Source organism: Actinomadura decatromicini, from assembly GCF_008121305.1.
Taxonomy (GTDB): domain Bacteria; phylum Actinomycetota; class Actinomycetes; order Streptosporangiales; family Streptosporangiaceae; genus Spirillospora; species Spirillospora syzygii.
Window position 1 is genome coordinate 113,036 of record NZ_VSRQ01000013.1, and the last position, 55,625, is coordinate 168,660.

The 55,625-nt window shown below is 70.0% G+C and carries 57 protein-coding genes and 1 pseudogene (2 of these 58 running past the window's edge); 25 read left to right on the forward strand and 33 right to left on the reverse strand.

All coding sequences use genetic code 11. The annotated features are described in order from the left end of the window. The 3 genes from FXF68_RS40115 to FXF68_RS40125 form a co-directional block, all read left to right on the forward strand. A protein-coding gene (locus FXF68_RS40115) for an aldehyde dehydrogenase (RefSeq protein WP_148768060.1) crosses the window boundary here: on the forward strand, positions 1-609 show its end. Its footprint begins 876 nt before the window's first position; only the last 609 of its 1,485 coding nucleotides appear in the window; the start codon falls outside the window, past its left edge; the stop codon is at positions 607-609. A gap of 67 nt (positions 610-676) precedes the next feature. Continuing rightward, positions 677-1,420 (forward strand): SDR family oxidoreductase, encoded by a 744-nt coding sequence (locus tag FXF68_RS40120; RefSeq protein ID WP_148768061.1) that lies wholly within the window; start codon positions 677-679, stop codon positions 1,418-1,420. A gap of 18 nt (positions 1,421-1,438) precedes the next feature. Continuing rightward, a complete protein-coding gene (locus FXF68_RS40125; RefSeq protein ID WP_281292269.1) occupies positions 1,439-1,873 on the forward strand; it encodes a RidA family protein in 435 nt (144 codons plus the stop codon). A gap of 272 nt (positions 1,874-2,145) precedes the next feature. Here the strand turns inward: FXF68_RS40125 and FXF68_RS40130 are convergent, their stop codons facing one another. The 3 genes from FXF68_RS40130 to FXF68_RS40140 all read right to left on the reverse strand — a co-directional run bounded on the left by FXF68_RS40130 (position 2,146) and on the right by FXF68_RS40140 (position 4,215). Further along, positions 2,146-2,862 carry a hypothetical protein gene (locus tag FXF68_RS40130; protein ID WP_148768063.1) on the reverse strand — a complete coding sequence of 239 codons (717 nt, stop codon included), beginning with the start codon at positions 2,860-2,862 and terminating at the stop codon, positions 2,146-2,148. A 291-nt stretch (positions 2,863-3,153) separates the two neighbouring features. Beyond that, complete coding sequence (locus FXF68_RS40135; protein ID WP_148768064.1) at positions 3,154-3,549, reverse strand: MGH1-like glycoside hydrolase domain-containing protein; 396 nt, start codon at positions 3,547-3,549, stop codon at positions 3,154-3,156. Between the two features lie 234 nt (positions 3,550-3,783). Further along, positions 3,784-4,215 carry a hypothetical protein gene (locus tag FXF68_RS40140; protein WP_148768065.1) on the reverse strand — a complete coding sequence of 144 codons (432 nt, stop codon included), beginning with the start codon at positions 4,213-4,215 and terminating at the stop codon, positions 3,784-3,786. Positions 4,216-4,790: 575 nt separating this feature from the next. Here FXF68_RS40140 and FXF68_RS40145 point away from each other — a divergent pair. Next, a complete protein-coding gene (locus tag FXF68_RS40145) occupies positions 4,791-5,663 on the forward strand; it encodes a COG4280 domain-containing protein (protein WP_222870326.1) in 873 nt (290 codons plus the stop codon). Continuing rightward, complete coding sequence (locus FXF68_RS40150) at positions 5,660-5,887, forward strand: hypothetical protein (protein ID WP_148768066.1); 228 nt, start codon at positions 5,660-5,662, stop codon at positions 5,885-5,887. The genes FXF68_RS40145 and FXF68_RS40150 overlap by 4 nt, the downstream gene beginning before the upstream one ends. 21 nt (positions 5,888-5,908) lie before the next feature. On the opposite strand, the gene FXF68_RS40155 is transcribed toward FXF68_RS40150, so the two are convergent. Next, positions 5,909-6,493, reverse strand: a complete 585-nt coding sequence (locus FXF68_RS40155) for a Chromate resistance protein ChrB (RefSeq protein ID WP_148768067.1) — start codon at positions 6,491-6,493, stop codon at positions 5,909-5,911. A 71-nt stretch (positions 6,494-6,564) separates the two neighbouring features. Next, the gene (locus FXF68_RS40160) at positions 6,565-8,031 is read right to left on the reverse strand and encodes an aminobutyraldehyde dehydrogenase (protein ID WP_148768068.1); all 1,467 of its coding nucleotides are present in this window, start codon (positions 8,029-8,031) and stop codon (positions 6,565-6,567) included. 158 nt (positions 8,032-8,189) lie between these two features. On the opposite strand from FXF68_RS40160, the gene FXF68_RS40165 reads away from it, so the two are divergent. Then, entirely contained in the window at positions 8,190-8,912 is a 723-nt protein-coding gene (locus FXF68_RS40165) for a VIT1/CCC1 transporter family protein (RefSeq protein WP_148768069.1), read from the forward strand. A gap of 70 nt (positions 8,913-8,982) precedes the next feature. Here FXF68_RS40165 and FXF68_RS40170 read toward each other — a convergent pair whose 3' ends face one another. Genes FXF68_RS40170 through FXF68_RS40205 form a run of 7 tightly spaced genes read right to left on the reverse strand, consistent with a single transcriptional unit; the run spans position 8,983 to position 16,393 of the window. Further along, positions 8,983-9,669 (reverse strand): IucA/IucC family C-terminal-domain containing protein, encoded by a 687-nt coding sequence (locus tag FXF68_RS40170; RefSeq protein WP_148768070.1) that lies wholly within the window; start codon positions 9,667-9,669, stop codon positions 8,983-8,985. Next, on the reverse strand, positions 9,666-11,687 hold the full coding sequence (locus tag FXF68_RS40175; RefSeq protein ID WP_187438361.1) for an iron ABC transporter permease: 2,022 nt from the start codon (positions 11,685-11,687) through the stop codon (positions 9,666-9,668). Before FXF68_RS40175 ends, FXF68_RS40170 begins: the two co-directional genes overlap by 4 nt. Then, on the reverse strand, positions 11,684-12,679 hold the full coding sequence (locus FXF68_RS40180) for an ABC transporter substrate-binding protein (RefSeq protein ID WP_148768072.1): 996 nt from the start codon (positions 12,677-12,679) through the stop codon (positions 11,684-11,686). The genes FXF68_RS40175 and FXF68_RS40180 overlap by 4 nt, the downstream gene beginning before the upstream one ends. Next, a complete protein-coding gene (locus tag FXF68_RS40185; protein ID WP_148768073.1) occupies positions 12,676-13,509 on the reverse strand; it encodes an ABC transporter ATP-binding protein in 834 nt (277 codons plus the stop codon). Before FXF68_RS40185 ends, FXF68_RS40180 begins: the two co-directional genes overlap by 4 nt. Next, the gene (locus tag FXF68_RS40190) at positions 13,506-14,390 is read right to left on the reverse strand and encodes an alpha/beta hydrolase family protein (protein WP_222870327.1); all 885 of its coding nucleotides are present in this window, start codon (positions 14,388-14,390) and stop codon (positions 13,506-13,508) included. The genes FXF68_RS40185 and FXF68_RS40190 overlap by 4 nt, the downstream gene beginning before the upstream one ends. A 25-nt stretch (positions 14,391-14,415) precedes the next feature. Further along, positions 14,416-15,507 carry a C45 family autoproteolytic acyltransferase/hydrolase gene (locus FXF68_RS40195; RefSeq protein ID WP_148768074.1) on the reverse strand — a complete coding sequence of 364 codons (1,092 nt, stop codon included), beginning with the start codon at positions 15,505-15,507 and terminating at the stop codon, positions 14,416-14,418. After that, complete coding sequence (locus FXF68_RS40205; protein ID WP_281292270.1) at positions 15,482-16,393, reverse strand: carbon-nitrogen hydrolase family protein; 912 nt, start codon at positions 16,391-16,393, stop codon at positions 15,482-15,484. Before FXF68_RS40205 ends, FXF68_RS40195 begins: the two co-directional genes overlap by 26 nt. 178 nt (positions 16,394-16,571) lie before the next feature. On the opposite strand from FXF68_RS40205, the gene FXF68_RS40210 reads away from it, so the two are divergent. Both FXF68_RS40210 and FXF68_RS40215 read left to right on the forward strand, forming a co-directional pair. Further along, positions 16,572-17,183 (forward strand): TetR/AcrR family transcriptional regulator, encoded by a 612-nt coding sequence (locus FXF68_RS40210; RefSeq protein ID WP_148768076.1) that lies wholly within the window; start codon positions 16,572-16,574, stop codon positions 17,181-17,183. A 4-nt stretch (positions 17,184-17,187) separates the two neighbouring features. Beyond that, a complete protein-coding gene (locus tag FXF68_RS40215) occupies positions 17,188-17,565 on the forward strand; it encodes a hypothetical protein (RefSeq protein WP_148768077.1) in 378 nt (125 codons plus the stop codon). A gap of 30 nt (positions 17,566-17,595) precedes the next feature. Here FXF68_RS40215 and FXF68_RS40220 read toward each other — a convergent pair whose 3' ends face one another. From FXF68_RS40220 to FXF68_RS40235, 4 genes are all read right to left on the reverse strand, one after another. Next, positions 17,596-18,744, reverse strand: coding sequence for an acyl-CoA dehydrogenase family protein (locus tag FXF68_RS40220; RefSeq protein ID WP_148768122.1), 1,149 nt, complete (start codon positions 18,742-18,744; stop codon positions 17,596-17,598). Then, positions 18,744-19,673 carry a hydroxymethylglutaryl-CoA lyase gene (locus tag FXF68_RS40225; RefSeq protein ID WP_425458665.1) on the reverse strand — a complete coding sequence of 310 codons (930 nt, stop codon included), beginning with the start codon at positions 19,671-19,673 and terminating at the stop codon, positions 18,744-18,746. Before FXF68_RS40225 ends, FXF68_RS40220 begins: the two co-directional genes overlap by 1 nt. Positions 19,674-19,743: 70 nt before the next feature. Further along, positions 19,744-21,687 carry an acetyl/propionyl/methylcrotonyl-CoA carboxylase subunit alpha gene (locus tag FXF68_RS40230; RefSeq protein ID WP_148768078.1) on the reverse strand — a complete coding sequence of 648 codons (1,944 nt, stop codon included), beginning with the start codon at positions 21,685-21,687 and terminating at the stop codon, positions 19,744-19,746. An 8-nt stretch (positions 21,688-21,695) separates the two neighbouring features. After that, entirely contained in the window at positions 21,696-23,309 is a 1,614-nt protein-coding gene (locus FXF68_RS40235) for a carboxyl transferase domain-containing protein (protein ID WP_148768079.1), read from the reverse strand. Positions 23,310-23,388: 79 nt separating this feature from the next. On the opposite strand from FXF68_RS40235, the gene FXF68_RS40240 reads away from it, so the two are divergent. The 3 genes from FXF68_RS40240 to FXF68_RS40250 all read left to right on the forward strand — a co-directional run bounded on the left by FXF68_RS40240 (position 23,389) and on the right by FXF68_RS40250 (position 27,078). Beyond that, on the forward strand, positions 23,389-24,015 hold the full coding sequence (locus tag FXF68_RS40240) for an SACE_7040 family transcriptional regulator (protein ID WP_148768080.1): 627 nt from the start codon (positions 23,389-23,391) through the stop codon (positions 24,013-24,015). A 162-nt stretch (positions 24,016-24,177) separates the two neighbouring features. Then, positions 24,178-25,728 (forward strand): AMP-binding protein, encoded by a 1,551-nt coding sequence (locus FXF68_RS40245; RefSeq protein WP_148768081.1) that lies wholly within the window; start codon positions 24,178-24,180, stop codon positions 25,726-25,728. A gap of 75 nt (positions 25,729-25,803) precedes the next feature. Further along, entirely contained in the window at positions 25,804-27,078 is a 1,275-nt protein-coding gene (locus FXF68_RS40250; RefSeq protein WP_148768082.1) for a coiled-coil domain-containing protein, read from the forward strand. A gap of 171 nt (positions 27,079-27,249) precedes the next feature. On the opposite strand, the gene FXF68_RS40255 is transcribed toward FXF68_RS40250, so the two are convergent. From FXF68_RS40255 to FXF68_RS40270, 4 genes are all read right to left on the reverse strand, one after another. Continuing rightward, entirely contained in the window at positions 27,250-27,930 is a 681-nt protein-coding gene (locus FXF68_RS40255; RefSeq protein ID WP_246179208.1) for an adenosylcobinamide amidohydrolase, read from the reverse strand. Between the two features lie 2 nt (positions 27,931-27,932). After that, the gene (locus FXF68_RS40260; RefSeq protein ID WP_148768083.1) at positions 27,933-28,703 is read right to left on the reverse strand and encodes an ABC transporter ATP-binding protein; all 771 of its coding nucleotides are present in this window, start codon (positions 28,701-28,703) and stop codon (positions 27,933-27,935) included. Between the two features lie 37 nt (positions 28,704-28,740). Beyond that, a complete protein-coding gene (locus tag FXF68_RS40265; protein ID WP_246179209.1) occupies positions 28,741-29,760 on the reverse strand; it encodes a FecCD family ABC transporter permease in 1,020 nt (339 codons plus the stop codon). Positions 29,761-29,973: 213 nt separating this feature from the next. Then, positions 29,974-30,894, reverse strand: a complete 921-nt coding sequence (locus FXF68_RS40270; protein ID WP_222870329.1) for an ABC transporter substrate-binding protein — start codon at positions 30,892-30,894, stop codon at positions 29,974-29,976. Positions 30,895-31,192: 298 nt separating this feature from the next. On the opposite strand from FXF68_RS40270, the gene FXF68_RS40275 reads away from it, so the two are divergent. From FXF68_RS40275 to FXF68_RS40310, 8 genes are all read left to right on the forward strand, one after another. After that, positions 31,193-31,894, forward strand: a complete 702-nt coding sequence (locus FXF68_RS40275) for a TetR/AcrR family transcriptional regulator (RefSeq protein ID WP_246179204.1) — start codon at positions 31,193-31,195, stop codon at positions 31,892-31,894. Continuing rightward, on the forward strand, positions 31,891-32,268 hold the full coding sequence (locus tag FXF68_RS40280) for a VOC family protein (RefSeq protein ID WP_148768084.1): 378 nt from the start codon (positions 31,891-31,893) through the stop codon (positions 32,266-32,268). The genes FXF68_RS40275 and FXF68_RS40280 overlap by 4 nt, the downstream gene beginning before the upstream one ends. An 800-nt stretch (positions 32,269-33,068) precedes the next feature. Further along, positions 33,069-33,605, forward strand: a complete 537-nt coding sequence (locus FXF68_RS40285) for an RBBP9/YdeN family alpha/beta hydrolase (protein ID WP_148768085.1) — start codon at positions 33,069-33,071, stop codon at positions 33,603-33,605. Between the two features lie 114 nt (positions 33,606-33,719). After that, entirely contained in the window at positions 33,720-33,977 is a 258-nt protein-coding gene (locus FXF68_RS40290; RefSeq protein ID WP_222870330.1) for a hypothetical protein, read from the forward strand. A 109-nt stretch (positions 33,978-34,086) separates the two neighbouring features. Beyond that, a complete protein-coding gene (locus FXF68_RS40295; protein ID WP_148768087.1) occupies positions 34,087-34,662 on the forward strand; it encodes an HAD domain-containing protein in 576 nt (191 codons plus the stop codon). Next, positions 34,662-35,483, forward strand: coding sequence for a S1 RNA-binding domain-containing protein (locus FXF68_RS40300; RefSeq protein WP_148768128.1), 822 nt, complete (start codon positions 34,662-34,664; stop codon positions 35,481-35,483). The genes FXF68_RS40295 and FXF68_RS40300 overlap by 1 nt, the downstream gene beginning before the upstream one ends. A gap of 1,046 nt (positions 35,484-36,529) precedes the next feature. Beyond that, positions 36,530-39,169, forward strand: a complete 2,640-nt coding sequence (locus tag FXF68_RS40305) for a M14 family zinc carboxypeptidase (RefSeq protein ID WP_148768088.1) — start codon at positions 36,530-36,532, stop codon at positions 39,167-39,169. Between the two features lie 390 nt (positions 39,170-39,559). After that, on the forward strand, positions 39,560-40,468 hold the full coding sequence (locus FXF68_RS40310) for a hypothetical protein (RefSeq protein WP_148768089.1): 909 nt from the start codon (positions 39,560-39,562) through the stop codon (positions 40,466-40,468). Positions 40,469-40,671: 203 nt separating this feature from the next. Here FXF68_RS40310 and FXF68_RS40315 read toward each other — a convergent pair whose 3' ends face one another. Next, a complete protein-coding gene (locus tag FXF68_RS40315; RefSeq protein WP_148768090.1) occupies positions 40,672-41,028 on the reverse strand; it encodes an MmcQ/YjbR family DNA-binding protein in 357 nt (118 codons plus the stop codon). 79 nt (positions 41,029-41,107) lie between these two features. Here FXF68_RS40315 and FXF68_RS42885 point away from each other — a divergent pair, with 79 nt between their 5' ends. Beyond that, on the forward strand, positions 41,108-41,251 hold the full coding sequence (locus FXF68_RS42885) for a hypothetical protein (RefSeq protein ID WP_187438362.1): 144 nt from the start codon (positions 41,108-41,110) through the stop codon (positions 41,249-41,251). A 472-nt stretch (positions 41,252-41,723) separates the two neighbouring features. Here FXF68_RS42885 and FXF68_RS44890 read toward each other — a convergent pair whose 3' ends face one another. Genes FXF68_RS44890 through FXF68_RS40335 form a run of 4 tightly spaced genes read right to left on the reverse strand, consistent with a single transcriptional unit; the run spans position 41,724 to position 44,164 of the window. After that, the gene (locus FXF68_RS44890; protein WP_425458666.1) at positions 41,724-42,110 is read right to left on the reverse strand and encodes a DUF6597 domain-containing transcriptional factor; all 387 of its coding nucleotides are present in this window, start codon (positions 42,108-42,110) and stop codon (positions 41,724-41,726) included. A 12-nt stretch (positions 42,111-42,122) separates the two neighbouring features. Beyond that, positions 42,123-42,545, reverse strand: a complete 423-nt coding sequence (locus tag FXF68_RS40325) for a nitroreductase family deazaflavin-dependent oxidoreductase (RefSeq protein ID WP_222870331.1) — start codon at positions 42,543-42,545, stop codon at positions 42,123-42,125. Positions 42,546-42,586: 41 nt separating this feature from the next. Beyond that, positions 42,587-43,351, reverse strand: coding sequence for an SDR family oxidoreductase (locus tag FXF68_RS40330; RefSeq protein WP_148768091.1), 765 nt, complete (start codon positions 43,349-43,351; stop codon positions 42,587-42,589). Positions 43,352-43,408: 57 nt separating this feature from the next. Next, positions 43,409-44,164, reverse strand: a complete 756-nt coding sequence (locus tag FXF68_RS40335; protein ID WP_214617018.1) for an SDR family oxidoreductase — start codon at positions 44,162-44,164, stop codon at positions 43,409-43,411. 138 nt (positions 44,165-44,302) lie between these two features. Between FXF68_RS40335 and FXF68_RS40340 the strand changes: the two genes are divergently transcribed. Beyond that, on the forward strand, positions 44,303-44,932 hold the full coding sequence (locus FXF68_RS40340; protein ID WP_148768093.1) for a TetR/AcrR family transcriptional regulator: 630 nt from the start codon (positions 44,303-44,305) through the stop codon (positions 44,930-44,932). A gap of 110 nt (positions 44,933-45,042) precedes the next feature. Here FXF68_RS40340 and FXF68_RS40345 read toward each other — a convergent pair whose 3' ends face one another. After that, positions 45,043-45,147: a DUF397 domain-containing protein gene (locus FXF68_RS40345; RefSeq protein WP_148768094.1), complete on the reverse strand. Its 105-nt coding sequence runs from the start codon at positions 45,145-45,147 to the stop codon at positions 45,043-45,045. 30 nt (positions 45,148-45,177) lie between these two features. Further along, positions 45,178-46,393: pseudogene (locus tag FXF68_RS40350) on the reverse strand (IS3 family transposase). Positions 46,394-46,847: 454 nt separating this feature from the next. Here FXF68_RS40350 and FXF68_RS40355 point away from each other — a divergent pair. Together FXF68_RS40355 and FXF68_RS40360 are read left to right on the forward strand one after the other, a co-directional pair. Then, the gene (locus FXF68_RS40355; protein ID WP_148768095.1) at positions 46,848-47,651 is read left to right on the forward strand and encodes an SAM-dependent methyltransferase; all 804 of its coding nucleotides are present in this window, start codon (positions 46,848-46,850) and stop codon (positions 47,649-47,651) included. 81 nt (positions 47,652-47,732) lie between these two features. Beyond that, entirely contained in the window at positions 47,733-48,293 is a 561-nt protein-coding gene (locus FXF68_RS40360; protein ID WP_148768096.1) for an HU family DNA-binding protein, read from the forward strand. Between the two features lie 15 nt (positions 48,294-48,308). Here FXF68_RS40360 and FXF68_RS40365 read toward each other — a convergent pair whose 3' ends face one another. Then, a complete protein-coding gene (locus tag FXF68_RS40365; RefSeq protein WP_148768097.1) occupies positions 48,309-48,905 on the reverse strand; it encodes a CBS domain-containing protein in 597 nt (198 codons plus the stop codon). 331 nt (positions 48,906-49,236) lie between these two features. After that, the gene (locus FXF68_RS40370) at positions 49,237-50,088 is read right to left on the reverse strand and encodes a DUF72 domain-containing protein (protein ID WP_148768098.1); all 852 of its coding nucleotides are present in this window, start codon (positions 50,086-50,088) and stop codon (positions 49,237-49,239) included. Positions 50,089-50,192: 104 nt separating this feature from the next. Between FXF68_RS40370 and FXF68_RS40375 the strand changes: the two genes are divergently transcribed. Beyond that, positions 50,193-51,365 (forward strand): S1 family peptidase, encoded by a 1,173-nt coding sequence (locus tag FXF68_RS40375; RefSeq protein WP_148768099.1) that lies wholly within the window; start codon positions 50,193-50,195, stop codon positions 51,363-51,365. Between the two features lie 58 nt (positions 51,366-51,423). On the opposite strand, the gene FXF68_RS40380 is transcribed toward FXF68_RS40375, so the two are convergent. The 3 genes from FXF68_RS40380 to FXF68_RS40390 all read right to left on the reverse strand — a co-directional run bounded on the left by FXF68_RS40380 (position 51,424) and on the right by FXF68_RS40390 (position 54,016). Then, the gene (locus tag FXF68_RS40380) at positions 51,424-52,218 is read right to left on the reverse strand and encodes an MBL fold metallo-hydrolase (RefSeq protein ID WP_148768100.1); all 795 of its coding nucleotides are present in this window, start codon (positions 52,216-52,218) and stop codon (positions 51,424-51,426) included. 162 nt (positions 52,219-52,380) lie between these two features. Then, positions 52,381-53,280: an HTD2 family dehydratase gene (locus FXF68_RS40385; RefSeq protein WP_222870332.1), complete on the reverse strand. Its 900-nt coding sequence runs from the start codon at positions 53,278-53,280 to the stop codon at positions 52,381-52,383. Between the two features lie 166 nt (positions 53,281-53,446). Next, complete coding sequence (locus FXF68_RS40390; protein WP_148768101.1) at positions 53,447-54,016, reverse strand: snapalysin family zinc-dependent metalloprotease; 570 nt, start codon at positions 54,014-54,016, stop codon at positions 53,447-53,449. 188 nt (positions 54,017-54,204) lie between these two features. Here FXF68_RS40390 and FXF68_RS40395 point away from each other — a divergent pair, with 188 nt between their 5' ends. Further along, the gene (locus FXF68_RS40395; RefSeq protein ID WP_148768102.1) at positions 54,205-55,155 is read left to right on the forward strand and encodes a LysR family transcriptional regulator; all 951 of its coding nucleotides are present in this window, start codon (positions 54,205-54,207) and stop codon (positions 55,153-55,155) included. Positions 55,156-55,197: 42 nt separating this feature from the next. Here FXF68_RS40395 and FXF68_RS40400 read toward each other — a convergent pair whose 3' ends face one another. Continuing rightward, on the reverse strand, positions 55,198-55,625 hold the 3' end of the coding sequence (locus FXF68_RS40400) for a LysR family transcriptional regulator (RefSeq protein WP_148768103.1). Its footprint extends 505 nt past the window's final position; only the last 428 of its 933 coding nucleotides appear in the window; the start codon falls outside the window, past its right edge; the stop codon is at positions 55,198-55,200.

Sequence of the window (55,625 nt, forward strand, 5' to 3'; positions counted from 1 at the left end):
GTCGAGCGGCCCGTCTACGAGACGGTCCTTCAGCAGCTCGGGGAGCGCACCGCCGCCATCCGCCTCGGCGACCCCCTCGACCCGGAAACCGAAATGGGACCGGTCGCCAACCAGCTCCAATACGACACCATCCTCGACTACATCGCGGCCGCCAAGGCCGGCGGCGCACGCCTGCTCACCGGCGGCGGACCTGCCGACGACCCGAACCTGCCGACCGGATACTTCGTGCAGCCGACGGTGTTCGCCGACGTCACCGGCGACATGAAGGTCGCGTCCGAGGAGGTCTTCGGCCCCGTCCTGGCGGTGATGCCCTTCGACGGCGAGGACGAGGCCATCCGCATCGCCAACTCGACCCAGTACGGCCTCGCCTCAGGTCTGTGGACCCGCAGCCTGTCGCGGGCGATGCGCGTGGCAAGGGAGATCCGGGCGGGCACGGTCTGGATCAACACCTACCGCACCAACGCGGCGCAGGCCCCGTTCGGCGGCTACAAGAAGAGCGGATTCGGCCGCGAGCGCGGCCTCGATTCGCTCCACGACTACCTGCGCGTCAAGAACGTGATGGCCGACCTCTCCGAGGACGTCGGCGACCCCTTCGCCATGCGGGTCTGACCGGCTTCGCCATGCGGGTCTGACCGGCGAACCTCCCTCCACAACACTCCAAGAAGGCAGGAAATCGATGAGCCTTACCGGCAAGGTCGCCGTCATCACCGGCGCCTCCAGCGGCATCGGCCACGCCACCGCGAAGGCGCTCGCCGCCCAAGGCGCCACCGTCGTGGTGACCGGACGGCGCGAGGACCGGCTCGCCGCGGTCGCCAAGGAAGTCGTCCAGGACGGCGGCACAGCCGACACCTACACCTGCGACGTCACCGACGAAGGCCAGGCCACCACGATGATCGAAGACATCGTAAAGCGCCACGGGCGTGTCGACGTTCTCGTCAACAACGCCGGCGTGATGCTGCTCAGCCGAATCGAACGCGGACTCACCGACGAATGGCGTCAGATGACCGACGTCAATGTGCACGGCGTGCTCTTCCCCACCTACGCCGTCATTCCGGTAATGAAGGCCCAAGGGTCGGGCGCGATCGTGAACATCTCCAGCACGGCGGCCCGCCGCAGCCGCCCGCTCGGCGGCGTCTACGCCGCCACCAAGGCGGCCGTCACCGCCCTTTCGGAATCGGTCCGCCTGGAACTCCTCAAGGACGGCATCGGCGTCACCGTGATCATCCCAGGCGCCGTGGACACCGAACTGGCCACCCACATCACCGACAAGGAAGCCCAGGGCGGCATCGCGGCACTGAAGCAGAACATGGAATTCCTGCAGCCGGAGGACGTGGCCGCCGCAGTGGTGTACGCCGTCGGCCAGCCGAGCAGGGTCAACGTGTCAGAACTGGTCATCCGGCCGCGGATGCAGGAATTCTAGGTCTCCTGGAGACATCCCGTGAGCTCACCGGAACATTCCGATCCACGTTCGAGCCGGCGGCTGCTGCGACCTTACGGACCGAACGGTCACGACGCGCCGCGATTCGCCTACTCTCTCGGCGTCCAGCATGGAGGCATGGTCTTCATCGCCGGCCAGGTCGCGCGTGATGCGGCCGGCCGACTGATCGGACCGGCCGATCCCGAGGCACAGGCCGGGCAAGTCTATGAGAACCTGCGCACCGTGCTCGCCGAGGCGGGCGGGGGACCCGGCCACATCGTCGCCACCACCACCTACATCACCGACCGCGCCTACCGCGAACCGGTCACCGCGGTGCGCCGCCGCTTCTTCGAAGGAGAGGATTACCCGACCAACACCTTGGTCATCGTCGCCGGTCTGGGCCTCCCCGAGTATCTGGTCGAGGTCTCCGCGATCGCCGTGGTCCCGCAAGGCTGACAGGCCCTGGCGCGGAGGGGCGCAAGGGAAACCAGCCGTAAGGCGGAAAACGGGAGTGCTCGACATCTTGATGTCGGCACCTAGGCAGCACTGCTTGTTCCGCGGGAGGTGATCAGGGGCTCCGCGGGACATGCCGCTGCCGGCGGCAGCATGAACCGCCCCAGCCGATTAATGTCAATGCTCCAGATAAGAATCGGGGCTGGGCGCACTTGTGATGATGGTGTGGGGACGGGGCTGCGCAGGCTGTCGTCGTTTTGGCGCTCTGGGCAGTACTAGGCCGATCCCGATGCATCCGGCGACGTGAACCACGGGTCCTCCCCGAAGGCCCGGGTGAGTCGCTCGCGGACGGTGTCCCGGACCTCGGCTCGGGCAAGACGGACGATCGGCTCCCAGCAATGTTCTCTGACCGCCGCATGACGCGCGGCGTCCGGACACATCAGCACCGCGATGACCCGGATGGGCCAAAGGAGCCGTTGCACGTCCCCGCCGGCCAGCAATGTCGCAAGGCTCCCGGCGCCCGATGCCGCGACGACGCTTGCGAGCACATACCGCCAGGACCACTGGACCGCGGATCCGATCGCTCCCGCGTGGCGCAACGCATCGGGCACGGGCTGCTCGTCCTGCTGCAGAAGAGTATTCTCCACCATGCGAAATATCCGGCCCCGGACCTTTTCGTACTGCGCGAGCGCATACGCCATCTGTGCAAGCAACTCACACCAGAAATGTGTTCTCCGAGCCCATTGCTGAAACTCGGCCATGAGTTGCGGGCCGAGGTGATCGGCGACCCGCCGCAAGACCATTCCTTGCGTTGGTTCGTCCGGGGTGTCCTCGAATGACAGCTCCTGCGCCGTCCTCGCGCAGTCAAGTAGCCTGCGGTCACGATGCAACCAGTGGACGACATCCGCTTTGGCGCAGCCGATCGCGGCCTGGCGGCGGGTGAGCCTTGCCGACCTCGCATTCAGGTCCCACTCGCTCTCTCGCTGCTTCACATGCCTCTGTACATCCTCAAGGGACCCATCTGCAATTCTGAACGCCCCTTGGCACCCATGTCTCGCGCCGCCACAAGTGCATACACAACCAGGGAGCCTGGCATCCGCGCAACTCCAGTTGTGGGCCATGCGTTCCTCCGGAAGTTCGCTAGGAGAACGCATCATCCAAGCCAGTGAGTGCGTGTGTACATCCTTGATTGGTAACAGATGTCTGCCACCCTGACCGGTCTGAGGCGGGCGGTTAGTTGAGTTCCAGCAGGAAAGGCGCGGGCTAGCTGAAGTTGGTCGAGTTCAGAGGCGAGCCTGTCGGCGGGTGTAGTTCTCCATGATCGGCCCGTTGTCGAGGAGGCCGGTCGCCGAGTTGCGTAGACGGTCGGCGAGTGCAGTGGCGTCGCCGTTGTAGCCGTACCCTTGCAGGCCCTTGAGGGAGAAGTACGCCCGGTCAAGCCAGACGGGGCCGCACCAGTATTCCTCCGGCGCGAAGAACGGCGAGTTCTTCGAAACGGCAGGAAATGGATAGTGGGTGGCGAATTCGTTCCGGACGATCAGCTTGGCGTAAATGGCGGCGGCCTGCGGCCGGGTCGCGACGCCGGCCCGCAGCGGGATCGCGCCTTCGATGCCTCGGGCCCCGGTCGACGAGGCGGCGACCAGAGGTGAGGTCGACGGTCGCGCCGGAACTCGGGCCAAATCGGACCAGCACCAGCACCGGGCCGCGGGCGGGCGGGGTCGGCCAGCAGCGCCCTACCCACCACGCGCGCGCGGGCTCGGAAGAAAAGGCGGGGGTCGAAGGCGTCGCCTCCTCCGAAGGGGCGGCCATCTCGCCTCTAACCGAGGGGTCGGTAGTGCAGGCGCAGCGGCTGGGTGGGCAGGGCGCGGGCTTGGCGGAGCTGATCCGGGGTCAGTGGCTCGTCCCTGGTCGGGTCATTGGGACTGCTGGCGCGTCACCCAGGTGTCAGCGCGTACTCCGAACTCCGTCTTCACCTGGAACTTGGTGACCTTTCCCCCGGAACAGGACGGCCAGAAGCCGACGTCCAGCCTGCTGCCACCGAACAGGATCCACCAGGCATCGACACCGGCTTTCTCCAGCCGAGCGCTGATCGTGCCCTTCTGCACGCCCGTCAGTTCATAGCTGGCTTGTTCGCCCGGCTGCATGACGATGGTGAACTTCTTCTCGTGCAGGGTGCCGACGTAGGTTCCGATCCATTGGGGGTACTGCGACGCGCACTCCGCGGCCTGGACGGGAGCGGTCTTCGCTGGGGCCGCCCCAGCGGGGTGAGCCGTCAAGGTCGCCGCGATGGTGGCGGCGGCGACACCGGTGGTCAGGGCGAACACGACGCGCTGGACTCGAGGCATGGCGGGATCCTTCGCAGGTGGGGGCGGTACTGGACTGCCCGCCGGGTCGGGAGCAGTATCCACATGCCATCACTAAAGGTGATTTGACGACAACTCTCTGTAGGTATGCCTGTCGCATCCCACTGGTTTGAGAAGTCAGCCTCCGGCGTGAGGTTGTGACGGTTTGGGGGAGGGTCAGCTGGCGCGCGGTTCGGGCGTGTGCTGTGTGCCGGGAGCTTGGGCTGGTGGGGCGGACGTGTCGGAATCTGCCGGATCTCCCTTGAGGGGCACAGCGGTACGCCCCGGCTCGCGCTCGGATTGCCCGCACCGGGCCCAGTCGGCATCGGACCGCCGCGCCGCAACCCTGGCCCGGTCGGCTCGTCGGGTGGACCGGAGTGGTCGCAACTCCTCATTCCTGGCGCGCCGCGTCTTCGCCGGAGCAGGCGTCGTGAGCATGACCTCGTCATCCCCCGGTGACGGTGTCCGAGCTGACGGTGGACGAGGACCGGTCGGCGATGTAACGTGCATCTCGATGAAACATTCGTTTCATCGAAACATCAGCACTTAGGCGGTGGCATGGCGGTGTTCTGCAGGACGTGCGGCTGGTCGGACGGCCGCCCGCTGACCGGAGGGCGCTCCGCCGCGGCGGGCGGGCGAAGGGCGGCGGCCCGATGAGCGCCGCGGTCTGGGGCGTCGTCGCGGCCTCGTTCGCCGCCTGCTTCGTGGAGGCGGTGGAGGCGGCCACCATCGTGATGGCGATGGGATTCACCCGAAGTTGGCGTTCGGCCCTGCTCGGAACGGCCGCCGCGCTGGGCGTGCTGACCGTCGTGACGGCGGTCCTGGGGCTCGGCTTCGGGGACTGGGTTCCTGAGTCCGGACTCCAACTGGTGGTCGGAACCCTCATGCTGATTTTCGGGTTGCAGTGGCTGCGCAAGGCCGTCCTGCGTTCCTCCGGCCGCAAGAAGATCCATGACGAGGAGGAGATCTACCGGGAAGAGGTCGAGGCGGCGCTCGCGGCCGGTCACGGCGTCGGACGCATCGACATGTTCTCGTTCATGGTGTCCTTCAAGGGCGTCTTCCTCGAAGGCGTCGAGGTGGTGTTCATCGTCATCACGTTCGGCGTCAACGCGCACAACGTGCCGGGCGCGGCCGCCGGGGCCGGCGCGGCCCTGCTCGTCGTGCTCGCCGTCGCGGCGGCGATCGGACGCCCGCTGTCGATGATCAACGAGAACCTGCTGAAATACGGGGTCGGTCTGCTGCTTGCCTCGTTTGGAACGTACTGGGTGGGAGAGGGCAGCGGGACCTTCCGGGCCGGCGGGGAGAGCCTCGAATGGCCGGGCGGTGACCTGGCGATCCTCGGGCTGCTGGGTGTGTGGTTCCTGACCTGCTACACGCTCGCCCGCCTGCTGCGCGTCCCCGCGGCGGGCGGCTCGGTCCTCGCGCCCGGCTCGACGGAGGGCGCCCGATGAGCTTCGTTCGGGCCTTCGGGCGGTTCTGGTACGACCTCGTGATCGGCGACGACTGGAAGATCGCCGCCGCGGTGGTCGGCGCGCTCGCCGCGCTGGCGGCGGCGGTGTCCTTCGAGGTGCTCGGCGAGACGGCACTGGCGCTGCTGAGCGGCCTGGCCTTCGTGACCGCCTTCGTGGTCAGCGTGGCGATCGACGTCCGTGCCCCTGCGAACGATGACCGGTGAGCGCGGTCCGGTGAGCGGACGTCAGGACGGGTCGGTGACCGTCCGCTCGTAGACGTCCGCCTCGAACTCTTCGAGGAGTTGCTCACAGTCGGAGACCCTGGCGCGGGCGGCCTCACGGCCGTCCGCCGACATCCAGTCGCGCTCCTCGACCCGGGCGAGCCACCGGCGGAGCTTCTCCAGGTCCTGGCGGATCTCCTCGGCCTCCTCGAAGGTGTAGTTCTCCCGGTAGCGCTCGAACTCGATCTCCTTGAAGAACTTCGTCTCGCACTCCTCGATGATCTCCGCGTACTCCTTCGACGACTGGCCGCGGAAGCCCTCGATGAACTGTTCGCGCACGTCGGGCTCCACCTCCCGCAGCACGAGGAAGATGCTCGATCCGCCGAGTTCGTCGATGCGCTTGCGGGTCTGGCGGAGCCGGTCGCGCAGGCCGTCCCGGTCGGGCAGGACGCAGACCGCCTGCTGGACGTACAGCCCGCCCAGCCGCTTCAGCTCACGCCAGACCGCCACCCTGGCACGCGACGAGTCGCTCGGCACGCGGTAGATCAGCATCAGCCACGACTCGCCGCTCGGATCGTCGGCGGCGGGCACGCCGGGTTCGTCGGACACGCCCTCAGGGTAACGGCAATGATCCAGCGCCGGTCCGGCGCGGCGCTGCTCCCGGCGGCGCCGCGCGCGGTTCAGCCGAGGTGGCTCATCACGTGTTTGACCCGCGTGTACTCCTCGAAGCTGTACATCGAGAGGTCCTTGCCGTACCCGGAGTGCTTGAAGCCCCCGTGCGGCATCTCGGCGATGAGGGGGATGTGGGTGTTGATCCACACGCAGCCGAAGTCGAGCCTGCGGGACACCCGCAGCGCCCGCGCGTGGTCGCGCGTCCACACGCTCGACGCGAGCCCGTAGTCGACGGCGTTGGCCCACGCGACGGCGGTGTCCTCGTCGTCGAACCGCTGGACAGTGATGACCGGCCCGAAGATCTCCTCGGACACCATCTCGTCGCCCTGCCGCAGCCCCGCGACGACGGTGGGCGCGAAGAAATAGCCGGCGCCGCCGACCCGTCCGCCGCCCGCCAGCAGCCGCGCGTGACCCGGCATCCGGTCGACGAAGCCACCGACCCTGGCGAGCTGCGCGGCGTTGTTGAGCGGCCCGTAGTCCGCCGACGGGTCGTCCGGGGGCGCGGTGACCGTCTTCGCGGCCCGGTCGGCGAGCGCGGCGGCCAGATCGTCGTGCACGGACGCGGAGGCCAGCACGCGGGTCGCTGCGGTGCAGTCCTGCCCGGCGTTGAAGTAGCCCGCCGCCGCGATGACCTCGGCCGCCCGCTCCACGTCGGCGTCGTCGAAGACGATGACCGGCGCCTTGCCGCCGAGTTCGAGATGGAGCCGTTTGAGGTCTTCTGCGCCGGCCCGAGCGACCTCGACGCCGGCCCGGGTGGAGCCGGTCAGCGAGATGAGCCGCGGGGCCGGGTGCCGGACCAGGGCGCGGCCGGTGTCGCGGTCCCCGGTGACGACGTTGAACACGCCCGGGGGGAGGAACTCCGCGGCGATCTCGGCGAGCAGCAGCGTGGACACGGGCGTGGTGTCCGACGGCTTGAGGACGATCGTGTCGCCCGCGGCCAGCGCGGGGCCGATCTTCCAGGCCGCCATCGCCATCGGGTAGTTCCACGGAGTGATCTGACCGACGACGCCGACCGGCTCCCGGCGGACCCAGGAGGTGTGCCCGGCCAGGTACTCCCCGGCGGCCCGGCCCTCCAGGTTGCGGGCGGCGCCGGCGAAGAAGCGCAGCGCGTCCAGGACCTGGAAGATCTCCTCGTCCATGGTCGGCCGGACGGGTTTCCCGCAGTTCTCGACCTCGGCCGCGACGAGGTCGTCCGCGCGGTCCTCGACGGCGTCGGCGATCCGGTGCAGGGCGAGCTGCCGCTCCGCGGGCGTCGTGTCCCGCCAGCCGTCCTCGAACGCGGCGGCCGCGGCGGCGAAGGCGGCGTCCACGTCGGCGGGGCCCGACAGCGGGGCCGCGGCGAACGGCTCCCCGGTGACCGGGCTGAGGACGTCCGACGTCCGGCCGTCGGCCGCGTCGACATGACGGCCGCCGATGAAATTGCGCAAGCGTCGAATCGGATCGGACAATGTTCTCTCCTTACCCCGTGGGGCCATTGTTGCGCATCAGGAAAATGATCTTAAGGGGCATCTGGTATCGCCAGGTCAAGTTAGCCTTGCCTTCGTTGTGCGTCAGCTCAGGATAGGCATTCCTTCGTTGCGGACCGGGTGGAATTTCTATATTTTCGACTCGGCTTCTATAAACGGAGGAATTCATGACGATCGACGTTGCCGTGCCCTATACACCTGAGCACCATCACAGCCACCGCGACGTCACCGGCGGCTGGCTGCGGCCCGCCGTGTTCGGCGCGATGGACGGTCTCGTCTCCAACTTCGCCCTGATCGCCGGCGTCGTGGGCGCGTCGGGGACCGGCCGCGCGGCCGTGCTCGCCGGGGTCGCCGGGCTGGTCGCCGGCGCCTGCTCGATGGCGGCCGGCGAGTACACGTCGGTGAGGTCGCAGACGGAGCTGATGCGCGCGGAGATCGCCGTGGAGCGGCGCGAGCTCGGCCGCAACCCGGACGGCGAGCGAAACGAACTGACCGCCCTGTACCGCACCCGCGGCCTGGACGAGGACCTGGCGCGCCAGGTGGCCGAGAGCCTGTCGGCCGACCCCGAGCAGGCACTGCGCGTACACGTCCGCGAGGAGTTGGGGGTCGACCCCGACGACCTGCCGTCCCCGTTCGTCGCCGCCGGGTCGTCGTTCTGCGCGTTCGCCCTCGGCGCGCTGGTGCCGCTCGCGCCGTTCCTGTTCGGAGCGTCGGGCCTGGTGGTGGCGCTGGTGGTGAGCTTGCTCTCGCTGTTCGGGTTCGGCGCGGCGGTCGCGCGGATGACGGCGCGGCCCTGGTGGCTGGGCGGTGTGCGGCAGCTCGTCCTCGGAGTCGCCGCCGCCGCCGTCACCTTCGGCATCGGCAGTCTGCTGGACGTCACGATCTCCTAGCCCGAAGTTCTCCAGGTGCCTGGTGGGCGGCGACGCCCACCAGGCACCTTTGTTCGGCGGCGCCATTTCCTCAGGAACGGCCGGAACCCCGGCCCGGCAGATTGCAGTCGTCGCAGCGCTCCCCGTCCGGCACCCGGATGTAAAGGCAGCACGCGTGCCGCTGAAAGGCGAGCCGGCCGTTCTTGACGGCCAGCGTCCCCCGGCCTTCGAGCGGTGAGCCCGGCAGGCTGTGGAAAGCGCGTGCGAGCGCCCGCACCCGTTCCGGGTCGGCGATCCGCTCGGTCTCGACCCAGCCGCTCGCCACGGCCGCGGCGGCGTTGCTCCACAGCCAACCCGGCCCGGCGCCGAGACGCCGCCGAAGCGTGGCCACCAGCGGGCGGCAGTGCTGCTCGACGAGTTGCTCGTGCAGGCGCGCGACCAGTCGCCGGTCACTGCCGCCGACGGGCGTGGCCACCCGCAGCAGGACCGCCTGGGGACGCCCGCCGTCGAACGTCATCAGCAGGTTCCCCGGGGTCAGCGCGGGTGCCCGCCGGTCCCGCGCGAGTGCCGCCGTCCCCGCGCAGGCCAGCCGCGACAGGTAGCCCTTGAGCAGGAACGAGGCGCCAAGCAGCGGGTCGTCGGTGCCGTGTCTGCGACCCGCCGCCGTGGCCAGCAGGTCCAACGCCGGGCCCCCTTCGAGGATCTCGCGGACGGGCACGGCGCCGGCAGTGTTGCCCGCCATGGCCGGTTCCGTGGCGAACCAGGGGTCCAGGGTCATCGCCGGGTCCTCCAGAGCAGCCAGATGAAGAACGGCGTGCCGACCAGGGCCGTGATGACGCCGGAGGGAATCTCCTTCGGCGACAGCGCCGTGCGCCCCACGAGGTCCGCGGCCACGACGACCATCGCGCCGATCAGCGCCGCGAGCGGGAGCAGCCGCCGCGTCCGGCCGCCGCCCAGCAGCCGGGCGATGTGCGGCGCCACGAGGCCGACGAAGGCCATCGCGCCGACCACCGCCACAGCCGTGGCCGCCAGCGCGACCGCGAGGGCGAGCAGCCCGAGCCGGACGCGCTCCAGTCGCATGCCGAGGCCCCGCATCGCGGCGTCTCCCAGCGGGAAAAGGTCGAGCTGGCGGCCGCCGACCCAGGCGAGCGGCACCAGGACCGCGATCCAGGGCAGCAGGTGCAGCAGGTCGGTCCACGACCGCGCGTAGGTGCTGCCCGTGAGCCAGACGAGCGCCTGGCTGAGCTGGAGCTGCGAGTCGATCACGATCATGCTGACGATGCCCGTCCCGGCCGCGGAGAACCCGACGCCGACGAGCGCCAGCCGCGCCGGCGCGACCCCGCCGGACTGCCACGCGCAGGCGTAGGCCACGGCGAACAGCAGCACCCCGCCGCTGAAGGCCGCCACCGGCAGCAGCGCGATCGGCAGTGCCGGGAACACCAGCAGCACGCTCAGCGCGCCGATCGTCGCGCCTGGCATCACGCCGACGAGCGCGGGCTCACCCAGCGGGTTGCGCAGCACCCCTTGGAGGATCACGCCGCTCGCGGCCAGCGCCGCGCCCGCCGCCAGCGCCACCAGCGTGCGCGGCGCCCGCATGTGCCACAGGACGAAGTCGCTCAGCTCCGACAGCGGCGTGTCTCCGATCAGCAGGGACGCGGCCACCACGGCGGCGAGCGAGGCGGCCGCCAACGTGATGGTGACCCCGTACCGGCGGGTGGGCCGCCGCGAGCGGGTGCGGTCCGCCGTCGCCGACTCGTCGATCTGGCCGCCGACCGAGCGGCGCGCCAGCCAGACGAGGAACGGCAGCCCGAGGACGGCCGTCACGACGCCCGCGGGGACCTCCTGCACGTTGTTGCCGAACAGCCGCGCGATGTCGTCGGACGCGAGCACGATCACCGCGCCCCACAGCGCCGAGGCCGGCAGCAGCAGGACGTGCCGGCGCAGGCCGCTCAGCCGCACGATGTGCGGCGCCATCAGCCCGACGAACCCGATCGGGCCGGCGAGGCTCACCGCGATCGAGCCGAGCGCGACGGCCGCGATCCACGACACCAGACGGATCAGGCCGACGCGCTGGCCGAGCGAGCGCGCGGTCGTGTCGCCGAGCGAGAGGACGTCCAGCGGCCTGGACAGCCCGAGCGCGAGGACCACCCCGGCCACGGTCAGCGGGCCGGTGAGCTGGACGTCGTCCCAGCCGTCCTGGACGATCGTGCCCTGGCCCCAGAAGAACAGCCCGGCGGTCTCGACGTCGTTCAACAGTTGCAGGCCGCCCGACGCCGCCGCCAGCATCAGTGTCACGGCCACGCCCGACAGCGCGAGCCGCAGCGGCGTCGGGCGCACGCTGGCGGCGACGGTGTAGACGAGCGCCGAGGTCGCGAGGCCGCCCGCCAGCGCGACCGCGATCGTCGGGACCCCGGGCAGGCTCGGCAGGTACAGCGCCGCAAGGACCGCGGCGAGGAAGGCCCCGGCGTTCACGCCCAGGATGTCGGGCGACCCGAGCGGGTTGCGGGTGACGGACTGAAACAGCGCGCCGGACACGCCGAGCCCGGCCCCGACGATGAGGGCCGCGGCCACGCGCGGCAGTCGGATCTGCCGGACGAGGACGTCCTCCCTGCCGCCGTCCGGCGCGAACACGGCGCCGAGCACGGCGTGGACGGACAGCCCGGAGGCGCCCTCGACGAGGTTCCAGACGGCCGCGGCGGCCAGCAGCGCCAGCCCGAGGCCGAACAGGAGGGCGGGCTTCGGGACGGCGAGACGCCTGGCGCCGACGACACGGCCCGGGGCGGGTGCCACGCTCACCGCGCGAGCCCGTCCGCCACCTGGGTGGCGAGGCGCTCGGCGCTGAGCGGCCCCCCGTAGAACCAGGTGTCGGGGCGCAGCTTGTGGACGGCACCGTCCTTGACGAACGGCAGCGACGCCCACGCGGCGTTCGTGGAGATCTTCCCGGCGATCACGTCGTCGTCCGGCTGCACCTGGTAGAAGAACGAGGTGCCGGCGGGCACCTTCGTCAGGCCCTCGACGCCGACCTGGTTGAACCCGTAGCGGTCGAACTCGCCGGTGTAGCCCGGCTTGAGGCCGACCTTGGCGGCGACGCCCCCGGGCCACGAGTCGCCGAGGAATATCCACAGCAGCGGCGCGCCCTGGTCGGTGAAGCCCTGCGCCAGCAGGTACGGCGTCCCGGCCTTGCCGGCCGTCTGGATCCGCTTCGCCGCATCGGCGAACGTCTGGTCCATGTGCTTGAGGACCGTCTCGCTCTGCGCGTCGTGCCCGGTCGCCTTGCCGAGGTCGCGGACCGCCCGGCTCATCCTCGCGAGCGGTTCCTCCGGGTCGGACGCCTTGTCCTTGTACTGCGAGTGGAGGGTCGTCGGGGCGATCTGGGAGAGCTTCGAGTAGATGCTCTTGTGGCGTTCGAGGTCGCCCACGATCAGATCGGGGTGCAGCGAGGCGATGGCCTCCAGATTCGGCTCCTGGCGCGTTCCAAGATCACGTGTTTTGGCGAGTGCCTCGTTCCGCACGCCGACGTAGGTCTTGTACTGCTTGATGTCGGTCGCGCCGACCGGCGCGACGCCGATCGCGAGGAGCTCCTCGGTGAACTCCCATTCCAGCGACGCGACGCGGACCGCGGGCCTGTCCAGCTTCGTCGTGCCGGCCGCGTGCCGGATCGTCACCGGACCGCCGGTCGCGGCCGCCCCCGGCCGCACGCCCGATTCGTCGTCGCCGCAGCCCGCGAGGGCGAGCGACAGGGTCAAAGCCGTACAGGCGCCGATCGTGCGCCATGGTGTCGGGTTCATTTCGACGGAGCCTCCTCCAGGACGGCGGCCGTGGGGATGATGGGGATGCACAGCGGCGCCGTGGACACCGGGTGCTTGAGGATGTGGGCGTCCAACTCGAAGGCGGCCTTGACGTTCTCCGGGGTCATGACGAGCCGGGGTGCGCCCTGCGCCACGACGGAGCCGCGCCGCAGCATGATCAGGTGGTCGCTGAACTCGGCGGCCTGGTTGAGGTCGTGCAGCACCATGCAGACCGTCAGGCCGTGCCGCCGGTTCAGCTCGCGGACGAGCGACAGCGTCTCGAACTGGTAGCGGATGTCGAGGAACGTCGTCGGCTCGTCGAGCAGCAGCACCGACGTCCGCTGGGCGAGCGCCATCGCGATCCACGCGCGCTGCCGCTCCCCGCCGGAGAGGGAGTCGACGGCGCGCTCGGCCAGCCGGGTCAGTCCCGTCGCGCCGAGGGCCCACTCGACGGCCTGGCGGTCCTCCCGCGACGCCGAGCCGAGCAGGCCCTGATGCGGGTAGCGCCCGTACCCGACGATCTCCCGGACGGTCACCGACGCGGGGATCGCGACCGTCTGCGGCAGCAGGGCCATCTGCAGCGCGATCTCCCGGGTGGGCTGGTGGGCGATGTCGCGCCCGTTGAGGTGGACGGACCCGTCGGCGGGCTTGAGAATCCTCGCCAGGGTGTTGAGGGCCGTGCTCTTTCCCGAGCCGTTCGGCCCGACCAGGGTCGTCACGGCGCCCGCGCGGATCGCGATGTCGAGTCCGTCGATGGCGCGCGAACCGTCGTACTCGACGGCGAGGCCGCGGCCTTCTAGCGCGTGCTCGGTCTTCCCGCCTCGGTTCATGCCGCCTCCTCCGGGTTCTTGCGGTGGGCCGCGAGCACTTCGCCGAAGAACTCCTTCACCGGCTCAAGCACCTGGAACCCGTCGTGGACCGCGCCCTCGACGAGGTCGAAGCGCGGGGCGGCGCCGTGCCCCGCGAAGCTGTCGCGCAGGGATCGCAGGCGTTCCGGGCGGGTGCGGCCGGTGTCGTTGATGCCCTCCTGCCACATGGAGTCGCCGGGGTCGAGCGTGATCTCCCATTCGTCGAGGTCCTGGTCGCCGACCACCATCTGGACGGGCACCTGGCGGACGGCCTCGATGTCGACTCCCTGACCGAACTCGTGTTCCACGCCCCCGATGCCGACCCACCAGGGGCGGTCCGGGTCCAGGAGGGTGACGACGCCCGGGGCGCCGATCGACGCGCCGAGCAGGCGCCGGGGGTGCAGGTAGAGGAACCGGTGCGTGAAGTGGCCGCCGCCTGAGAAGCCGTGCAGGAGGAAGCGGTCGCCGTCGACGCGGTAGAGGTCGCGCGCCTCGTCGACGATCCCGAGCAGGATGTGGTCGAACCGGATGCCCTTGTAGCGCACCCAGTGGTAGTTGTGCAGGTCGCGCTGTCCCGGAATGCCCGCGGGCAGCAGCGGTGAGAGCACGATGCAGTCGTTCTCCTCGCCCCAGGCGGCGAACTGGTCGCGGTAGCCGAGGACGTCGCGCTCGGTGCCGTGCAGCACGACGGCGAGCGGATAGGCGCGGTCGCCGTCACGCTCGTACGAGGACGGGATGTAGGCGCACCACGAGCACCGCTGGTCGACGCGCGCGGAGAAGATCGCCGTGTGCCCGAAGTGGTAGTGCGTGAGGTGTACCCGATCCTGCCGGGGGTTCGTCACGGTGCGCTCGGGATCGGTCATGCGTCCCTACCTTCCTGCTCACTTCTCATTTGGCGAAGGCGTAGGTGCGATACGTGGAGTGCGACGGAGGACCCGGCGCGATGTGCATCCGTCCGGCCGACGGTTCGGCGATGACGGATGCGACGGTGCTGAGGTGGGGGTCGGGCGGTTCGCCCGGGAGGCGCGAGAGCGCGTGCGGCAGCGAACGGTCGCGGGCGACCGCGATGAGCCGGTCGAGGTCGAGGCAGCCGCGGTCCCGGTCGAGCAGCTCCCGGAGCCGCTTCAGGCGGGTCCGGGAGTTCTCCAGGTCGTCGGGGGTGGCGGTCTCGGCCTCGGTGAGGGCGTCGGCGATGTAGTGGTTGGTGTGGGTCAGTATCCCGCGGTCCGGCTCCAGGCACATGTCGCGCTCGACCGTGTTCTCGAAGCTCACGGCGCGGTGGGCGGCATCCAGCATGATCAGGTTGCGGGACGACGCGCGCGGGATCGTCCGCAGCACCGCCGTCGCGGCCGGGACGTCGTCCTGCCCGAGCGCCGCGCGGGAGAGCAGGTAGCGGGGGAAGCCGCGCCGCCAGCCGTCGCACGACAGGAAGTTGGCGAAAACGCCGAGCCCCCGGTCGTTGATCCCGACGTAGGAGACCTGTCCCGCCGGGGTGTACTGCAGGACGGCGGGCTCCCCGGGGGCGTGCAGCTCCAGCACGACGCCGAGCCCCCGGTAGTCGTTCGGCAGGTCGATGTTCTGCGCGATGAACGACCCGTCTCCGGCCGTCGCCCCGGCCGTCGCCACGAACGTCGAGCACTCCGAGGCGGACCGGCGCCGCTCGAACAGGTCGGCCACCTCGGCCCGGAGCTGCAGGAGGTACGCGTCCTCCAGCCCGATCCCCGCGCCTTCGGCGACGCCCGTGATCTCCTCGTGGAGCCCGAGCGCGTGCCGCTTCACGTAGGGGGCGTACTCGACCGCGGCCATGGTGGCGTCCGCGGGGTCCACGCCGAGGGCCGCCATCCGGGTACGGGCCCGCGCGAGGTGCTCGACGACGAGGTCGCGGCACTCCTCGCCGTGCGCGCGGCCGAGGTCGCGGTGGCCGCCGTGGAACCGGTGCCGGGGCGGCGCGGGGTCAGCGGCGTGCGAGTCCGTCGCCATCGCGGTCCACCTCCTCGACCGGCTCGGGCGTCCGCGCGCCGTCGTCCACCGGGGGCGGGACGAAGCGCCCGCCGTAGGCGGGCAGCGGGATGTCCTGGCCCCGGCGGGAGAGCTGCTCCCACAGGCGGTTGAGCCCGTAGGCGCCGTGGCGGCGCACGCGCGTGACCGCGTCGAGGTCGAGCACGTCGGTGATCACGACGTCGGACGAGCCCGTCTCGACGCGGACGGTGCCCTCGGGGTCCACGATCACGCTCCGTCCGACCCCGGCGGGGGCGCTGCTGTTGAGGTTGACCACGTAGAACTGGTTGGCGATCGCGTTGGCGCGGCTGAGCACGATCTCGGCCTCGCGGTCGACCGTCGAGGTCAGCGTCGGCTGGATGACCACCTCGGCCCCCATCCACGCCAGTTGGCGGCCGACCTCGGGGAACGCGCCGTCGTAGCAGATGGCGAGCCCGATCCGGACGAGCCCGGGGATGTCGAAGCAGCTGAACGTCCGCCCCGGCCGGGACGGCTCGACGGGCTGCCACGGGAAGATCTTCCGGTAGGCGGCCACCAGCTCGCCGCCGGGGCTGAACGCGAGCGCCGTGTTGTGGACGCCGCCCCCGTCCGCCCGCTCGTAGACCGTCCCGGGCACGAGCCAGAGGCCGGTCTCGCGCGCCAGCCCGCCGAGCCGCCGTGTCAACGGGCCGGGCACGTCCACGGCGGAGCCCAGCACCGCCTCCTCGGTCTCCTCCAGCAGCGGAGGGGGCGCCGACAGGTACTGCTCCGGTGCCACGACGAGCTGGACGCCCGGCCACGTCCTGCGAATCTGCCGGACGCGCGCCTCGAAGCGTTCGAGCGTCGCCTTCGGGTCGCCCGGTTCGGGAGCGGCTTGAAGCGCCGCCACAGACAGCAGTCTCACCGGCCCCGGCCTCTCGCCGATATCAGGTCCTGCACGTGCCGCACCGCGGGCCCCTTCGTTCGGAGTTCTTTGAACGCATAAACAAACATGGCCGCGAACCCGGCGTCAAGATGCTGCTAGCTGGAAGTTTGCTGGCACCGCAGTTCTTTGCAACTATGTTCATATGGGGCGACCGAAGAACCAACGTGCCCGCCGCCGCCAGATCGCCGACGCGGCGCGGCGCATCATGCTGACGCACGGCTCGGACGGGCTCCGGATACGCCAGATCGCGGGCGAGGCCGGCCTGTCGGCCGGATCGATCCTGTACTACTTCCCCGACATGGACGATCTCGTGATCGCTGTCTACGAGCACGCGGTCGAACGCTTCTCGACGCGCAGGCGGGAGGCGGCCGAGGGCATCTCAGACCCCTCGGAGCGCCTCGCCGCCTTCATCGAGCAGGGCCTCGCCACCGGTCCCGACGACGAGGAGGTCTACCTGCTCCACGTCGCGATCGGCGCCTTCGACCGCAACCCGGCGATCAAGATCCTCGATCGCGTGCTGTTCGACCGCCAGGTCGCCGTCTACGAGGCGGTCCTGGAGGCCGGGGAGGCGTCCGGCGCGTTCACGCTGGCGGGCACGAGCCAGGAGGTGGCGCGGACGCTGGTCGCGCTGGAGGACTCCCTCAACTCCCACATCGTCACCGGCAACCCGGCGATCACCCGCGACGTCGCGCTGGGCCTCGTCAGCGCGTACGCCCGGCTGGCCACCGGCGTGGCCCTGCGCTCGGTGACGTGACGTCATGGCACTTCTCGTGACGTTCGGAGTTCTGCAGCTGACCGCCGGAGTCCTCAGCGGCTGGCTCATGGTCGCCCAGGGCGACGCCGCGTGGACGCGGCGGTTGCGGATCCGCGCGGCCGCGCGGATCCGCCAAGGCCATATCGACCTTCTGATGATGGGCACGCTGCTCGTCGCGATCGGCGTCGCGGTCCCCGGTCCCCAGCCCGTGGCGGAGGCGGCGATCGCCTGGGGCTCGTGGGTGGGCCCCCTGCTGTTCTTCCCGCTCGCCTGGAAGCCCGAGCTGGGCAGGCGGCGGTGGTACGGCGTCCTCGACAGGCTGGGCTTCGTCGCCCTCACCATCGGGTTCCTGGTACTCGCCGTCGACGTCCTCACCCGGTGAGGGGACGCGCAGCCTTGAAGACTGGGCCGACTACGCGGGCGGCAGGCCGAGGGCTCGGGCGATCAGCATCCGCTGGACCTCGGACGTTCCCTCGCCGACTTCGAGGATCTTCGCGTCCCGGTAGAAGCGGCCTACCGCGTACTCGTTCATGAAGCCGTAGCCGCCGAAGATCTGCGTCGCGTCGCGGGCGTTGTCCATGGCGGCGTTGGACGCGACCAGCTTGGCGATCGCGGCCTCCTTCTTGAAGTTCTCCCCGGCGAGCATCTTCGCGGCGGCCGCGTAGTAGGCGAGGCGGGCGGTGTGGGCGCGCGTCTCCATGTCGGCGACCTTGAACTGGATGGCCTGGTAGCGGCCGATCTCCTTGCCGAACGCCTCGCGCTCGCGGACGTAGCGGAGGCACTCGTCCACGCAGCCCTGGGCGAGGCCCACCGACAGGGCGGCGATCGCGATGCGGCCCTCGTCCAGGATGCGGAGGAACTGCGCGTAGCCCCGGCCGCGCTCCCCGACGAGGTTCTCGGCGGGCACGCGGACGTCGTCGAACGACAGCTCGCGGGTGTCGGACGCCGACCAGCCGACCTTGGAGTATTTGCGTCCGACGGTGAAGCCGGGGGTGCCGTTCGGGACGATGATCGTGGAGATCTCGTCCTCCCCGGTGAACGCGGTGACGGTCACGAACGCGGTGATGTCGGTGCCGGAGTTCGTGATGAACGCCTTCGACCCGTTGATCACCCAGGAGTCCCCGTCGAGCCGGGCGGTGGTGCGCATCCCGCCGGGCACGTCGGAGCCGCCGCCCGGCTCGGTCAGCCCGAACCCGGCGAGCCGCTCCCCGGAGGTCAGGCGCGGCAGCCACTCGGCCTTCTGCGCGTCCGACCCGAACCGGTAGATCGGCATCGCGCCGAGCGACACCCCGGCCTCCAGCGTGATCGCCACCGACGAGTCGACGCGGGCCAGTTCCTCCAGGGCCAGGCAGAGCGCGAAGTAGTCGCCGCCCATGCCGCCGTGCTCCTCGGGGAACGGCAGCCCGAACAGGCCCATCTTCCCCATCGCGGCGACGATGTCGTACGGGAACTCGCCCCGCTCGTACAGGTCCCCGATCACCGGGGCGACGGTCTCGCGGGCGAACCGCTCGACGGTCCGGCGGAGCTCCTCCTGCTCCTCGCTGAGCGTGAAGTCGATCATCATTTCTCCGTTGCGGGTGAGAGGGCCTGGACGACGCGGGACGGGCTCGGACGGCCGAGCCGCTCGGCCATCCAGCGGCTTGTCGCGACGAGGCCGTCGAGGTCGACGCCGGTCTCGACGCCGAGCCCGTCGAGCATCCAGACGAGGTCTTCGGTGGGCAGGTTTCCGGTCGCGCTCTCCGCGAACGGGCAGCCGCCGAGGCCGCCCGCGGAGGCGTCCACGACGGTGACGCCGGCGCGCAGCGCGGCGAGCGTGTTGGCGAGCGCCTGCCCGTAGGTGTCGTGGAAGTGGACGGCGAGCCGGTCGACCCCGACGCCCGCCGCTCCGAGCGCCTCGATCAGGGCGGTGACCTGGCCGGGCGTGCCGACGCCGATGGTGTCGCCGAGGCTGAGCTGCGAGCAGCCCATGTCCATCATCCGGGACGCGACCGAGACCACCTGCTCGATCGGCACGTCGCCCTCCCACGGGTCGCCGCACACCATCGACACGTAGGCCCGCACCCACAGCCCCTCGGCGCGGGCGCGCTCGACGACCGGCGCGAACATGGCGAGCGACTCGTCCACGGTGCGGTTCAGGTTGCGCCGGGCGAACGTCTCGGTCGCGCTGCCGAAGATCGCGATCTCGGTGACGCCGTTGGCGAGCGCCCGGTCGAGGCCCCGCTCGTTCGGGACGAGCACCGGGTACCGCAGCTCCGGGTCGCGGGGGAGCACGTCGAGGAGGTCCTCGGCGTCGGCGAGCTGCGGCACCCACTTCGGATGGACGAAGCTCGTCGTCTCGATCGTGCGCAGGCCCGCGTCCGCCAGCCGGGTCACGAACTCGGACTTGACGTCCACCGGGACGACCGCCTTCTCGTTCTGCAACCCGTCCCGCGGCCCGACCTCGTAGATCGTCACCCGTTCCGGCAGTCCCGGAAGCGGTACCCGCATCATGCCCTGCCCTTCTGGGGGACGGCCCCCGGACCTCCGGGGCGGAGCCCCGGAGATCCTCGCCTCGCTCCGGTCATCGGGTCTCCTCGATCACGGCCAGGACCGCGTCGAGGGCGACCTGCGTCCCCGCGCGGACCGGCAGTTTCGCCACGACGCCCGCGAGCGGCGCGGTCACGGTGTGCTCCATCTTCATCGCCTCGACGACCACCAGCGGCTGCCCCTCCGCGACCACGTCGCCCTCCGCCGCCTTCACGGCGAGGACGGTGCCCGGCATCGGGCTGCGGAGCACGCCGTCCCCGGCGGCCTCCGCCGCCCCGCCCGCCTCGGCGCGGACGTGCTCGCTCAGCGCCCACGCGCGCCCGCCGCGGCCGAGCCACAGCGTGTGCCCGTCCCGGACGGCCTCGAAGGAGGTCGTCCTTCCAGCGTAGGTGAGCGTGAACGGCCTGGTCAGCGACGCGGCGACCGGGTCGCCGCCGCCGATCGCGACCTCGGCGGACGCGGCGCGCCCGCGCACGCGGACCTCGACCGGGTCGGCGCCGGACGGCGTGATGATCCACGGCGTCCAGGCGTTGCCGCCGGGGCGCCAGCCGTCCGGGATCTCCCACGGGTCGGAGCCCTCGGCCTCAAGGGCCAGCATGCGCTCCAGCGCGGCGGCGGCGAGCACCTCGTCCGGGACGGCCGAGTCCGAGGTCAGCTCGTCGAGCGACCGCTCGACCAGGCCCGTGTCGAGGTCGCCGGACACGACGTCCGGGTGCCGCAGCAGGGCGCGCAGGAACGCGACGTTCGTCGGGACGCCCAGCAGCGTGTACCCGGCGAGCGCGCGGTCGAGCCGGTGCAGCGCCTCCGCCCGGTCCGCCCCGTGGACGATCACCTTGGCGAGCATCGGGTCGTACGAGCCGCCGACCTCCGTCCCGGTGTCGAGACCGGAGTCGACGCGGGCGTGCTCCGGCTCGGTGAGGGCCAGGACGCGCCCGCCGGTCGGCAGGAAGCCGCGCTCCGGGTCCTCGGCGTAGACGCGGGCCTCGACCGCGTGGCCGTCCAGGACGACGTCGCCCTGCGCGAACGGCAGCGGCTCGCCGGATGCCACGCGGAGCTGGAGTTCCACCAGGTCAAGGCCGGTCACCAGCTCGGTGACGGGGTGCTCGACCTGGAGCCGGGTGTTCATCTCCATGAAGAAGAACTCGTCCGGACGGTCGGCGGAGACGATGTACTCGACCGTCCCGGCGCCGACGTAGCCGACGGCGCGCGCGGCGGCGACGGCGGCGGCGCCCATCCGCTCGCGGGCCGCGCCGTCCAGCAGCGGCGACGGCGCCTCCTCGACGATCTTCTGGTGCCTGCGCTGCAGGCTGCACTCGCGCTCGCCCAGGTGGACGGCGTCGCCGTGGGCGTCGGCGAAGACCTGGATCTCGATGTGCCGCGGGTTCTCCACGAACCGCTCGGCGAGCAGCGTGTCGTCGCCGAACGAGCCGCGCGCCTCGCGGCGGGCGGACGCGATCGCGTCCGGCAGGTCGGCCGCGTCGCGGACGAGCCGCATGCCCTTCCCGCCGCCGCCCGCGGACGGCTTCAGCAGCACCGGAAACCCGATCTCGCGGGCCGCCTCCGCCAGCTCGTCGTCGGACAGGCCGGGCTCGTCCCGCCCGGGGACGACGGGGACGCCCGCCGCCGCGACCGTCCGCTTCGCGCGGATCTTGTCGCCCATCGCGTCGATCGCCTCCGCCGGAGGCCCGACGAACACGAGGCCCGCCTCCCCGCACGCCCGCGCGAACGCGGTGTTCTCGGCGAGGAACCCGTACCCCGGGTGGACGGCCCGCGCCCCGGCGGCCAGCGCCGCCGCGATCACGGCGTCGATGTCGAGGTAGGACGGGACGCGGTGCGCCTCGTCCGCCTCCCGCACGTGCCGCGCGCCCGCGTCGGCGTCGGTGTGCACGGCCACCGCGCGGATCCCGAGCCGCCGCAGCGTGCGGAACACGCGGACGGCGATCTCCCCGCGGTTCGCGACCAGGACGCTGTCGAACATCAACACCCTCACATCCGGAAGACGCCGTAGCCGACCGGCTCCAGCGGTGCGTTCGCCGCGACCGACAGCCCGAGCCCGAGCACGCGCCGGGTGTCGCGCGGGTCGATGACGCCGTCGTCCCAGAGCCGCGCCGTCGAGTAGTACGGATTGCCCTGCGCCTCGTACTGGTCACGGATCGGCGCCTTGAACTCCTCTTCGGCCGACGCGGGCCATTCCTCGCCGCGCGCCTCCACCTGGTCGCGCCGGACGGTCGCGAGGACGCTCGCCGCCTGCTCGCCGCCCATCACCGAGATGCGCGCGTTCGGCCACATCCACAGGAAGCGCGGCGAATAGGCCCGCCCGCACATCGCGTAGTTGCCCGCGCCGAACGAGCCGCCGATCACGACCGTGAACTTCGGGACGCGGGCGCACGCGACGGCCGTGACCATCTTCGCGCCGTGCTTGGCGATGCCGCCCGCCTCGTATTCGCGCCCGACCATGAAGCCGGTGATGTTCTGCAGGAAGACGAGCGGGACGCTGCGCCGGTCGCACAGCTCGATGAAATGCGCGCCCTTCTGCGCCGACTCGCCGAACAGGATCCCGTTGTTCGCGATGATCCCGACGGGATGGCCGTGAATGCGCGCGAAACCGGTGACGAGCGTCGACCCGTATTCCCTCTTGAATTCCTGGAAGCGGCTGCCGTCGACGATCCGGGCGATGACCTCGCGGACGTCGTAGGGGGTGCGCGGGTCGGGCGGGACGACTCCGTACAGCTCGGCCGGGTCGACCGCGGGCTCCTCGGACGGGGCGACGTCCCACGGCCGCGGCTCGCGCGGCCCGAGCGTGCCGACGATGTCGCGGACGATCCGCAGCGCGTGCGCGTCGTCCTCGGCGAGGTGGTCGGTCACCCCCGACGTGCGGGAGTGCAGCTCGCCGCCGCCGAGCTCCTCCGCCGTCACGACCTCGCCGGTGGCGGCCTTCACCAGCGGCGGACCGCCGAGGAAGATCGTCCCCTGGCCGCGGACGATCACGGCCTCGTCGCTCATCGCCGGGACGTAGGCGCCGCCCGCCGTGCACGACCCGAGCACCGCCGCGATCTGCGGAATGCCCTGCCCGGACATCGTGGCCTGGTTGTAGAAGATCCGGCCGAAATGCTCGCGGTCGGGGAAGACCTCGTCCTGGCGGGGGAGGAACGCGCCGCCGGAGTCGACCAGGTAGACGCAGGGGAGCCGGTTGTGCAGCGCCACCTCCTGCGCCCGCAGATGCTTCTTCACCGTGACCGGGTAGTAGGTGCCGCCCTTGACGGTGGCGTCGTTGGCGACGACGACGCATTCGCGTCCGGAGATCCGGCCGACGCCGGTGATGATCCCGGCGCCGGGGGCCTCGCCGTCGTACATGCCGTCCGCCGCCAGCGGGGACAGTTCGAGGAACGGGGAGCCGGGGTCGAGGAGCGTGTCGACGCGGTCGCGGGGGAGCAGTTTCCCGCGCGCGACGTGCCGTTCGCGGGCCCGCTCGGGACCGCCCCGCCCGGCCCGGTCGATCCGCTCGCGCAGTTCGGCGGCGAGGGCCTCGTTGTGCGCCGCGTTGGTCTTGTACGCTTCCGCCGCGACGTCGGCGCGGGAGCCGATCCCGGGTCCGCTCATGACCCCTCCCTTCCCGGTTAACGATCGTTAACAACGCCGATGTTAATGGCCGTTAACAACTCTAGTCTAGACTGGGCCCATGACGTCCAGACCCGCCGCCCCGGCGACCGCCCCGCAGCCCCCGGGCGCCACGGCGGCGCAGGACGGGCCGCCGAACCCGCGCCGGGCCGAGATCCTCGGCGCGGCGGCGGAGCTGTTCGCGCTGCGCGGCTACCACGGGGCGTCGATCGGGGAGCTGGGCCGGGCGGTCGGGCTCACCGGGCCCGCCGTCTACCGGCACTTCAGCGGCAAGGAGGCCGTCCTCGCCGAGATGCTGCTCGACATCAGCGAGCGCCTCCTCGCCGAGGGCACGCGCCGCGCCGCCGTCCCCGATCCCGGACGCGCCCTCGACGCCCTGCTCCGCTGGCACATCGCGTTCGCGCTCGACAACCCGGCGCTGATCACCGTCCACGAGCGGGAACTCGACAACGTGCCCGAGCCGCAGCGGCACCGGGTCCGCCGGTTGCAGCGCGCCTACGTGGAGGAATGGGTCGGGGTGCTGCGGCGGCTGCGGCCCGGCGTCCCGGACGACCGGCTGCGCGCCGCCGTCCACGCCTGCTTCGGCCTCCTCAACTCCACCCCGCGCAGCGCCGCCGGGCAGGACCGCGCCGCCATGGACGATCTTCTGCACGCCATGGCCCGCTCGGCCCTGGAAAGCGTCCGCTGATCGGACGGAGCCCCGACGGGCGGTCAGGAAACCCGGTCGAACCGTAGTGGACGGCCCGTCCAGCCAGGGCTTGTGGAACGTCCATGACCTTGACTTTCCCTCCGCGACGCGGGTCAGATGGACGGTGGATCACCCGCCACAGGATCCACGGAGGTGTGCCGCATGGGCGTCGAGGGTGTCGGCTTCTACGAGATCGCTCGGAACCATCCCGACCGGCCCGCCGTGCTCGCCCCCGGCGTGCCGGTGTCCTACGGCGAACTGCACGCCGAGGTGAACCGGCTGTCGAACGCGCTGGACGATCTCGGGCTGCGGCCTGGCGACACCCTCGCGACCGTCCTCGGCAACCGGGCCGCGTTCCTCACCGTCCTGCTGGCGGCGATGCAGTCGGGCCTCTACATCGTCCCGGTGAGCAGGCATCTGACCGGCTCTGAGATCGGCTACATCCTGCGCGACTGCGGCGCCAAGGTCGTCGTGACCGAGAGCGCGTTCGCCGAGGCCGTCGAGTGCGCGGCGGACGAGGCGGACGTCCCGGACGCGGGACGCGTCAGCGTCGACCCCGCCCCGGGGTACCGCCTGATGGCCGGGCTCTGCGCGTCCGGCAGCGCCCACCCGCCCGCCAAGCGGCAGATGGGTTCGATCATGCTCTACACGTCCGGGACGACCGGGCGGCCGAAGGGCGTGCGGCGGCCGTTGCTCGACATCACGCCGGAGATCCTCGCCGAGGTCATGCGGCAGACGCTGGTGCGCAACCTCGGGCTCGCCCCGGGCGACGACGTGCACCTAGCGATCGGACCGCTCTACCACTCCGCGCCCTGCGTCCACGCGATGATGGCGCTCTTCCTCGGGCACGCCGTCGTGGTCGCGTCGCGGTTCCGTCCCGAGCACACCCTCGCGCTGATCCAGCGCCACCGCGTCGCCAACACGTTCATGGTCCCGACGATGTTCCACCGCATGCTCGCCCTCCCCGAGGAGGTCAGGGAACGGTACGACCTGTCGTCGCTGCGCCAGGTGTTCCACAGCGCCGCGCCCATCCCGGTGGAGACCAAGCGGCGGATGATGGACTGGTGGGGGCCAGTCCTCTACGAGTACTACGGCTCCACCGAGAGCGGGCCCGTCACCGTCGCGTCCCCGGAGGAGTGGCTCGCCCACCCGGGGACGGTCGGCCGCCCGGTCGAGGGCGTCCAGATCAAGATCCTCGATCCGGACGGCGCGGAGCTGCCCACCGGCGAGACCGGCCTGATCTACGCGAGCGGGCACCCCGGGTTCGAGTACCACGGCGACCCGGCGCGGACCGCGTCCGCGATGCGCGGCGACTTCTACACGGCGGGCGACCTCGGCCGCGTCGACGCGGACGGCCTCCTCTACCTGGGCGACCGCCGCACCGACCTGATCATCTCCGGCGGGGTGAACATCTACCCGGCGGAGGTCGAGAACGTCCTGCTGCAGCATCCGGCGGTGGGGGACGCGGCGGTCATCGGCGTCCCGGACGACGAGTGGGGCCAGTGCGTCGTCGCGCTCGTCGAACCCGCCGAGGACGACCGTCCGGGCGGTCTCGACGAGCGGGCGCTGGAGGCCGAGCTGCTCGCGTTCTGCGCGCCGCGGCTCGCGCGGCTGAAGCATCCGCGGCGGGTGGAGTTCCGCGCGGCGCTGCCGCGGACGCCGTCCGGCAAGCTCAGCCGGAGCCGCCTCAGGGAGGATTACCTGCGCGACTGAGCCCGCGCACGCGGCGTCCCGAAGACATTGCCGCGACGGTCGAACGTCGCCGGGCGCGGCTGCGTACAACGGGACATGAAGGACCAGAAGGTCGCCCCGCTCGATGACGCCCCGACCCCCGCCGCCGCCCCGACGAAGACCGACCTTCCCGTCATCACCGACCCCGCCGCCTTCACCCCGCCGTCCGGGACTCCGTCCCCGGACGGCGACGGCACGCCCGAAGACGGCCGCGCCGGGATCGCACGCCTCGGTGATCCGGTGGCGGTCTGGCCGTGCGCCGGCTGCGGACGGCCCGTGCCGCAGCCGGTGCGCGGCGCCCGCACCGTCCGCTACTGCCAGGACGACGGCGGAGGATGCGAAAAGGCCGCGCGGGAGAGCCGCGAGCGCGGCCTCTCGGCTCCGGGACTGACCGGCCAGGTCGCCGTGACGTGGGAGATGGTCGAACGCCTGGAGGGCGCCGCCGACCGGCTCGCGGGCTCGCTGGCGTCCGAGCTGAGCGTCGCGGGCGTGGAGCGGCGGGTCTCCGACGCCCGCGCCGAGGCCGCCGGGCACGTCGCGGTCGCGCAGCGGGAGCGGGACGCGTCCGAGCGGCGCGCCGAGGCGGCGCTGCGGGAGACGTCCACCGCCCGCGCGCGGGCCGAGGCCGCCGAGCAGGAGGCCGCGTCCGCCCGCGCCGAGGCGGCCCGGCTCGCCGCCGAACTGGACGCCGCCCGCCGCGAGCGCCGGGACTCGCAGGACCAGGCCGACGCCGCGATCGCCTCCCGGCTCGCCGCCGAACGCGAGCGGGACCGCGTCGCGTCCCGCGAGGGCGAGCTGCTCGCCTCGCTGGAGAGCGCCCGCGCCGAGCTGGTCTCGCTGCACGGGCGGCTGTCGGAGGCGGACACCCTGGCCGAGGGCCAGCGGGTCGAGCTCGACGCGGCGAAGCGCACCGCCGACGACCTGCGCTCCGCCGTCCGCGACGCCGAGGCGAAGCGCGGCCAGGCCGTCGCCGACCGCGACCAGCTCCAGGCGCGGGCGCGGGAGTTCGAGCAGCACAACTGGCGGCTCTCCCGGACGGCGGACGAGCTGCGAGCCGCCGTGCGGGCGCTCACCGCGGAACGCGACGCGGCCCGCGCCGAGGCCGACCGCGCCCGCCGCCGGGTGGACGCGCTCACCGCCCCGGTGGACGGACGCCGTCCGGACGCGCCCCGTCCGCCCGTCGACCGGGAGCCGCCCACCGGACTGCACGCCCTGCCCCCGCTGAACGGCTCGCCGCTGAGCGGCGGCGACCCCCTGGCCACCGACCCGCGCGCCAACGTCTACGGCGCCGCGCCGCCGCGCAACGGACGTCACCTTCCGCACGCCGGGTGAGCCGTCACACCGCCTCTTCCGTCACACCGCCTTTCCGCCACATCGCTTTCTGTCACACCGTCACACCGGAGATGACCCCACAGGTTGGAGGTGAGGCCCCTTTCCCCACTGCACTGGCCCTGAGACCGGCCGTCGTACCGCACCGGGGTGGTACGGCGGCCGGTGCGCGTGTCAGCGTCCCTCCAGGACGTTCGTGTAGTCGAGCGCGCCCGCGTGGACGGCGGCGCGCACCGCCCGTGCGATCCGCGACCCCCATTCGGAGCGGGGCCCGGCGAACGGCTCCGCCGCGCCGCCGCCCGTCGTCGCGGCGACGCAGACGGCGTCCGACGCGGTGCCGGTGCACGGGTAGCCCGCTTCGAGCAGCGCCTGCGTCTTCGCCTCCGTGACGGTGATCACGGCGTTCACCAGCGCCGCGTCGTTCAGCGGGACGGGCACGGCGACGACGATGTTGACCGTGCCAGGCGTCCAGGGCCGCGACTCGTCCAACTGGATCGGCGCCAGCTCGGGATCGACGGCCCCTTCGGGAGCCGCGGCCCAGGTCGGGACGCGGAGCCCCACCGTCGCCGACACCCGCACCCCGTTGTCGTCGCGCCGCACGGTCCGGGACACCGACGCCGCCGTCAGCATCCCGACGCCCGGCCCGTCGAGGCCGTGCGCGGCGGCGAGCTCGGTCAGGTGGACGGCCGGGTCCATGCGCGAGTAGACCCCGGCGACCTGCGCGTTCAGCACCCAGCGGGCCGGTCCGATGCCGCCGCCGAGCAGCGCGGACGAGATCATCCGGTGCCCGTCCCCGGCGCGCCACAGCGTCGCGGCGAGCCGCGTCCCGTCCTCCTCGCGCCACACCGTCTCCAGGTTCACGGGCGCTCCAGCGACAGGATCGGCCGCCCGCCCGGGCCGGGCGCGACGTGCACCCGCGCGTCGAAGTGCTCCTCGACCGCCTCGCGCGTGAGGACCTCCTCCGGCGAGCCCGCCGCCGCCACCTCCCCGGACGACAGGAGGACCAGGTCGTCGGCGTACTGCCCGGCCAGCGTCAGGTCGTGGATGGTGGTCACGACGGTCAGCCCGTCGGACAGGCGGAGCTGGTCGACCAGCTCCATGACCTGCTGCTGGTGGCCGATGTCGAGCGCGGTCGTCGGCTCGTCCAGGAGGAGGACGCGGGTCTGCTGCGCCAGCGCCCGCGCGAGCACCGCGCGCTGCCGCTCCCCGCCCGACAGGTGCTCCAGCGGACGGGACGCGAACCGCGTCAGGTCCAGCCGGTCGAGGACCTCTGCGGTGATGGCCCGGTCGCGCGCGCTCTCGCGGCCGAGGTGCGGGATGTAGGGGGAGCGGCCGAGGAGGGTGTAGTCGAAGACCGTCATCCCCGCCGGGACGCTCGGGCTCTGCGGCGCGTACGCGATCAGCCGGGCGCGCTGCCTCGGCTTGAGCCCCGCCAGCGCGGCCCCCGCCACCGTGATCTCGCCATGGGACGGCACCAGACCGAGCACGGCGCGCAGCAGGGTCGACTTCCCGGCCCCGTTGGGCCCGATGATCGCCGTCCACGAGCCCGCCGGGACGGTCAGCGACACCCCTTTCAGCACGGGCCGCCCGCCGAGCGCGACGTCCAGCCCGTTCACCTCGACCGTCACCGCTCCTCCACCCGGCCCGCAGGTCGGCCGCCGGGCCTCATGTGTCCACGCGCCTGCGGACCGCGCGCAGGACGATCACGAAGAACGGCCCGCCGACGAACGCCGTGACGACGCCGAGCGGCAGCTCGCCCGGCTCGATCACGGTACGCGCCACGAGGTCCGCCACCTCCAGGAACGCGGCCCCGCCGAGCAGCGACAGCGGCAGGACGATCCGGTACGAACCGCCTGCCAGGCGTCGCACGACGTGCGGCACGACGATCCCCACGAACCCGATCAGGCCGCTGATCGCCACCGCGCACGCCGTCGCCAGCGACGCCGCGACCAGCACCGTCAGCCGGACCCGCGCCGCCGACAGGCCGAGCGACGCCGCCTCCTCGTCGCCGACGCTCAGCACGTCCAGCAGGCGGCCGTGCGCCAGCAAAACGATCGTCGAGACCAGCGCGTACGGGGCGACGAGCCCGAGTTGGTGCCAGTCCGCCGACCCGACCCCGCCGAGGATCCACGTGAAGATCCGCTGCAACTCCTCCGCCTTGAGCTGCTGGACGAACGTCTGCACCGCCGCCAGGAACGACGACACCGCGACCCCGGCCAGGACGAGCGTCGCCGTCCCGTCGCCGCCGCGTCCGGCCGTGTTGCCCAGCGCGTACGCGAGGGCGACCCCGCAGACCGCGCCGACGAACGCGGCGAGCGGCACCCCGTAGCCCGGGTCGCCCGGCACCAGGACGATCACCATCGTCGCGCCGACGCCCGCCCCGGCCGCCGCGCCGAGCAGGTACGGGTCGGCGAGCGGGTTGCGGAACACGCCCTGGTAGCCCGCGCCCGCGATGGCGAGCATCCCGCCGACCAGCGCCGCCATCAGCGCCCGGGGCACGCGCAGCTCGAACAGCACGTTCTCGTCGATCACGCCGAGCCCCGAGTCGACGTGCACGAACGGGATGCGGTCGGCCAGCGCTTTCAAGACGCCGTCCACGGGCAGGTCGGCCGAGCCGACCAGCATTCCGGCCAGCAGGGTGGCGGCGAAGATCACCGTCGTCACGACGAGCGCGAGGGGCCGCAGCCTGGCCCGCCCTTCGAGGTCCGGCCTCGGGCGGGCGAACGGCCTTCGCGCTCGCCGGCGCGTCGTCTGCCGTTCGGCCGTCGTTGGCACGTTCCGGGCCGGACGGACGTCCGGGGACGTCCCGGCGTCCGGATGGCCGGTCGGGTCGTCCCCCGGCCGCCGGTCCCGGGTGCTCACGGCCGCACGTCCGTCGGGGGAGTGGTCACCGGACCGTCACTGGACCCGCTGGACGGCGTCGCCGATGGCCTTGACGAACTCGGGCAGGCGCGGCCCCCAGCGGGAGGCGATGTCGTCGTCCAGCTCGACAACGCCCTTGTTCTTGACGGCGTCCAGCACCGACCAGCCGGGACGCTTGGCGAGCGCGTCGCCGTTCTGCCCGCAGCACTTGGTGTCGGCGAGGAAGATCAGCTTCGGGTCCTCCTTGAGGACGTACTCGCGGGAGAGGTGCGGGTAGCCGCCGCTCGCCTTGTCCGCCTCGTCGGCGATGTTGCGGAGGCCGAACAGCCCGTACACCTGCCCGACGAACGTGCTGGACGTAACCGAATGCAGCTGGTTGTCGAGCTCGTGGTAGTAGGTGAGGCCCTTCGCCTTGGACGACGCCGCGACGGTCTGCTCGATGGTGGTGCGCATCCCGGTCACGACCTTGGTCGCCTCTGCGGTGTGGCCGGTCGCCCGCCCGAGGTCGTTGATCTCGTCGTAGACCTCGTCCAGCTTGGACGCCGCCGGTTCGAACAGCACCGGGACCTTCACCTTCTCCAGTGCCTTGACGATGCCGTTCAGGTCGTCCGACACGACGACGAGGTCCGGCTTGTACGCGATGACCGCCTCGGCGTTGGGCTTGAACCCGGACAGCTTCGTGCGCGGCGCGCTCGGCGGATGGTTGGAGTAGTCGTCGACGGCCACCACCTGCTTGCCGGCGCCGATCGCGAAGAGCGTCTCGGTGTGCGTGGGGGAGAGCGACACGATGCGCTTCGGGTTCGCCGGGACGGTCACCGCGCCGTTCGCGGCCTGGACGGTGACGGTCTTCCCGCCGTCCCCGCCCGTTTCGGAACCGTCGTCGCCACCGCCACACGCGCCGGCGGCCAAGACGGCGCCGATCGCCATCACCGCGACGAAGGAACGCACGGGTCTCACAGGAGCCTCCTGGCTGCAGGGAAGCCGCGGCCCGCCCATGACGGATCGCCCTTCCACGAGGTCGAGAATCGTCGGCGCGCGGGAGGCGACCTGGCTCGGCCCGTCCGAGAGGCGTCTCGGGGAAGGGCATCACAGTTGCGGGACAGCGCCGGGATCACACCGGACTTCGCTCCCAACGCGCAGCACCGTAACGGTATCAGCCGTCGAATCCGGATCTTTCGCCCATAGGGTGACCGTGTGGAGTGAGCACTCACTTCGCGCTTGACGGAGTGAGCACTCACTCCGTAGCGTTGCCGGTATGGAGACGAAGGGCCGTCGGCGCGCTCCCGGGATGACGCCCGAGCAGCGCCGCGAAATGATCGTCCGCACCGCGTTGCCGCTGGTCGCCGAGCATGGGACGGCGGTCACCACCGGCCAGATCGCCCGCGCCGCCGGAATCGGGGAGGCGACGATCTTCCGCGTCTTCGCCGACAAGGATGAACTCCTGGACGCCTGCGTCGCCGCGGCGGTACGCACCGACCACGTCCTGGCCGAACTCGCGTCGATACCCATGGACCAGCCGCTTCCTGCCCGCCTCATCGAGGCCGGGGCCGCCATCGAGGCGTACCTCACCCGCATGGGCATGGTCATCGGCGCCCTCCACGCGACGGGCCGCCGCGGCCGCCGCCTCCCTCCCGAGCCCGTCCCGAAGGCTTCTGCCCAGCCGGATCCTGCCGGTACTGGTGGGGCCGGCGCCGGTGAAACCGATGAGCACGCTGGTCGCTGGCAGAGCCGCGAAACCGCCATGAACCGCACCCGTGACGCGCTCGCCGAACTCTTCGAACCCGAACGCGATCGCCTGCGTTTGCCCGTCGACCAGATGGCTTCGCTGTTCATGGGGTTCGCGTTCAGCCGGGGCCGTTCCCCCGCCGGGCCGGACGTGCCGAACCCGTCCATGGAGGACTACGTGGACGTCTTTCTGAACGGCGCTCTCAAAGACGAGGAAGGGGCCACCAAGTGACGATCACCCTCAACCACACCATCGTGACGGCCGCCGACAACGACGAGGCCGCCCGGTTCTTCGCCTCGGTCATGGGCCTGAAATACGCGGGTCCGCATCCACATGCACGCCATTTCGTGCCGATCCAGGTGAACGACTCCCTCACCCTGGACTTCCTGACCGTCGCCCACCCGCAGGGCCACCACCTGGCCTTCGACGTGGACACCGTCACCTTCGACTCCGTGGTCGAGCGCCTCGACGCCCGCGAGATCCCCTACGGCGACGAACCGGCCCACGCCGACAACGGCCGCATAGACACGAACCATCCACTCGGCGGTCGCGGCCTCTATTTCTCCGACTCCAGCGGCAACCTGTACGAACTGATTTCACCCTGACCCCAGCCGCATGAGTGCGCCTCGTCGCGCGGCGCGTAGCACCCGTAGGCGCTCAGCCCGCGAGACGCCGGTCGAGCGACCCCTCACCCTGGGAATGACCCTCAACCGGGTCACCCCTCCCTCGGCCGGTTCCATAGGCAGGTAGGCGATTGGCACCGTTATTCAGCGGGTGCCGCTCACGCTTCAGCGTTCCCGATGGACGTTTCCGCCCCAGTTTCGCCGTGTTTCGTCCGGCGGGCGCTCGTGTCGCCCCCATCCGGTTCCTCCTCGCGAGGCGCATACTGCCGCGCGAGCCTCCGGTCATTCTCGGCCCACCTGCGGTGGCGCGCCGCCGACGGCAGATGGAGCTCGGCCTCTTCGGGATGGGCGGACGCCATGTCCTCCAGCAATCTGGCCGCCCTGTCATGCGCCAGCGCCGAGGACACCATCGCCTGCCGCGCGTACACCCCGGTCTCGGGCCAAGGCTCCGCGGACGTCCCGTCACCCGCAGGACCATCCGGCAACCGCGTCTGACGGATCTCGGTCGTCCGACCCTCGTCCGCTCTCACCCGGATCGCGGGGTCATCGCTGCCCATCCCAGCCAATCCGACGTCCAAGCCCGTCGCCCCACCAGCTCTCCAGCCACATGTACCTACCTACCCAGCCCCACTTCGTTCCGCACACCGGACCACCCACCCGTGCCTCCGCCCGATCCAGCAGTGTCAGCAACCGCTTGGTTACTCGAACTGCCGCTTGCGAACCGCCGGAGAAACATGCGCAACCGTTGACGCCGGGCACGCGGCGTCCAGCACACTGGCACCATGACGATCTTGTTCGTGGACGGCTGGCTGGGCCCGGACCCCGGTGACTGGCAGGAGTTGTGGACGCGGAAACTGCCCGGATCTCGCAGGGTGGAACAGGACGACTGGCAGCTCGCCGAGCGCAACAAGTGGGTCGCACGGCTCGACGAAGCGATCACCGCCTGCACGGAACCCCCTGTGCTCGTCGCTCACAGCCTCGGCTGCCCGACTGTGGCCCACTGGGTAGCGGACCACCCTCACCGGACGGTCCGCGCCGCCCTAATGGTCACCCCGGCCGACGTGGAACGTAACATCACCCCCGAGATCACAGGTTTCGCGCCCATTCCTCAACTCCCCTTTCCTTTCCCCACGGTCGTCGCGGCAAGCCGAAACGACCATTGGATGACACCGGACCGCGCGGCGGCCTTCGCCAAGTCCTGGAACGCGCGCCTAGTCGACGTAGGCGAAGTAGGCCACCTAACCATCACCGAAGGCTATGGCCCATGGCCCAAAGGCGAACAACTCCTGACCGACCTCCTAAACGCCACTACCCCCTAATCCCGCCTAATGCCCCCCACCCCAACTAACTCCGCAACCAAAAAGGAACCCTCACCCGCATCGTCACGGTGACCCGCCTTCACCTGCCCACGAGTTGCCCGCCTCTACCTGGACGTGTGCTTCTTCCATCCATTCGCCGACGGCAACGCCCGATCCGCGATGCTGGCGTTCGCGCTCGTGCCGGCAAAGAACAACCTCGTGCTGGCAAAGCACGCCATCGTGCTCGACGAAGTCGGCCCGGTCGCGCAGGTGCAACATCCCGCCGACGACCTGGCAGGCGCGGCGGGATTCACCCACGTGGGGGTAATCCTGACCGAAGGAACGCAGCGGCACTTCACCCAAGACCGTCGCCCCGCCACGTCCCTACGCTGAAGCTGCCCAAGACCCGCCGTTGCCGGTGCCGCAGTCCGTCCCCGCCCCACAGCCGTCATACCGACGCCAGTAGTCGAGGGACCCGCCCAAAGCCGGATATCGTGCCGCCGTGACCGGAACCGAGCAGCGACAGCGTCCGCTGCTCTTCCTCGACGTCGACGGCCCCCTCATCCCCTTCGGATCAACGCCCGAGGAGCATCCGACCTACCAGACGTTCTCGTCGCCCCGCATCGAAGAAAATCCGCTGGTGTCCCGGATCAATCCCCAGCACGGGAAACGGCTGATGGAGTTCGACTGCGATCTGGTCTGGGCCACCAGTTGGAGGGATGACGCGAACGAGTACATCGCGCCGCGCCTCGGGCTACCTCGGCTGTCGATGGTGACCTGGCCGGACGCGCCCGCGATCGAGGAGCAGGACGCGCGCAACGGCCTGCACTGGAAAACCCGCACCCTCGTCACCTGGGCAGCAGGACGCTCCTTCGCCTGGCTCGATGACGAGATCACCGACAATGACCGCGCCTGGGTGTCCGCGCACCACCCCGGCCTGGCTCTCCTACATCGAGTCAACCCGAAGCGTGGCCTCACCCAGGCCGACTATCACGCGATCGAGGAATGGCTACAAAAGATTGATCCTCCCCTCACCAAGTCCTTACGACTACCCAGGTATCCTGAAAACCAGGGATGATGAGGAGAGTGGAAGACGATCAGCCCCTAGCCGCGTTCCTGGCGACAGTGAACATCGGTGACACCCTCTCCGGAACCGTCGCCGAGGTCACGCGAGCGGAAGCATCCGTACTCCTCGATGGCTTCGCCGTCGATCCGGTCGGCATAATCGGCCCGCTTGACCTTTCCTGGCGATCTTTCCGACGATCTGCGGCTGACCTCCTCCATGTCGGCACCCGGGTCACCGCCGCAGTTATCGCCATAGACCCGTCGAGACGGAAGGTGATGCTTTCCCGCTCAGCCACCGAGAATCCACACCTCTGGGCCTTCCTCAAAGCGCTGCGCCCGGAAGAGCACTTGTCCGGCACCGTAGCGGCCATCGAGCGCTTCGGCGTCTTCATAGACCTGGACGACGGGCCGAAACATCCGACCTTTCCCGGCGTCGGCCTCATAACCATGCCCGAGTTGTCCTGGCGCAGATTCGAGGACCCATCCGAGATCATCTCCATAGGACAGCGGGTCACCTGCCAATTTCTAGCCTTCGACACCTCCAACGGCGAAGCCCGCCTGTCGCTGCGTGCCACCCAACCCGACCCGTTCCAGCAGTTCGCCAGCGATGTTCAGGTAGGACAGATCCTTCACGGCTCAATCACCAAACTGGTGCCCTTCGGAGCATTCGCCCATGTCGGGGATGGCATCGAAGGTCTGATCCACCTCAGCCAACTATCGTCGTCGCCAATCGAGACACCAGACCAGGCCGTCCAAGTCGGCGACAAGATCACCGTAACCGTCACCGAGATCGACCTACCCCGACGCCGCCTCACCTTGTCACGCCACCACTGACCCACCCCCTCGATCTGGACCTTCTCAATGCCGCCAATCGGCAGCCACAACCAACAGCGTCCACCCAGCCACACCCCTCGCAGCATCTTCGAGAAGGACATCGGCGGCCCGACCACCGCCTGCAGTTGCGGAAGCCAGTGCCATGCCCCGCCTGGCAAACGTTGGTGGTGCTCACCGACAGACCGACGAACGGAAACTCCCGCATCCCGAAGCCGCGGTTACGCATAAGAGCGTCCAGGACGGTCGCGGTGGGGCCCAAGCCTGCCGAACGCGAGCCCACCTAACCCCGGGTGCCGCGCCCTCAACTGGCGTATCGAGGACCATCCCCCCAGTTCCGACCGACGATCGAGAAACGGGTTCGGGCACGCTGAGGAAGCCGTGAGACCCATTCAGATCGGACGCATCGGTGCCGGGTGGCGCTTCCGTCGCCGCTGCAACCCTAAGCTCGGCCACCCGCCGGAGGAGAGCGTGGACCAACGGGTCCGGCCGTCCTAAGGACGTGATCTGACGGGTCCGACATCCCCTGGAGGCGGTGCGCCCTAAGCGGATCCGGGTTCCCTTGGAGGGCAGTGCGAGCTATCGGGTCTGACTGCGCCTGGCGGGTGGCGCGAGCCGTCGGGTTCGGTCACCTCCGGAAGGGCGTGATCCCTCGGGTTCGGTCAGCTCTGGAGGGGGCCTGACCCGTCGGGTTCGGTCAGCTCCTGATGACGGCGCGAGCCGACGCGTCCGGCCGTCTCTGGAGGGGGCGTGATCCGTCGGCTCCGATCGGTTTCAGAGGGTGGGGTGATCTGACGGGTTCGATCGGCTCCGGAGGGTGGGGCGATCTGACGGGTTCGATCCGCTCTGGAGGGTGGCGTGATCTGACGGGTCGGTGCTCCTTCGAGAGCGGTGCGCTGACGAGGTCGGCGGGCCTGTCGGGCGGCGGTGCGGGCCGTAACGGGTGCGGCACGAGACGATCAAGACATTGACTGATCGACAAAGCCGATTAACCCTTGGCACAACTGACCGGTCAGTGTCCCCTCCCCTCACTCTCATCAGGAGACCGGATGCTGTCGCGGGTGATGTCCCGCGCGGTGGCCGCCCTGGTCGTCCTCGTCGTGCTCGTCGGTGTGCCCCTGCACACCGACGCGTTCGGCGCGGGCGCCTCGGCGAGACACAACGCGCAGGCCAAGAACATTCCAGCGCCCCAGAGCTACTTCGGCTTCGCCATGGGCACGACCGGCAGGCTCGCCGGATTCGACAAGATCAAGCAGTACTTCCGCCTCATCGCCGACCGTTCGGACCGGGTGACCTACCAGGTCGCCGACAAGACCACGATGGGCAACGACTACCCGGTCCTGTTCGTGAGCTCGCCGCGAAACCTGCGCAACCTCGGGCAGATCGTCCGGGACAACCAGCGGCTCGCCGATCCGCGCGGAATCTCCGAGCAGGAGGCCCGCAGGCTGTCGCAGCGGAGCAAGCCGGTCTACCTCATGGAAGGCACTCTGCACTCCACCGAAGTCGGCAACACGCAGGCGCTGGTGGACATCGTGCACCGTTTCGCCACCGAAGACTCCGACTACACCGAGACCGTGCTGGACAACGCGGTTCTAATGATCATCCCGTCCGGAAACCCGGATGGCCAGCACCTCGTGGTCGACCATTTCAACAAGACCGCAGGAACCGCCTACGACCGGGTGTACCCGGACCTCTACCACCGGTACATCGGGCACGACGACAACCGTGACTGGTTCATGTTCACTCAGCGGGAGACTCGTACGCGGGTCCGGCTGGAGCAGACGTACCGTCCGGTCGTCGGGCACTACATGCACCAGGCCGGAACCGGCGGACCGCGACTGTGGACGGCCCCGTACGACGAGCCGCTCGGCAGCGGGGTGGACCCGATCACCATCCAGTCCGCGACCTCGCAGGGCCAGCAGGCCGCGCGTGCGCTGACCGCCGAGGGCAAGAAGGGCGTCGGCACCGACGACGCCTACGGCATCTTCTGGAACGCCGACGTCATGGGCTTCTCGACATTCCTCGGAACGTCGCTGTTCCTCACCGAGATCGCCGCGGCGAAGGACCTCGCCTACCCGTTCACCTCCTCCGACGGCAAACCGCTCGGTCCGCAGAACCGGACCATGAGGATGCTCCAGCCGTACGACAAGAACACCTGGACGCTGGAGCAGATCGTCGCGTACGCCGAGACCGCCGCCTACGCGGGAATCGAGAACGTCGCGAAGAATCCCGAGTCCTTCCTGTTCAACAACCTGTACCAGACGTCGCGCAACGCGGTCGCGTTGCCGGACGTCGAACCGGGGACGCCGAACGCCTACGTGATTCCGGCCGGGCAACGCGACCCGTTCGCGGCCCTGGAGATGATGCGGATCTTCGAGTTCGGACGGGTCGAGATCGACCAGGCCACGGCCCCGTTCAGCGCGGCCGGCAAGACCTACCCCGCCGGGTCGTACGTGCTCCGCACCCGGCAGCCGCTCGGCCGCTGGATCGACCAGCTTCTGAAGATCGACAAGTACCCGGAGCAGGCGGCGCGCAAATGCGGCCAATGCCCGCTGATCATGCCGTACAGCGAGACCACCGACAATCTCGGCCTGCTGCTCGGCGTCGACGTCGACCCGGTCAAGGACGCCTTCAACGCGCCTTTGCAGCGAGTTCGACGGGTTCTGCCGCAGCAGGTGCGGATGCCGGCAACGCCACGCGGTGCGTACCTGGTCGCACCGGAGTCGTACGGCGTCGCGCACGTGCTTTCCCGCCTGCAGAAGGCCAAGGTGCCGACGTTCCGGTCCGCCGAGGAGTTCAAAGCGGGCGGACGGGCGTTCGCGCCGGGCACGGTCGTGGTCCCGCCGACTGCGGCGGCCCGGCAGGTGCTGCAGGGCGTGTCGGTCGACACCGGCCTTCCGGTGTACGGGACGGATGAGCTGCCCAAGGTGGACGGCTTCACCCTCAAGCCCGGAACCAAGGTCGGGCTGATCCGTGGCGCGAACAACATGCCCGGCGGCTGGATGATGTGGATGTTCGACCAGTACGGCATCGACTACAAGGTCGTCTCCGCCGACGACTACGGCGACCTCGCCGGGAAGTACGACACGATCGTGCTTGCAGACGGAGTCTCCAAGAACACCATCGTCAAGGGCCTCGACCCCGCGAAGAACCCCCCGGAGTTCGCGTGGGCGCGTGGCGTCGGTGAGCAGGGCTGGGCGAAACTGGCGGACTACGTCTCCGGCGGCGGCAACCTCGTCGCGATCGGCGGCGCGTCGGAGACGGCGCGGCAGCTCCTCAAACTGCCGGTCGAGAACGCGACACCGTCCGATCCGGCGAAGCTCAACGCGCCTGGCGCGTTGCTGCGTGCGTCGTACGACCCGAAGGTGCCGGCGGCCTGGGGCATGCCGGAGTCGGGCGCGGTCTGGTTCAACCAGGACGCGGCCTACAAGGTCACCGGAGATGCTCAGGTGGCGTCCCGGTACCCCGGTGAAGGCGACCTGCTGGCCAGCGGGTACGCGCATGGAACGGCGTCCCTGAACGGCCTCGCCAACGTGGCGACGTTCGAGGTCGGCAAGGGGCACGCCACAATCGCGGGCAGCGAGATCACCTTCCGGAGTTGGCCGCGTCAGACCTGGCCGATCGTCATCAACTCGATCTATCAGGGCCCGTCGAAGCCGACCCGACCCGGTACGGACGAAAGGAACTGACCCAGCGATCGCGGCCGGCGGGATACACAGCCCCGCCGGCCGCGATCGCCCCTTCCGTCCGCGACCACGACCCGACCATGCGTCGGTGGACATTCCGCTGCCATCGCCGTCCTTGACTGTCACCTTCACCATGCCGCCTCCCCGTAAGTGACCTACTTCGCTGGCTTGGGCCGCCGCCGGGTCGATGTTCAACGACAGCGATCAGCGTCGCCTTTCACAGGCCGTCCATGGCGTCGGCCACGACCCGAGACAATCACGCCTCGGCGGATCTTCAGCCGGGAGCGAGATCATCTTGGCGGCATGCGGTTCGCTGACCTGCGGTGATTCAGAGTTATCCACATTTCCCCGCGGTCTTCCGGGGCGGAGGCCGGGGCGAGCATCATCGTTCCCATGAACGGAATCAGCCTTACCTGGAGCCGAACTGCCGGCGATTCGATCATTCCTATCGGGGACGGTGTCTACTTCGTCCCGATCAAAGGAGCATCGCTGGCCGCGCGAGCCGCAGCACTCAGCAACCTGTTGCCTGATCAGGTCGTGGTAGCACGACGCACTGCCGCCTGGATCTGGGGCCTCGACGTTTTACCGCCGGGAGCGAAAGAGGCTGATTGGGACGTCGAACTCATAACCCCCAGCACCTCCGGAGACCCGCCGGCACCGATTACCGCCGATAACGTGCAACTTCCCGAGTGCCATGTCGAGGAGCAATCGGGTGTGCGCCTCACCTCCCTGCCCCGAACGGCCTTGGACTGTGCCCGTTGGCTTCCCCGCTACGAAGCGGTGGCGGCACTCGACCAGTTCCTTAGGCGTGATGTAGAGACCGACGAACTCATGGCAATGGCCCGAGCGCTCCCGGGATATCGAGGCAACAAGAGGCTGCGACAGGTCATCCGTCTCGGTGATCGCGGGGCGGCGTCCCCTGGCGAGAGTTGGATCCGCGTCGCAGTCGTGAGCGCCGGTTTCCCCCGTCCGCGCGCCCAGATACCTGTAAGGAGCTCAGCCGATCGGTGCGCGTACGTCGACCTCGGATATCCGGAGTTCCGCGTCGGACTCGAATACGACGGCGAACGCCATCACACGGGTGCCACGGCCCGAGCACATGACGCGCGGCGTCGAGCCTGGCTGACCCAGGAGATGGGATGGGAAATCCTTCCCGTCACCAAAGACTTCCGCTACAAGCCGGCACCCTATCTGGAGGCGCTTCTGACCGCACTGCTTCAGCGAGGCTGGACGCCAAACGATTCCACGATGAACCGCATATCCGCCCGATTGGCTGCACTGGATCGCCGACAGTGGAGGTAAACGCAGGCGGAAGAGTCGAGCAGAGATTCCAGTGAGAATCAACTGCCGGTCTATCGATCTGCCGGGCCTTAGATGTCGAAGGTGGTGATACTGGACGCGACCCGCCTGTGCTGAATTGGGGTTATACGTTCCGCGCGGCTAGCATGCCTCTGGCGCGCAAGCGAAAGATATGAGGAGTTGAGCATTGGCGACGGCGGTGGCAACTACTCGCGATCTAGGAGGTTCACCAAGCGTTTCGGTGCAATGAGTCGGTAACTCTCCTCGATGAGTTCTGCCAACTCATCCCAGTCTTGCTCTACGTCGAGGCGCGCGCCTACCCAGCCTTTGCTGCCGACATACTTTGGGACAAAGAAGCGTTCAGGGCTTTCTGCTATGAGGGCTTCTTGTACGCCGGGGCCAGCTTTGAAAGTCATGTAGAGGCCGTCCTCGCTGGTCATTACGAACAGCTTGTCCCGGACACGGAAAGAAGGTGCGGTGTGCCCGCCGAACGATTTTTCGACCACCTCTGGCAACTCTAGGCAGGCTTCTCGTATCCGAGCCATCGTGTCCAGGTCGTTCATTCCAACTCCTGAGTAGCTGCGATCTGAGGGAGGGTTTGATTGTGTAGGTGATTGTGCCCTCGCGTCGTGGGTGACAACGGTGCAGGTCACCATGCTGGCGAGCACCATACCCTGCTGCAATGCGCTGATCCGCGCGGCGGACGTCACGCTCTTGGTCGAACGTGCCACCGACATGCTCACCTTGCCGGGCCTGCCCCTGCCAGCACGGGTGCTTCCCGCCTGACCTATCGCCCGCCGCGACTCATAACGCAGCCTCCGGCGGAGGGCTACTTGTCGGGCGTCGCCTGGGACTGGCGGTGGGCGTGATGGCGCGTACCCATGTGCTCCGTTGTCCGGCAAGAGTGGAACGGGCTAGTGGGCAGTGGAATGGGATGAACCAGGCGGAGATGGCCAGACTGAGGCGATCTGGGTGATGTGGGTGGGCTGGGTCAGGTCACCTGGGTGAGGTCACCGGGGCGGGTTTGCCTAGGCGTGGTGCCTCCAGGCGGTGACCCGAGCGGGGGCTTGGGTGGGTGTCCGGGGCGGGCGTCCTGGGTGGGAGACCCGAGTGGGAGACCTGGGTGGGAGACCTGAGTGGGGATGTCCTTGGTGGCGCGCCTGGGTGCGTGACCTGCCTGGTTGGAGTGATCTGAGCGGGGTGGTCTGGGGGGGTCGCCCCTGAATGTGGACACCGATCTCAGGCAGCGGTAGCCAGGCTACCTGCGATTTAGGGGCGGTGCCGTCCCCGGCTGGAACCGCACACCCACGATCGTGGTGTGCGCCGGAAGGACCTCGATCTCCGGACCGGTCAGCGGACCGACCAGCTGAGGACGGCCACCGATCGGAAAGTGGATCTCGACCCCGCCTGTGGGCAGGTGCCGTTGTACGTACGCCGCCTCACCCGTGTGCTGGATCCAGACCGTCCGCACCACCCCCGCCAATTTCGGCAAGGGCGGACGCTCAACGTAAGACTCCACTACGTCATCTTCGCACTGCAGCGCCCGAGCGGCATCGAGGTCAAGGCCGTCCGGCCGTTGACGAGGCCGGCCGCCACCCCTCGACGCCGCCCCGTCGTGCCGGACCAAATAGAGACGGCCCGACACGACTCACTGTAGTCAGAATGCGTCGAGTACGACGACTGGGATTTCTCGCGTTGTGCGCCGTTCGAACTCGGCGAAGAGCGGGTTGAGTTCTTTTTGCCTCGACCAGATCCTTTCGCGCTCGGCTCCCTCGGCGACACGGGCGAGGACGTCGATCGTCTGGTTTCCCACTTCAATGGTCACTCTGGGATGGGTGCGAAGGTTGTGGTACCAGTTTGGATGAGCGGGTGCGGCGTCGTTGGAGCCGAACACGGCGAAACTGGTGTCATCGAGCCGCTGGTACGTCATTGGGTTGGTCCGCTGCGCGCCTGTCTTGGCGCCCACATGGTGGAGCAGGAGCAACGGCATCCCTTCGAACATGCCCCCGACTTTGCCGTCCCGTGCTCTGAATTCCTTGATGACCTGGCTGTTCTGGGCGTCCAGTTCGTGCTTGTCCATGTCGATTCCCCCTGCGGAGTGGGCCGAAGCGTGGTGGGGTTTCAAGCGGCGGAAAGGCCCGCGAACATGCCTCCGTCGACGACGATCTCCGCTCCGGTGATGTAGGCGGCGGAAGGGGAGGCCAGGAAGGCGACCGTGCGGGCCACTTCGTCATCGGACCCGATGCGGCCCAGCGGCACACGGGACGCCATGTCCGCCCGGAAGCCGTCGACCGCTTCCGGGGGCAGTCCTTGCTTGCTCAGGGCGGGGGTGTCTATGGGCCCGGGGCTGATGGTGTTGACCCGGATACCCCGAGGGGCGAGCTCGATCGCCAGCGCCCGTGCCAGCGCCAGCAAGGCACCCTTGGTCGCGCTGTAGACCGACCAGTCGGGAAAGGCGCGCGTGGCGATGCGTGAACTACTGAAAAGCACGCTGCTCTCCGCGCCGAGCATGGGCAGGACACGCTGCAGGGTGAAGAACTGTCCTTTGACGTTGACATCGAAGTGCTCGTCGTAGAACGCCGTGTCGACGGCTTCGAGCGGCGCGGATCGCGCCACGGCCGCGTTGAGGAACACCAGGTCCAGTTTTCCGAATCGGTCTTCGACCTCGGCGGCGAGGGTGTGGGCATCGGCGGGGCGGCGGGCGTCGGCGCGCCGGACGATGACACCGTCGCCCATTGTCTTCTCGGCGGCGGCCAGGGTGTCGGGGTTTTGGCCGGTGACGACCACGGCGAACCCTTCATCGCGCAACACACGGGCCGTGGCCAGGCCGATACCGGTCGTACCGCCGGTGATGAGCGCGACCGGACGGGATGTTGCTCGGGCCATTTCGCTCTCCTTGGTTTCTTGATCGCCAGATAATGCGGTTGGGCTGCAGGATGGTGTTCAGGCGCTCGCGGCCAGGCCGCCGTCCACCAGAAGGTTCACCCCGGTGATGAAGCCGGCCGCGGGCGAGGCCAGGAAGGCGACCGTGCGGGCCACGTCCTCGTCGGTGCCGATGCGGCCCAGCGGTATCCGGGACGCCATGTCCGTCCGGAATCCGTCGAGCGCACCGGTCGGCAGGCCGAGCTTGCCGAAGGCGGGCGTGTCCACCGGGCCCGGGCCGATGGCGTTGACGCGGATGCCCCGGGGTGCCAGCTCGACCGCCAGGGTGCGGGCCAGGGAGACCAAAGCCCCCTTCGTGGCGCTGTAGACCGACCAGTTGGCCTGGCCGAGTTCCGCCCCCAGCGCACTGTTGAAGATCACCGCGCTACCGCGGCCGAGCAGGGGAAGCACATGCTGGAGCGTGAAGAGCTGTCCTTTGACGTTGACGTCGAAGTGCTCGTCGTAGAACGCCTCGTCGAGGATCTCGATCGGCGCGAACCGGCCGATGCCCGCGTTGAGGAACACCAGGTCCAGTTTGCCGAACCGATCCTTGACCTCGGTGGCGAGGGCGTGGCCGTCCTCGGGGCGGCGGGCATCGGCGCGCCGGACGATGACACCGTCGCCCAGTGTCTTTTCAGCGGCGGCCAGGGTGTCGGGGTTCTGGCCGGTGACGACCACGGCGAACCCTTCATCGCGCAACACACGGGCCGTGGCCAGGCCGATACCGGTGGTGCCACCGGTGATGAGAGCGGTGCGGGGCGAGCTGGCTGTGGTCACGTCGATACTCCATGGTTCGGTTGCCGGTGAGATACCGCCTGTGGCCGGGCAGGGAACAGTCATCCCGCACGGACTGGACGGATTCGTCCACTGTAATCGGACTGGACGGATCCGTCCAATTCGATTACAGTGGCGACCATGGCTCACGAACCGACCACCGACCGCGGGCGGCGCAGCCGCGACCGGATCGTCGAGGCGGCCGACGCGCTGATCGACGACCAGGGCGTCAGAGGCGCGGGCGTCGACCGGATCATCGCCCGGGCCCGGGTGAGCAAGAGCCAGCTGTACCACTTCTTCTCCGGCAAGGACGACCTGGTCCGTGCCGTGATCGCGGACCGCTTCGAGCGTGTGCTGGACGCGCAGATGTCCATGCTCACCGACCTCGGCAGCTGGGCGGGGATCCGCCGCTGGCTCGACATGTTCGTCACCGAGAACCAGGTGCACGACCTTCCCGGGTGCCCCATCGGCACCCTCGCCGGCGAGCTCGCCGCCCGCGACGAAGCGGCCCGAGCCGACCTCGCCGGCTGTTTCTCGACGTGGGAGCAGTATCTGGTGAAGGGCCTGGAGAGCATGCGAGCACGCGGTCAGCTCGTCCCGGACGCCGACCCCGAGCAACTGGCCACGGTGGTATTCGCCGGTCTCCAAGGCGGGCTGCTTCTCGCCAAGACCCACAAAAACATCGAACCGCTCCGCATCGCCCTCGACGCCGCGTTCGCCCACCTGCGCTCGTTCCGAGCCCAAGCCGAGCATCCCCAAGAACACACCTGACGGGCGCGGGTGAACCGCCGACCTTCCGCTTACTGCTCACGTTCCGGACGCCCGGCACCCGATGGCCCGCTGATCGAGCCCACCTCACGGGTCTCGAACCGACCGGGGGATCAGCCCTTGATGTGGGCCAGCAGGGCCAGGAAGGCGTCCCGGTCAAGAGTGATATGTCCGGCGTTGAGGTGTTTGCTGTCGCGGATGCCGACGCCCTCGGGCAAAGCGTTCGCCCCTGAATGTGGACACCGATCTCAGGCAGCGGTAGCGAGGCTACCTGCGATTTTCTCGTAGTTGATTGGTGACATCTGGCCGAGTGCCGAGTGGCGGCGCCGGGTGTTGTATCTCGTGATCCACCCGAACACGGCCAGGCGGGCGTCGCGGGCCGAGGTTCATCGGTGCGCGCCTTGCAGCGTCTCGCGCTTCAGCGTGGCGTTGAAGGCCTCGGCGGCGGCGTTGTCGGCGCTCGTGCCGACCGCGCCGCGGGAACGGGTGACGCCCAGGCGGCGGCATGCCTCCTCGAACTCCTGACTGCAGTACTGCGCGCCGTTGTCGCTATGGAAGATCGCCCCGGCCAGGGTGCCGCCGCGGGTGCGGGCGGCGGCATCGAGTGCGTCCACGACGAGTTCGGTGCGCATGTGGTCGGCGATCGACCAGCCCGCCAGCCGGCGTGATCCCAGGTCCAGGACCGTGGCGAGGTAGAGGAACTTCCCGTCCCCGATCGGCAGATACGTGATGTCGCCGACGTACTTGTGGTTCGGCTGCTCGGCGGTGAAGTCGCGCCGCAGCAGGTCCGGGACCGGCGTCGCCGATGGCTCGGGCACGGTGGTGCGGACCTTCTTGCGCAGGTGCAGCCCGACGATGCCGCGTTCGCGCATCACCCGGGCGACCCGCTTGTGGTTCACCCGCAGCCCCTGGTCGTGCAGCTCGGCGGTCACCCGAGGGGACCCGTACGTGCCGTTCTCGGCCTGGTGGATCTTCCGGATCTTCGCCGCCAGGTCGTCGTCGGCCTTGCGGCGGGCCAGCCGGGCCGGGGCGGCGGCCAGCCACCGGTAGAACGACGACCGAGCAATCTCCAGCACCCGGCACAGCCGCTTCACGCCGTAGGCGTGCTTGTGGTCCTCAACGAACTCGAAACGGCTCACCAGTTCGTCTCGCCCGCGAAAAACTTCGCGGCTTTCCGCAGGATGTCGCGTCCAGCTCCAGCTCCTCGATCCGGGCCTTGAGCTGCTTGTTCTCCTCTTCCAACACGTCCGGCGAGGCTACCTGGCCCCCAGCAGCCGACTTGCCGGCCCTGCGCGGCGCGAGGCCCGCGGTGCCGTTACGCTGCGCTGTCAGCACCCACTCCCGCAGCGTCGCCCGGTTGATCCTCAGATCCTCAGCGACCCGCTTGTAGGTCTTGGACGGGTCCGACAGATACAAGGCCACGGCGTCGGCCTTGAACTCCTCCGGGTAATTCTTCAAAGCCATCAGCGACATCTCTTCCCCTGGACCTCAAGATCCAGTCTCCAAGGTGTCCACATTCAGGGGTGAGGTCCCAGGGGGGTTAGTGGGTCTCTTTCACTTCTGCTTCTTCGTCCTCTTCTTTCTGGGGTCCGGGCCCGTTGGGTCTGGGCGCTTACGGCTGGGACGGTGCTCTGGAGGGGGCGTTCTCGCTCTATCGCGTGGCGGGACTGGTTCCGGCGTGAGGTCGTCCTGGAGTCTGGCGGTGCCTGCCCGACGACCGGCCGCGCCTGGACCGGCGCATGACGGGCTGCCGTAGGGATGGCAGGCGGATGAGTTGGGGTGGGGCGGGTTTGAGGTGGGGGAGTTGGGGTGGGAGTGATCGTGGGTTTGGGTGGCTTGGTGGGGGGTTGTGGGGTATACGGGGCGTAGTACCGGTTTCGCGGTGGGCGGTGGCCGCGGTGGATGGACGGAGCGGCGCATGACCGGCGGTACTGACGAGCGGGCACCGAAGGGGTTCGACACGAGCGTTCCGAATTCGGCGCGTGTCTGGAACTACTGGCTCGGCGGGAAGGATGGTTATCCGGTCGACCGTGAGGCGGGGGAGCAGTACAGGCAGCTCTATCCGGAGATCGTGGACGTGGCTCGCGCTGGACGTCGATTTCTCGCCAGGTCCGTGCGGTATCTGGCTGGCGCGGCGGGTGTTCGGCAGTTTCTGGACGTCGGGACAGGGCTGCCGACGCTGCAGAACACCCATGAGATCGCGCAGGGCGTGGCACCCGAATGCCGGGTCGTTTACGTCGACAACGACCCTCTGGTGTTGACCCATGCGCGGGCCCTGCTCGCCAGTTCACCGGAGGGGGTGACCGACTTCGTCGATGCCGACATGCATCGGCCTGATGAGATCCTTCAGGCCGCGGCCACGGTGCTGGATTTCTCTCAGCCGGTCGGGTTGATGCTGATCGGCGTTCTCGGGCACGTCCAGGAATATGAGGACGCGCGGTCGATCGTGAAGCAGTTGTTGGACGGCCTTGTGCCTGGTAGTCACCTTGTCCTCGCGGACAGTGTCAGTGTGAGTGCGGCGCACAGGAAGGCCAACCAGCGATATCGGGATACCGGGGCCGTCCCCTATCTGCTTCGTTCGGAGGAGGAGATTCGGGGGTTCTTCGACGGGCTCGAATTGGTCGATCCCGGGTTCGTGCCGGTGACGCGATGGCGGTGCGGGCGCGAGCCCGCGGCCGCCGAGATCGGGATGCTCGGGGGCGTCGGGCTCAAGACACGCTGACTCTGCGGCGGATATCCGGTCCCAGGTCAGCGCGCCGGTTTACGCTGACCTGAACATATCGCCACATGAAGGGCATGGCGCATGAACCGCAGCGAACTGGTCAGGGCCGTGGCGGAGCGCGCGGGAAGCGAGGAGGCCGCCGCGCGGAGGCACGTGGACGCCGTGGTCGAGACCGTGATGGAGCGGGTGTCCGCCGGGGAACGCGTCATCATCACCGGGTTCGGGACGTTCGACCGCGCGTCGCGTCCGGCCCGGAAGGCCCGCAACCCGCGCACCGGCCTTCCGATCGAGGTGTCCGCCGCCGAGGTGCCGCGGTTCCGGGTCGGGCAGACGTTCCGGAACCGGGTCGGGCAGAGCGTGTCCGTCCCAGAGGAGCAGACCGCTCCGGTTCCGGTTCCGGAGCCGGTGGTCGCGCTTGTCGCCGAGAAGGTCCCGTCGAAGAAATCCAAGGACGGTAAGGCCGTCAAGGAATCCAAGACCGTCAAGGGCGTCAAGGGTGGGAAGAAGGCCAAGAAGGGCTTGGAGAAGCCCAAGGGGGAGAAGGGGGCTGCGAAGGCGACGAAGCGACCCGGTAAGGCGAAGGCGGCTGCCAAGCCTGGAAAGGTCGGTAAGGCGTCGAAGGCCGTCAAAGTCGGTAAGTAGCGTGGCGGCTCGGCGTCATTCGCGGATCGAGACGCGGGTGACGCCGGGGACCGTGCGGGCGAGGACGTCGGCGATCCGCTGTCCCGGCTCGTCCGCCCGGCCGCGTAGTTCGACGACGCCTTCCCGCACCGACACGTCCCAGCGGACGTCGTGTGGACCGTACTCGGCGATCGCGGCGAGCACGTCGTCGCGGATGCGGGCGTCGTCGCGGGCCAGGATCGCGATCAGGTCCCGGCGGCTGACGATGCCGACGATGTCGGAGCCCGCGAGCACCGGGACGCTCTTGATCCGTGTCTTCATCATCGTCTCGGCGAGTACGGCGACGTCCGTGCCGGGGCGCGCGATCTCCACGTCGTGGGTCATCACGTCCCCTACCAGGCGCGGGGCGGGCGACGACGTGGTGGCGACGGGGCGCGCGAACGCTCTCGGGTCGTGCTCGAACACGCCGCGCAGAAGGTCCATCTCGCTGACGATCCCGGCCAGGCGTCCGGAGTCGTCCACGACCGGCAGCGCGGTGATGTCGTGCTCGTGCAGGACGCGGATCGCCTGGCGGACGGTCGCCGTCCGCGGAATCGTGACGACGGGCGAGGTCATCGCCTCCCGGACCAGCATGGGCGTTGTCTCCTTCCGGCGAGGACGCCGTTCACCTACCCGTCCAGAACATCCCTGATCCTCGATCCCCGCAGCCGCCACGTCCAGGATCACGCTGTGTGGGTCCCGCAAGCCTTGCGAACTGGTCACGCCTCAGCCGCGACATCGACTATCCCGGTGCCCGGTAACCGGTGAAACTCGCTTCCGGGCAGTGGCGGTGCAGGATCCGGCGGGGGAGGAGGGTGGGTGATGCCGTTGCAACTGCAGACGGTCGCGCTCGAGACGGGCAGGGCGCCGGGCCGTCGGTGAAGGGAGGGCGTTTCGAGTCCGTTCGTTGGTAGGCGATCGGGCTTTAGAACAACGTGGGTGGGCCTATTTGTTCTGGTTCTGGGAGGGGAGTCAGGGACGGGAGTTGTTCTCTTACCTCGTCGTGGAAGCGGCGGGCCAAGGGAAGGGCCTCGGAGTTGTCGGGAGTGTGGATGAAGATGGTCGGTGAACGGCCCTCGCGCAGCCACTCCGCCGTCTTGGCGACCCAGAACCGCCAGCCCTCGACCGTCCGCTCGGTGTCGTCGCGTCCCAGATAGCGGACGATGGGACGGTCTGTCAGTGCCGCCGAGCGGCGAGGGACGCGCGGCTTCTTCGTCCAGGCGTCGCGTTCGGCGTCGCTGGTCGGACGGCCCTGGAAGAACATGGTGGTGTCGAACGGCACCCATTCAGCGCCGACCCCGGCCAGGACCCGTTCGAGGTCATGCGCGCAGCGGGCGTCCTCGAAGAACGCCCGGTGCCTCACCTCGACCGCGTAACGGTGGGCGCCGGGCAGGCGGCGCAGGAAACCCGCGAGTGTCCCGAGGTCCGCCGGGCCGAAGGAACCCGGCAACTGCACCCAGAGCGCGTGTGCGCGCGGGCCGAGGGGCTCCATGGCGTGGAGGAATGTCCGGAGTTCCTCGTCGAAGTCCGCCAGCCGCCGCTCGTGCGTGATCGTCTTCGGCAGCTTGACGACGAACCGGAAGTCCGGCACCGTCTGCTCGGCCCACGACTCCACCGTGGTCCGGGACGGCGTCGCGTAGAACGTCGTGTTGCCTTCGACGGCGTCGCACCAGCTCGCGTAGGCGCGGAGCCGCTCCGCGGGTGGCAGCGGATGCGGCACGAACCGTCCTTGCCACGGCGGATGGGCCCACATCGCGCATCCCACATGAAGCCGCATGGGGCCGACGCTACCGACCTGTGCGTCGATCCGCACTTGAACTCCCTCCGCCCGGCGCCGCGTACCTCCCCCTAGTTCGGGACGTCGGACCTTGGAGGACCCCCATGAGACGCCGGAACCACGCCAGGAAGAGCCGCCTGCGCGCAGCGGTCGTCGGCACCGTGGCCGCGGCGGGATCCGCCGGGCTCCTCGCCGGTGCGCTGTACGCGGTGCAGCCGCCGGACCGGTCCGGTGGTCGGCAGGCCACGCTGACCGGCGAGCAGGCGGCGAAGCTCGACAGGCGGGCCGCGGACAACGGACGGCGAGGCGTGAGAGGCGGGACGCCGGGCGCTGGGAACGGAGCGGCCGCGGCTCTGGCGGTCAGGCTCGCCGACCGGCTCGGTGAACGCACGGCGGGCTCCTACCTCGATTCCGCCGGGCGGCCCGTCGTCACCGTGACCAACGCCTCGGACGCCGCCATGGTGCGGCGGGCCGGCGCCGTGCCGAAGACGCTAGAGCGCGGCCCGGCGTCCCTCAACCGGATGACGGCGGCGCTCCGCCGGTCGACGTCGGGCGTTCCGGGCACCGGGTGGGCGGTCGACCCCGCCACGTCCAAGGTGACGGTCTGGACGGACGACTCCGTCACCGGCACGCGGATGGCCGCCGTCCGCCGGGCGACGGCGGGGATGGGGACGGCGGTCCGCATGGTCCGCATCCCGGGCCGCCTGCGCACCCTGGCGCTCGGCGGCGACGCGATCTTCGGGCAGGGCATCCGCTGCTCGCTGGGCTTCAACGTCACGCGCGGCGGCGCGGACTTCTTCCTCACCGCAGGGCACTGCGGAAACGAGGTCCGGGCCTGGACGGCCGACCAGCAGGGCGCCGAGGCGCTCGGGACCACCGTCCAGAGCAGCTTCCCCGGGAACGACTTCGCGCTCGTCCAGGCGGACGCGGCCGGTGAGGGCTCGGTCAACCTCTACAACGGGCAGGCGCAGGACATCACCGAGGCGGGCGAGGCCGTCGTCGGGCAGGAGGTCGCGCGCAGCGGCAGCACCACCGGCGTCCACACGGGCAACGTGACCGCCACGAACGCGACGGTGAACTTCCCCGAGGGGACGGTCACCGGCATGATCCAGACGACGGTCTGCGCGGAGCCGGGCGACAGCGGCGGGCCGCTCTTCGCCGGGAGCACCGCGCTCGGCCTCACCTCCGGCGGATCGGGCGACTGCCAGTCCGGCGGCGTCACCTTCTTCCAGCCGGTGACCGAACCGCTTCAAGCCTTCGACGCCGAGGTGTCGTAGCCGTTCCGGGAAGAGGCTGGTCCCAAACTCCCGGGACCGGCCTCTTTCAGAGAACCCCTCAGAGGGGGAGTCCCAGCGTGGAATGGTCGGGGCGTTCGTTCTTCGCGGGCGGGGCGCCGATCTGGAGGCCCTGCGGCGTGATGTCGAAACTCTGCCCGTCGACCGGGAAGACGATGTTCGGACGCGAGGAGCGTGTGACCTCGTCCCCGAGATGCGTGGCGATGAGGTGCAGTTCCGGGCGCTGAGTCGCTATCGCCTCAACGTCGTCGAGCCCCATGTGGCCGACCCGTCCCTTCAGGAAGGACGTGTCGAGGACGAGCACCGAACTCTCCGCCGCCAGCGTGTCGACGGACGGGCAGTGGACGGTGTCCCCGGTGTATCCGAGGCGCGCGCCCGCCTTGTCGGTGATGAGGTATCCGAGCGTCGGAACGGCGTGCTTCATCGGGAGGGCGCGGAACTCGTAGCCGCCCTCGGAGCATTCGCCGCCCTCCTCGCCGAATTCGATGTAGCGGGGCGAGACCTTGCCCTTGATGTCCTTCCAGACGCCGGGGTAGCTGAGTTCGAAGAGCTGGTCCACGCGCCCGGAGAAACCCTCCGGGCCGATCAGGACGAGGTCGCGGTCCCGGGTGTGCTGGAGCCCCTGCTCAAGGAGCAGGAAGACGATGTCGAAGAAATGGTCGGCGTGGAAATGCGTGATCACGCAGATGTCGACGGCGGACGGATCGAGGCCGACCCGCCGCATCGCCTTCATGGAGCCGTTCGGCGCGTCGATGAGGACCTTGCCGTCGATGAGCGCGGACGCGCTCATCCGGGCGGTCAGGATCGACCCCGTCCCGACGAACTGAAGCTTCACTGCTGGGCCCTTTCGCTGCTGGAGCCATCGCGGGGCCCGCGAGCCCGGGGCCCGCCAGGCCCGTCCCCGCGAGTCGTCGATGACTCTTCGCGCTTGATCGGATGCGGATGGTGATCACGTACCCGATGGGCTCAGCGGCAACCACGGGGCCCCGACCGCGACTCAGCTCGCCTGAACGGCCTTCCCGCCGGACGAGACGACGGTGACGGCGGTGCGAACGCCCGTCCCCGCCGGACCCAGGAGGTCGAGTTCCACGCCGTCCGCCGTGGGACGGCCTCGCACCGACGCGGATTGGCCGCAGAAAAGCGGCGCCTTGTTGCGGTGGGTCAGCCGGGAGATCTCGTCGTCCGGACGTTCGAGCCGGAATGTCTCGGCCAGCGTGAGCGTCATCAGCGGGCCGTGCACGACGAGCCCGGGATATCCCTCGACCCGCGTCGCGTACGGCCAGTCGTAGTGAATGCGATGAGCGTTGGCGGTGGCTGAGGAGAAACGCATGAGCAAAGTCGGGTCGGTGGAGAAGTCCCAGGCCCAGGCGTCCGCACGACGCAGCGGACGCCCGACCGGCCGCAATTCCGCCGCCCGCTCCACCGCCGCGAACTCGCCGGAGGAGCGGGAGGCGTCGGCGTCGCGGTAGATCAGGTCTTGGCGTTCGTCCACGCGCAGTTCGCCGCCGTCGCCGAAAAGGCGCGTCCGGACGGCCACGATCACCAACGCCCCGGACTGCCCGCTCTTCTCCTTCACCGATTCCACCGTCGACTCCCGGCGGACGGTCTCCCCGACCCGCAGATCGCCGTGGAATTCGACCTCGCCTCCGGCGAACATGCGCCGGGGCAGCTCGATGGGCGGAAGGAACGTTCCACGAAGCGGATGCCCGTCCGGCCCGACCTCCGACGACACCGGCCAGTGCGGCAGCGCGACCCAATGCCACAGGCGCGGCAGGACGTCCCCTAGCCCCGGCGTGGGCAGCCCGTCGTCGAACAGCGCCGCCAGCGCCGCGACCCGACCGGGCCGCACCACCTCCGCACCGGTCACGGTGTGCGGTTCCCAGTGATCCATCGCCATGACGTCCGCCCTTTCCCCTGGCCACAGGCCCGTAGCGAACCTCAAATCCTAGGTTCGGCCGCACCCGGGCATGCTCGGTGCCCCCGCCCTACCGGACGGGGGCACCGAGCCGTCACGCGGGAGGCGGGGTCCCTGACCGTCCCCGCGTGACGGAACCGCGGACGTGCTACCGGCTCGCCAGCGCGGGCGCGCCGAGCGTCGAGCGCTCGTCGGCGTGCCGGGGCGCGGGCCGCGCTGGCCGCAGGACGCCGCTCCAGAAGCGCTGGACCGCGGCGACCTCGTCGGCGTTCGGGTACGGGTTGTCGCACCGTCCGCCGGCCATGACCTTGTCGCAGTTCCCGATGTCCGGCGGGTGTTCGAGGCTGAGGATGTGCCCGAGCTCGTGCACGACCACGCGTAGCGGGCCCGCGCCGGACTGCTGGATCTGGTTGCGGTAGAAGGTGATCGTCCCGCGGGTGCAGCCGACGCAGCTCGCCATCCCGGGAGCGGGCCCGTTCTGGGCGGTGCTGACCGAGATGCCCGCCTGGCCCTTCTCCAGCTTGACGGACGTGACGCGCGTGTTCCAGATGTCGGCCGCCTGGTCGACGAGGGAGCTCAGCTCGGCGGCCCGGCTCGAGTCGTAGTAGATCGTCCGCACCGCCGCCGGCGGAGAGACGGCGGACGCGCTCGGCGTGCCGGTGAGGACGAGCGCGGCGACGCCGGCGAGCATCGCGACGATGAATCTGGGTGGGGACAACTTCCGGCTCCTTTCCCGATGGACGGTAATGACCGGCCGGTTCCCCCGTGTTCGGCGACGCACCGGCTCGATGGAGGGTAACCGGATAACGACCGGTAGCGAACATCACAAATTCCCATAACATTTATTGATGGCCCGCTTTTAGCCGTCGCATGGCGAGGACGAGGAGGTGGGCGCATAATCCCGGCATGGAGCTTGAGGTCCGCCATCTGAGGATGCTCGACGCGATCAGCGCGGACGGCAGCCTCACCAGGGCCGCGTCCCGGCTCGGCGCCTCGCAGCCCGCGCTGACGGCCCAGCTCCGCCGGATCGAGGACGCCGTCGGCGGCACGCTGTTCGACCGGACGCCGCAGGGTGTGGCGCCGACGCCGCTGGGCGAGGCCGTCCTGGAGCGGGCCCGGGCGATCCTCGCCGACCTGGACGATCTGGCCCGCGCGATGCGCGCCCTGCGCGACCGGCCGCAGTTGCGGATCGGCGCCCTGCCGACCGGGCCTGCCGCTTTCCTCGGCGAGGCGGCGTCCAGGGCGGCGCCGGAGCGGCCGGTGGACCTCGTGGTCGTGGAGAACCGCGCCGAGGCCGTCGCCGCGCTCCTCGGCGGCGAACTCGACCTGATCATGCACATCGACTTTCCCGGCAGGGAATGCTTCGTCCCCGAAGGCGTCGAGCTGATCGAGGTCGGCTTTGAGCCGGTGTTCGTCACGGTGCCGCCGGAGATCGAGCACAATGGCGTGGTCGAGCTGGCCGAATTGGTGGAATTCGTGTGGCTGATGGACCGTCACGACGGCGACGAATGCGCCGGGCATGTCAGGGACGTGTGCACCGCCGCCGGGCTGCGGATGCCGCTGATCCGCACCCCGGCCCTCCTCAGCGCGGCGCAGACGGTGCGGCGCGGCGACCCCGTGGTGACGCTGGTCCAGGCCCTCACCGGACGCGGCGGCGTGCCGGGCCCGGCGGCGGAGGTGCGCGGCACGCCGCTCCGGCTGCGGCACGTGCTGCTGGCGCCGTCCCCGTGCCGTGCCCAGGCGGAGCGCGTCGCCGCCGAACTGGTCCGGCTGTACCGGCGGGCGGCGCGGACGCGGAGCCGTTTGCCCGGCTGGTTCGACCGCCATGACGGCTGGCTGGGCTCGGCGTCAGGCTGAGCCCGTTGTCAGGCTGAGTCCGGCGTCTGGCTGAGTCCGGCGTCAGGCTGAGGGGGTGGTCCGCCAGTCCGGGTGGTCGGCGAGCCATTCGCGGTAGGGCGGGGTCCGCTCGACCAGGGTGTGCTGCGCGTCCGCCAGCCGGTCGCGGAGGCTGCGGACGTCGTCCGGACGGAGCGGGCCGTCCGCCCGCCAGAACAGGCTCGTCCGCACAACCAGCGGGGTGCCCGCGAGCGCGCGGAGCGCGATGCCCGCGCGCGGCCTGGTGCCCGGCATGACGGGGAGCACCACCCGGCCCAGCTCGACCAGCCCGTACGCCGCCCCGAAGTCGACCGTCCGCACCCTGGCGCGGATCCCGGCGCGGGTGAGGACGTCGAGGAGGTAGGCGCGGCGGTGGTCCCCGGCGGACGTCACCGCCCAGGTGAGGTCGGCCAACTCCGCGAGGGCGGCCTCCCCGGGACCGGCCGCCGGGC

Excerpts from the sequence above, each read along its gene's own strand:
- FXF68_RS40120 (WP_148768061.1), top strand. The coding sequence starts at position 677 with ATGAGCCTTACCGGCAAGGTCGCCGTCATCACCGGCGCCTCCAGCGGC.
- FXF68_RS40140 (WP_148768065.1), bottom strand. The coding sequence starts at position 4,215 with ATGCCTCGAGTCCAGCGCGTCGTGTTCGCCCTGACCACCGGTGTCGCC.
- FXF68_RS40150 (WP_148768066.1), top strand. The coding sequence starts at position 5,660 with ATGAGCTTCGTTCGGGCCTTCGGGCGGTTCTGGTACGACCTCGTGATC.
- FXF68_RS40160 (WP_148768068.1), bottom strand. The coding sequence starts at position 8,031 with ATGGCCCCACGGGGTAAGGAGAGAACATTGTCCGATCCGATTCGACGC.
- FXF68_RS40165 (WP_148768069.1), top strand. The coding sequence starts at position 8,190 with ATGACGATCGACGTTGCCGTGCCCTATACACCTGAGCACCATCACAGC.
- FXF68_RS40170 (WP_148768070.1), bottom strand. The coding sequence starts at position 9,669 with ATGACCCTGGACCCCTGGTTCGCCACGGAACCGGCCATGGCGGGCAAC.
- FXF68_RS40180 (WP_148768072.1), bottom strand. The coding sequence starts at position 12,679 with ATGAACCCGACACCATGGCGCACGATCGGCGCCTGTACGGCTTTGACC.
- FXF68_RS40185 (WP_148768073.1), bottom strand. The coding sequence starts at position 13,509 with ATGAACCGAGGCGGGAAGACCGAGCACGCGCTAGAAGGCCGCGGCCTC.
- FXF68_RS40190 (WP_222870327.1), bottom strand. The coding sequence starts at position 14,390 with ATGACCGATCCCGAGCGCACCGTGACGAACCCCCGGCAGGATCGGGTA.
- FXF68_RS40195 (WP_148768074.1), bottom strand. The coding sequence starts at position 15,507 with ATGGCGACGGACTCGCACGCCGCTGACCCCGCGCCGCCCCGGCACCGG.
- FXF68_RS40210 (WP_148768076.1), top strand. The coding sequence starts at position 16,572 with ATGGGGCGACCGAAGAACCAACGTGCCCGCCGCCGCCAGATCGCCGAC.
- FXF68_RS40215 (WP_148768077.1), top strand. The coding sequence starts at position 17,188 with ATGGCACTTCTCGTGACGTTCGGAGTTCTGCAGCTGACCGCCGGAGTC.
- FXF68_RS40220 (WP_148768122.1), bottom strand. The coding sequence starts at position 18,744 with ATGATCGACTTCACGCTCAGCGAGGAGCAGGAGGAGCTCCGCCGGACC.
- FXF68_RS40225 (WP_425458665.1), bottom strand. The coding sequence starts at position 19,673 with ATGATGCGGGTACCGCTTCCGGGACTGCCGGAACGGGTGACGATCTAC.
- FXF68_RS40230 (WP_148768078.1), bottom strand. The coding sequence starts at position 21,687 with ATGTTCGACAGCGTCCTGGTCGCGAACCGCGGGGAGATCGCCGTCCGC.
- FXF68_RS40235 (WP_148768079.1), bottom strand. The coding sequence starts at position 23,309 with ATGAGCGGACCCGGGATCGGCTCCCGCGCCGACGTCGCGGCGGAAGCG.
- FXF68_RS40240 (WP_148768080.1), top strand. The coding sequence starts at position 23,389 with ATGACGTCCAGACCCGCCGCCCCGGCGACCGCCCCGCAGCCCCCGGGC.
- FXF68_RS40245 (WP_148768081.1), top strand. The coding sequence starts at position 24,178 with ATGGGCGTCGAGGGTGTCGGCTTCTACGAGATCGCTCGGAACCATCCC.
- FXF68_RS40250 (WP_148768082.1), top strand. The coding sequence starts at position 25,804 with ATGAAGGACCAGAAGGTCGCCCCGCTCGATGACGCCCCGACCCCCGCC.
- FXF68_RS40275 (WP_246179204.1), top strand. The coding sequence starts at position 31,193 with ATGGAGACGAAGGGCCGTCGGCGCGCTCCCGGGATGACGCCCGAGCAG.
- FXF68_RS40285 (WP_148768085.1), top strand. The coding sequence starts at position 33,069 with ATGACGATCTTGTTCGTGGACGGCTGGCTGGGCCCGGACCCCGGTGAC.
- FXF68_RS40300 (WP_148768128.1), top strand. The coding sequence starts at position 34,662 with ATGAGGAGAGTGGAAGACGATCAGCCCCTAGCCGCGTTCCTGGCGACA.
- FXF68_RS40305 (WP_148768088.1), top strand. The coding sequence starts at position 36,530 with ATGCTGTCGCGGGTGATGTCCCGCGCGGTGGCCGCCCTGGTCGTCCTC.
- FXF68_RS40310 (WP_148768089.1), top strand. The coding sequence starts at position 39,560 with ATGAACGGAATCAGCCTTACCTGGAGCCGAACTGCCGGCGATTCGATC.
- FXF68_RS40315 (WP_148768090.1), bottom strand. The coding sequence starts at position 41,028 with ATGAACGACCTGGACACGATGGCTCGGATACGAGAAGCCTGCCTAGAG.
- FXF68_RS40325 (WP_222870331.1), bottom strand. The coding sequence starts at position 42,545 with ATGGACAAGCACGAACTGGACGCCCAGAACAGCCAGGTCATCAAGGAA.
- FXF68_RS40330 (WP_148768091.1), bottom strand. The coding sequence starts at position 43,351 with ATGGCCCGAGCAACATCCCGTCCGGTCGCGCTCATCACCGGCGGTACG.
- FXF68_RS40340 (WP_148768093.1), top strand. The coding sequence starts at position 44,303 with ATGGCTCACGAACCGACCACCGACCGCGGGCGGCGCAGCCGCGACCGG.
- FXF68_RS40355 (WP_148768095.1), top strand. The coding sequence starts at position 46,848 with ATGACCGGCGGTACTGACGAGCGGGCACCGAAGGGGTTCGACACGAGC.
- FXF68_RS40360 (WP_148768096.1), top strand. The coding sequence starts at position 47,733 with ATGAACCGCAGCGAACTGGTCAGGGCCGTGGCGGAGCGCGCGGGAAGC.
- FXF68_RS40365 (WP_148768097.1), bottom strand. The coding sequence starts at position 48,905 with ATGCTGGTCCGGGAGGCGATGACCTCGCCCGTCGTCACGATTCCGCGG.
- FXF68_RS40370 (WP_148768098.1), bottom strand. The coding sequence starts at position 50,088 with ATGCGGCTTCATGTGGGATGCGCGATGTGGGCCCATCCGCCGTGGCAA.
- FXF68_RS40375 (WP_148768099.1), top strand. The coding sequence starts at position 50,193 with ATGAGACGCCGGAACCACGCCAGGAAGAGCCGCCTGCGCGCAGCGGTC.
- FXF68_RS40385 (WP_222870332.1), bottom strand. The coding sequence starts at position 53,280 with ATGGCGATGGATCACTGGGAACCGCACACCGTGACCGGTGCGGAGGTG.
- FXF68_RS40395 (WP_148768102.1), top strand. The coding sequence starts at position 54,205 with ATGGAGCTTGAGGTCCGCCATCTGAGGATGCTCGACGCGATCAGCGCG.